We start from the raw sequence: 57671 nt of genomic DNA on the forward strand, positions 1-57671 counted from the left end.
TCTCAGCCAAGATGACTCTCCTGTGAGTCGCTTTATCAATCAGATTCTGGTTGATGCGGTGCGTAAAGGCGCATCGGACATCCACTTCGAACCTTACGAAGAGCATTACCGAGTTCGCCTACGTTGTGATGGCATTCTTGTCGAGATCCAACAGCCCGCCTCTCATTTAAGCCGTCGTCTGTCAGCTCGCTTAAAGATCCTCGCTAAACTCGATATTGCCGAACGTCGCTTGCCTCAAGATGGTCGTATCAAACTGCGTTTAAATGACGAACTGGCAATTGATATGCGTGTGTCTACGCTGCCAACATTGTGGGGAGAAAAGATCGTACTGCGATTGCTTGATAGCAGTGCGGCCAATCTCGATATCGATAAGCTCGGTTACAGCGAGGCTCAAAAAGCCCTCTACCTCAATGCACTAAAGCGCCCGCAAGGGATGATCTTAATGACCGGGCCAACCGGCAGCGGTAAAACGGTTTCTCTTTATACTGGACTTCGAGTACTCAACACCTCTGAACGCAACATCTCAACAGCTGAAGACCCTGTAGAGATTAACCTGTGTGGCATCAATCAGGTACAAGTGACGCCTAAGATTGGCTTTGGTTTCGCCGAGGCACTACGATCGTTTTTACGACAAGACCCAGACATCGTGATGGTTGGAGAAATCCGAGATTTAGAAACCGCCGAAATCGCGATCAAAGCCTCCCAAACCGGGCATTTAGTACTTTCAACACTGCACACTAACTCAGCCGCAGAAACCGTGACCCGGCTTGCTCATATGGGAATCGAGCCCTTCAACCTTGCTTCGTCTTTGAGCTTGATTATTGCTCAGCGTCTTGCGAGACGCTTGTGTAACCACTGTAAAACCGCAGACGACTCACCAGACATTTATCTGCGCCACTCTATCCCAAACAGCCAAACCATCTACAAAGCCAACTCTCAAGGCTGTAATGAATGTAACCAAGGTTACTCAGGTCGAGTCGGTATCTATGAAGTGATGCCGTTTACCGACAAGCTAAAAACCAGCCTTATCAACAAACCCAATGCGCTAGCGATTGAAGATCTCGCGCGTAGAGAAGGCATGCGCACTCTGCAAGAGTCAGGGCTAGATAAACTGCTTGAAGGCACCACCAGCTATCAAGAGCTACAACGTGTTCTATACCTATAATTCACGGAGCGAAAATGAGTAGTAAAAGCAAACAATCACAACTAAAAAACTACCATTGGAAGGGAATCAATAGTTCTGGCAAGAAAATGTCTGGGCAGAGCTTAGCGCTCACCGAATTAGAAGTGCGAGAGAAGCTCAAAGAGCAACATATCCAAATTAAGAAAATCAAAAAGAAAAGTATCTCCGCAATCACTCGTTTAACCCATAGAGTCAAAGCCAAAGACATCACTATTTTGACGAGACAGCTTGCTACCATGCTCGCTACGGGTGTGCCTATCGTGCAAGCCATAAAGTTGGTATCAGATAATCATCGTAAAGCAGAAATGAAATCTATTTTATCGCATATCTGCAAAGGTGTAGAAGCCGGAACGCCAATCTCAAAAGCAATGAGAACCGCAAGCCGCCACTTTGACGATCTCTACACCGACCTAGTCGCCACCGGAGAGCTTTCCGGCAACCTCGCACAAGTCTTTGAACGCTTAGCGACATATCGTGAAAAAAGTGAACAGTTAAAAGCTAAGGTGGTGAAAGCGCTTATCTATCCAGCAATGGTGGTCACGGTTGCGCTGACCGTCTCCTATCTCATGCTAACCATGGTCATCCCAGAGTTTGAATCGATGTTTTCAGGCTTTGGTGCCGATCTTCCCTGGTTCACCCAACAAGTCCTCGACCTGTCTCATTGGATGCAAGCTTACAGTTTTTATACCGCCCTAGGCATCGGGGCTACCACGCTGGTTGTTCATCAACTGTGCCAACGTTCTTACTCGATTCGACTATCAGCCAGCCGCTTAGTGTTACGCTTTCCTGTACTTGGTAGCGTAATGGCAAAGGCCTCTATCGCCAAGTTCAGCCGCACCTTATCAACCAGCTTTAGCTCTGGTATTCCCATCTTAATGAGCCTCAAAACCACCGCAAAGACTGCAGGTAATCTGCATTATGAATCTGCGATCATCGAAGTACACCGAGAAACAGCCGCGGGTATGCCGATGTATATTGCAATGCGCAATACCAATGCCTTCCCTGAAATGGTGTTACAGATGGTGATGATTGGTGAAGAGTCAGGTAACCTTGATGATATGCTGAATAAAGTCGCTTCCATCTATGAGTTTGAAGTCGACAATACCGTCGACAACTTAGGCAAAATTTTAGAGCCACTGATCATCGTGTTTTTAGGTACGGTTGTGGGTGGGCTTGTTGTCGCGATGTACTTACCAATCTTTAATCTTATGAGTGTGTTAGGATAGTTAAAAGCGACTAAACACCCATGAGTAGAAACCTCTGCTCACCTTGATCAAGTGGTAAAGGACACTATGGAAGTATTTCACTACTATCCTTGGCTATTCCCCGTATTAGCTTTCATTTTTAGCCTTCTTATCGGTAGTTTTCTCAACGTGGTCATACATCGTTTACCGATTATGATGGAGCGAGAGTGGCAACAAGAGTGCTCGGAGTATTTCTCTCAATATAAAATTCCAGCACCAGAGGGGAAGTTTAACCTCAGCATTCCTCGCTCTACTTGCCCTAAGTGTAAAACCCAACTAAGAGTAATCGACAACATCCCGGTATTAAGCTGGTTATTCCTAAAGGGCAAGTGCCACAGTTGTGCTAACCCAATCAGTGCTCGCTACCCTTTGGTCGAACTGCTTACGGCGATACTTTGTACCGTAGTCGCTAGCCACTTTGGTTTCAGTTATTACGCGATTGCGCTGATATTTTTCACCTTTGCTTTGATTACCGCGACCTTTATCGATCTCGATACTATGTTATTGCCAGATCAAATCACCTTGCCTTTAGTTTGGTCTGGTATCGCTTTAGCACTGTTTAATATCAGCCCGGTATCGCTGCAAGATTCCGTCGTTGGAGCGATGGCTGGTTACCTAGCACTTTGGTCTGTTTACTGGCTGTTCAAGCTGCTCACTGGCAAAGAAGGGATGGGGTACGGTGATTTTAAATTGCTAGCGGCATTAGGGGCATGGCTTGGTTGGCAACATCTACCAATGATCATCCTTCTATCATCGCTAGTGGGCCTTGTGTTCGGATTGATTCAACTGCGACTGAAGCAACAAGGCATAGATAAAGCCTTTCCGTTTGGCCCCTACCTTGCGATTGCGGGATGGGTAAGCTTGATGTGGGGTAACGACATCATGGGTTGGTATTTCACTTCTGTACTAGGAATTTAACCATGGCAACGATCATAGGATTAAGTGGTGGTATCGCCAGTGGCAAAACCACCGTGGCTAACCTCTTCAACGAACATTTTAATATTGATATTGTCGATGCTGATATTGTGGCTCGTGAAGTCGTAGCACTGGGCAGCGAAGGTCTCAAACAGATTACTGCTCATTTTGGGGAGGCTATCTTACTTGAAGATGGCACGCTCAACCGAAGTAAACTGCGTGAGCTAATCTTCTCAGATCCCAAACAGAAGATGTGGCTCAATGACCTCCTTCATCCCATGATCCGCGATAAAATTGACAGTGACCTGTCTAAAGTGACCTCTCCTTATGCTTTATTAGTAGCACCTCTATTAATCGAAAACCATATGCAAGGCATGGCTGATCGCGTATTAATTGTTGATGTGCCAGTAGAAGTACAAATAGAGCGTACGATGAATCGTGATAACGTTTCTAGGGAACAAGTTGCGTCAATTTTAAAATCACAGACTTCAAGAGAACAACGCTTAGCAGTTGCAGATGATGTGATTAAAAACCATACTAAAAACCAAGAACTTTTGCCTCAAATCACAGATTTACATCAAAAGTATCTGGCAATCAGTACAGTAGATGGGTCAGAATAGAACAATGTTGAATGAAGGTTTGCTCGATGATCACCCACAAATTTGAACATCCTCTAAATGAGAAAACACGAATCTACTTAAGAGTTGAATCACTCTTGAGGCAGCTACACTTGTCTTCTACATTTTCCGATGCTCAACAGTATCAACTCTTTTTCCGTTCGATCTTTGATTTGATTGAAATCTTTGAACAGATCCAACTCAAAAGCGAGCTCGCAAAAGATATTGAGAAGCAGCGTGTAACCTACAAAAGCTGGTTAGATGTTGAAGGTGTCGATCAAGAAATGCTGACTTCACTGCTCAACGACATTAGCAATATCTATCGTGAATTGATGCAGGCAGAGCGTTTTGGCCAGTCACTTAAAGAAGACCGCTTCCTAAGTGCTATTCGTCAACGCTTTAACCTACCTGGTGGCTCATGTTGCTTTGATTTACCTGCGCTACATTATTGGTTACACCTCCCTCTCGATAAGAGAATGAGAGACGCCAAAACGTGGATGGATAGCCTACAGCCTTTGTATGAGGCGCTAACGCTATGGCTGAAACTAACCAGAGAAACAGGTCACTTTAAAGATCAAATTGCGCGTGCTGGTTTCTTCCAGAGCGATGCTGATGAAGCGAATATCCTACGTCTTTCTATTCCAATGCAATACGGCGCCTACCCGATGATCTCGGGGCACAAAAACCGTTTTGCCGTGAAATTTATGAGCTTTGAGACTGGACAAGCCTGCACTCAAGATATCGAATTTGAATTAGCAATCTGCACCTAATTAATTGTCTTTTATCGTTTGGCTTGAGTACTTATTCAGGCCCAAACTCATTGTTATTGTACCTCCAAATAAAGAATCACTATGTCGAAAAAAATCACCATCGTTAAATGCCCTCAATGTAATGCTGACGTTGAATGGGGTGAACAAAGCCCACATCGCCCGTTTTGCAGCAAGCAATGTCAGATGATTGATTTTGGAGAATGGGCAGACGAAGAGAACAGTATCGCTGGCGCACCGGATATGTCGGATAGCGATGGTTGGTCAGAAGATCCGTACTAAGCGAATAGCGAATAGAATTTGAAGGATTGGCGTTTAACGTCAGTCCTTTTTTTATTGTCTCTAACATGGCGCTAGTAGAGATTCCCTACTCCTTCGTCAGTCTAGGGAATGACGGTTAAATATGAGTTTAGGTTTTGTCCGTAACCCTCAAGAGCAAGAGATGAGCGAGCTGGGGATCTCCTACCTACGATACGCTAAGTAGCAGGCACAAAAAAGCGGAGCCAAATGGCTCCGCTTTTATCGATAGAATGCAAAAAGAATTACTTCTTAGTAAGCTTCTCTTTAATACGAGCTGACTTACCAGAACGCTCACGTAGGTAGTACAACTTGGCACGACGTACTGCACCACGGCGTTTAACTTCGATGCTATCAACCATTGGAGAGTGAGTTTGGAACGCACGCTCTACGCCTTCACCGTTCGAGATCTTACGAACTGTAAATGCAGAGTGTAGACCACGGTTACGAATAGCGATTACAACGCCTTCGAAAGCCTGTAGACGCTCACGGTCACCTTCTTTTACCTTAACCTGAACTACAACAGTGTCACCTGGTGCGAATTTAGGAAGGTCTGATTTTAGTTGCTCTTCTTCAAGAGCCTTGATGATGTTGCTCATTTGTATAAATTCCTAGAATAAACTGATACTAAATTTAATAGGTTACTGCTTGCTTTTCGTTAAGAGCGATGCTCTTTAATGAATTCAGCCAGTAATTGTTCCTGTTCGTCAGTCAGAGCTAGGTTTTCCAGGAGTTCTGGTCTTCTTAGCCAAGTTCGGCCCAGCGATTGTTTCAACCGCCAGCGACGAATATCCTTATGGTTTCCAGACTTGAGTACCGATGGCACATCTTTATCGTCTAGCACCTCAGGGCGCGTATAATGGGGACAATCTAGCAAACCATTTGCAAAAGAATCTTCTTCTGCTGAAGCGAAATCTCCAAGTACACCCGGAACAAACCGAGATACTGAATCAATCAACGTCATGGCTGGTAGCTCACCACCCGTCATCACAAAATCGCCAATCGACCATTCTTCGTCGACTTCAGATTGAATGATGCGCTCATCTACCCCTTCATAGCGACCACAAATAAGAAGTAAATTCTCGTTTGTTGCCAGCTCTTCAACACCTTTTTGGTCGAGTTTACGACCTTGAGGTGAAAGATAGATAACTTTCGTCTTCCCCGGTGCTGCTTGCTTGGCAGTTTTGATAGCGTCGCGCAAAGGCTGAACCATCATTAACATGCCAGGACCACCACCGTAAGGTCTGTCATCAACAGTGCGATGTTTATCATGAGTGAAATCACGAGGATTCCATGTCTCAATAGATAAAAGACCTTTCTTAACCGCTTGACCTGTTACTCCAAAATCAGTAACAGAACGGAACATTTCAGGAAACAGGCTAATTACGCCAACCCACATGTGTTCTCTCGCTCTGTAATTTGGAGTTAGAATCCAGGATCCCAGTCAACTTCGATCCGGCGAGCTTCGCGATCAACTTTCTTGATCACTTGCTCTTCAAGGTACGGTACTAACCGTTCCTTTTGGCCAAAAGCATCTTTAAGATTTGCTTTGATTACTAGAACATCGTTCGAGCCAGTTTCTAACAGGTCAGTGACCTCACCAAGGTTGTAGCCTTTAGTTGTAAAAACTTGCATACCAAACAATTCGCGCCAGTAGAATTCATCTTCTGACAATTCAGGTAACGAAGCAGGGTCAATAGCAATTTCAAAGTTAGTCATCAGTTGCGCGTCTTCACGAACATCTAATCCCGCTAGCTTACATACATAACCTTGGCCATGACGTTTCCAGCTCTCAACTTTGTACTCAACCCACTTACCCTTTAGGTTTAAATACCAAGGGCTGTAATCAAATATGCTTTCAGCATTGTCTGTGTAGGAGAACACTTTAAGCCAGCCACGAATACCATAGGTAGACCCAAGTTTACCCATGACAATTCTATTGTTTTGCTCGCTCATAGTTTCTTTACCCTTCATCGACATAAGCTATTTCTCTTTAAAAAAGAATTAAGCCGCTTTTTGAGCGTCTTTAACTAGCTTAGCTACACGATCAGATAGAGATGCGCCTTGACCAACCCAGTGGTTAACACGATCTAGGTCTAGACGTAGACCTTCTTCTTGACCTTGAGCAGTAGGGTTAAAGAAACCTACTTTCTCGATGAAACGGCCAGTTGCAGCGTTACGGCTATCCGCAACTACGATTTGATAAAATGGGCGCTTCTTTGCACCGTGACGTGCCAAACGAATGGTTACCATGTCGTCCTCTTTGCTTTCTTAATAAAATAATTAACCCCAAGTATAAGTAAATAGCTTGGGGTCTCGTGCCAAATTAAAGCCCCGGAATTTTACTCTTATTCCGGTGCAATGCAAGGGCTTTAGCTATTTTTTCACCAACATAGCTGCCGAACACTTTCTGTGACACGGCTAACACTATGAAAAGTAACGTAGCTAAAGGTTACATTTGTAGATTATCGACCAAACGGGTTAAAACCACCACCCATTCCGCCCATACCTCCACCGCCGCCCATCATGCCTTGCATGTTGCGCATCATGCCTTTCATTCCACCTTTTTGCATTTTCTTCATCATCTTCTGCATTTGGGTGAACTGTTTAAGCATACGGTTTACATCTTGTACCTGAGTACCAGAACCAGCAGCAATACGCTTTTTGCGAGAGCCTTTGATTAGGTCAGGGCGTTGACGCTCTTTCATTGTCATAGAGTTGATGATCGCTTCCATCTGCTTGAACATCTTGTCATCAACTTTATCTTTAACGTTATCTGGTAGCTGAGACATACCTGGAAGCTTATCCATCATGCCCATCATGCCGCCCATATTTTGCATCTGACCAAGCTGTTCACGGAAGTCTTCTAGGTCAAAACCTTTCTTCTCTTTGAACTTCTTCGCCAGTTTCTCTGCTTTCTCGGTATCAACGTTCTTTTGTAGGTCTTCAATTAAAGACAGTACGTCGCCCATACCTAGGATACGAGAAGCAACACGATCTGGGTGGAACGGTTCTAGTGCATCAGTTTTTTCACCAACACCTAAGAATTTAATCGGTTTACCCGTGATATGACGAACAGACAGTGCAGCACCACCACGCGCATCACCATCAACTTTCGTCAAGATAACACCGGTTAGTGGTAGAGCATCACCAAAGGCTTTAGCCGTGTTCGCTGCATCTTGACCTGTCATAGCATCAACAACGAATAGAGTTTCTACTGGCTTAATTGCCGTATGAAGCTCTTTGATTTCGCCCATCATCTCTTCATCGATAGCTAAACGACCCGCCGTATCGACAAGCAGCACGTCGTAGAATTTTTTCTTCGCATGGTCGATTGCAGCGTTTGCAATATCAAGAGGCTTTTGATCCGCTGAAGACGGGAAGAAGTCTACGCCCACATCGCTTGCTAACGTTTCAAGTTGTTTTATCGCCGCAGGACGGTAAACGTCGGCAGACACAACCAATACTTTCTTCTTGTCACGCTCAGTCAGGAGCTTAGATAACTTACCTACCGATGTGGTTTTACCCGCACCTTGTAGACCCGCCATTAAGATGACTGCTGGCGGTTGCGCTGCTAGATTAAGAGCTTCGTTAGACTCACCCATCACCGCTTCAAGTTCAGCTTGAACGATCTTAATGAATTCTTGACCCGGTGTTAGAGATTTAGATACCTCAACACCCACAGCGCCTTCTTTTACGCGCTTAACAAAATCACGGACAACTGGCAATGCAACGTCGGCTTCAAGTAGCGCCATACGTACTTCACGCAGCGTCTCTTTAATATTGTCTTCGGTCAGACGACCTTTACCGCTGATGTTCTTCAGCGTTTTGGATAGACGATCCGTTAAATTATCAAACATAGTTTTCTCTTCGCTCAAAACTGCGACTATTACTGTGAGTATACATTAGCGCGGATTAGAGTCATACCCGTTGTAGAGCGTTAATCATCCGTGCTTGTGATGTGAGACATTATTCACTTGGAATTGAATGAGGTTCACCATAGCCCCAAAGAGCGATGCGAGGTATAATTCGCCAATTAGTAATCATTTAAATGGATACCATGGACAGTCTTATTGCGATCGCAGCAGCCTTTCTTTATATAATGGCGATTTCCACGATCATTCCAGGTCTCGTGCACCAAACAGGGATCCGTGTAAAAACGGTGCTTATCAGCGCATTACTTGCTCTAGTTTTTCATGCTTTGTTGCTTGGCGATTTGATTTTTAATGCCAGTGGCCAAAACCTAAGTATCTTGAACGTTGCTTCATTAATCAGTTTAATTATCTCTGTGGTAATGAGCGGTGCCATGCTCAAAACCCGTTTGTGGTTCATCTTGCCCGTTGTTTATAGCTTCGCTGCGTTGAATTTGATGGCGGCCACTTTTCTTCCAAGCACCTTCATCAAACATTTAGAGAACGATCCAAAACTGCTCGTACACATATCTTTGGCGTTGTTCTCGTACGCAACGCTTACCATCGGTGCGCTATACGCCCTACAGCTCGCTTGGCTCGATCACAAACTTAAAAAGAAGAAAGCCCTAGTGATAAACCCTAACTTACCTCCTTTAATGATGGTGGAAAGGCAGCTTTTCAAGATCATTTTGATTGGTAATGGTTTATTAACGGGTACTTTATTGACTGGCCTTATCTTCGTACAAGATATGTTTGCTCAAGGAAAAGCACACAAGGCTGTATTGTCTTTTATCGCTTGGGTTATCTACTCCATCCTTTTGTGGGGTCACTACCAGAAAGGTTGGCGTGGACAAAAAGTGACTTGGTTCGCCTTAGCAGGTGCCAGCATGCTGACATTAGCCTACTTCGGTAGTCGCTTCGTTCAAGAAATAATCCTGAACTAATCTGTAAAATAAAGGCAAGGTCTCGTGTACCTTGCCTTTAATATATTGAGTGCAAGACATTCAATTGACATCTCGGCCATGTTCGGTCATAAATTAATCAAGATACACAAATAGGAAAAGAATAGTTTTGGACGACATATCAACGGGTATCTTATTTGCGCTACTCGCGTGTCTCATTGTAATTTCTGGTTATTTTTCTGGTTCCGAAACGGGCATGATGTCCTTGAACCGCTACCGTTTAAAGCACTTGGCCAATACGGGTCATAAAGGTGCGAAGCGTGTAGAAAAACTTCTGAACCGCCCAGACAGATTGATTGGCCTCATTCTCATCGGTAACAATCTCGTCAATATTCTAGCATCAGCGATCGCGACTATTCTAGGTATGCGCATCTACGGGGATATCGGTGTGGCTATCGCTACAGGTGTCCTGACTCTCGTGATCCTTGTGTTTGCCGAAGTCACCCCAAAAACCATCGCCTCTCTGTTTCCTGAACGTGTCTCTTACGCCAGCAGTATTCTATTGATGATACTGATGAAGGTACTGTCACCACTGGTGATTTTAGTGAACTTCATTACTAACGGGTTCATTCGTATCTTAGGAGTCAAAGCCAGTCACGATGCAACCGACCACTTAAGCTCAGAAGAGCTGAGAACCGTGGTAAATGAAGCGGGAAGCTTAATACCTCAGCGTCACCAAGATATGTTGGTCTCTATTCTAGATTTAGAGCACGTCACCGTGAATGACATCATGGTGCCACGTAATGAGATCACCGGCATCGACATCAATGATGATTGGAAATCAATCGTCCGCCAACTGACTCACTCACCTCATGGCCGTATCGTGTTATACCGCGATCAAATAGATGAAGTGGTTGGCATGCTGAGACTGCGAGAAGCTTATCGTTTGATGCTTGAAAAAAACGAGTTCAATAAAGAGACGCTGTTACGTGCTGCAGATGAGATCTATTTTATCCCTGAAGCGACACCACTCAACATTCAACTACTGAAATTCCAACGCAATAAACAGCGTATCGGTTTAATTGTTGATGAGTATGGCGATATTAATGGATTGGTTACACTAGAAGATATTCTTGAAGAGATCGTTGGTGAGTTCACGACTTCAATTACACCTAGCTTGTCGGAAGAAATCACTCCGCAAAGTGATGGGAGCTTCTTGATTGAAGGTAGCGCTAACATCAGAGACATAAACAAAGGCTTACAGTGGGCTCTGCCTACCGACGGTCCAAGAACGCTTAATGGTTTGATATTAGAGCACCTCGAAGATATTCCTGAGAGCCACTTAAGTGTTCAAGTTGCGAGTCACCCAATGGAAATCGTAGAACTTGAAGAGAACCGTATCAAACTGGTTCGCGTGTTCCCGCAGGTCGTGAATGGGTAATGATTGAGTGACCACTATCGGTTGAGAGCAATTGCTTACTCTCACGCTTAGATAAAAATAGATTGATAAACAAAAGAAGGCCCGGTTCATCGAACCGGGCCTTTTAATATCTAGCTAATTTAAAATAAATCTAAATGATTAGTCGATTTTAAGCTCTTGTAGCATAGACTCTGGCAACGCCAGTTCGTCATTTTTGTTTACAGAGATACCAGCTGAGATGATCGCATTGGCAATCTCTTTCGCTTCATCCAAAGAATGCATTGCCGCAGTACCACATTGGTATTCGTTCAACTCAGGAATTTTATTTTGATTCTCAACTTTCAGCACATCTTGCATTGCTGCCAACCAGCCGTCCGCTACCTGTTGCTCTGTAGGTGTACCAATTAGGCTCATGTAGAAACCAGTACGACAACCCATCGGTGAAATGTCGATAATCTCTACATCTGAACCGTTCAGTTGATTACGCATGAATCCAGCATATAAGTGCTCAAGCGTGTGGATACCTTTCTCAGATAGGATATCTTTGTTTGGCGCAGTAAAACGCAGGTCAAACACAGTGATGGTATCCCCTTTCGGGGTTTGCATTGTTTTAGCAACACGAACGGCTGGTGCGTTCATGCGTGTGTGATCAACAGTGAAACTATCTAATAAAGGCATTGCTCTTCTCCATGACGGTTGGCTTTAGAAAAACCAACTTCGATTGTCTTCCAGTTCTTTGCGGCACTGTTTAAGTTGCCAGCCATAATCTTTTGCTTGTTGTTCTACTTTGCGAGCCACCTTAATTAAAGATGGTTTGCTGTTGTATGATTTACGCTTATAACCACCACGCCCTTCATGATAAGCCAGGTATTGGTTATAAGGATCCCACAAAGAAATTCCAAGCTGACGGCGCGTCTCGTTGGTGTACCAACCAATGAACATCAATGCATCATCGAAGTTGGTTCTTGAGCCACCGTTATTGGTCGCTTTTTGGAAATCTTCCCAAGCAGGATCTTGAGCTTGCGCATAACCGTAGGCACTACTTACACGCCCCCAAGGAATGAAGCCCAGAATATAATCTTTTGGTGGGCGCGCATCATGACGAAAGCTACTTTCTTGTTTCACAAAAGCCATCGCTACGTTGATTGGTGTGCCCCACTTTTCTTGCATATCCAAGGCATCTTCATACCACGATGGGTGTTCTCTGAAGATGCTACACAGATTATCTTGCTGTTTAGGCGGTGGCGTTGCACAGCCAACCAACAGGCTAGAGACAACACCAACAGTGATGACAGGTAACCATTTACCACTCGCATGAGTAGGCTGACCTAATAAGGCTTGCTTCCTTTCCACCAAAGTCTCGCTATGCTTTTAAATACGAAAAATAATCCGCTAAGAAGCTATCAAAGTCTTGAGTGCTAGCTTCTTCACTTTGTTGCTGAGCAATCATAGAGCGTTGAACTTCCGCTTCCATCAACTCAGCTGAATACACTTTGTACTGGTGCGCTTTATGTTGCTGAGCGTAAGTTTTTCCTAACGCACAACCTACATTACCCAAACCACCTAATTTTTTGGTTTCTTCAAGCAACTGACCTGAAATAGTCAGCTCTGGATTATCAATCCAAGTTTCAAGCGTATCGCAAGTTTCTTGGTAAGCGCGGCCACCTTGCTCTGCATCCATCATTTCAGCAATAGAACGCAAATCTTTGAATACACGCTTAGCCCAGTCTTGTAATGATAGTCTCTCGCCGTCACAACCAATTTTCAGTTCTAAACCAACCTGACGACCTTCTAAGATTACCTTGTTCCAGTTATCTCGCCAGCATTCCAACTCACAATTATCCATCTCAGCAGAGTCTGTTAACACGCTCCACGTTAGGAACAGGTCAAGGAAACGAACCTGCTGCTCATTGATACCAACTGAACTGAATGGGTTTACATCTAAAGAACGAACTTCTATGTACTCAACACCACTGCGAGCCAATGCTTCAGACGGCTTCTCACCGTTTTTCGCTACGCGCTTAGGGCGAATTGGCGCATACAGCTCATTCTCAATTTGAAGAACGTTAGTATTAAGTTGACGATATTCACCATCAACCTTAGTACCAATCTCAGCAAACTCTTCTGATGGTGTACGAATCGCTTCATTCAAACCTTCGAGGTACTGACCTAGGCTGTTGAAACCAATTTTCAATACACTTTGAGCGCTGTTAGTGTAGCCAAGATCACTCAGGCGAAGTGCCGTTGCTTTTGGCAGGTATAGTGTCTCACCAATTTTTTCAAAAGGTAGGTTTGTTTCTCTTCCTTTAATGAAAGAAGGGCACAATGCCGGTGAAGCACCAAAGAAATATGGGATTAACCAACCAAAACGGTAGTAATTACGAATCAAACCAAAGTACGCATCTGACTTAGCTTCACAACGCGCTTCTTCTGTTTGCTCACCAAACAAGCTATCCCAGAAACTTTCAGGGAAAGAAAAGTTAAAATGAACACCTGAAATGATTTGCATCAGACTACCGTAGCGGCGCTTTAAGCCTTCACGATATAGCGTCTTCATTTTGCCGTTGTTAGAGGTGCCGTATTGCGCCAGCTGAATGTCATCTTCACTCCCTACGTAACAAGGCATTGAAAGCGGCCACATTTTCTCGCCATCTAACTTGGTTTGTGTGAAATGATGGATATCAGATAACTGATTCAAAAGAGTCGGAACGTCGTTAGAAACAGGCGTAATAAACTCCAGTAGCGACTCGGAAAAATCGGTCGTTACCCATCCGTTCATCAACGCAGATCCCAAAGCCTTTGGGTGCGGCCCAGTAGCAAGATGCCCATCTTCCGTGTAGCGTAACGTTTCCCTTTCAACACCACGACCAAATTGAGAGAAGGTCTTAGGGTTGGTTGCAACTTGCTTTAGTCGCGCAGCAAAATCAGTCAAAATTCAGTTCACTTATCTTATATCGTTCTGATTAGAACTATCATAAATTAGGTTGGAGGAGAAAAGTAGAGTCTATTCCCTCCCCCTTTAATGTGTACTCTAACGAATGATTTCAAGCTCTTCTATTGGAATATCTAACTTTTCTAATTGAGGACGAAGCGAAGTCGCATCGCCAACAACGATTATTTGATAATCATTCGGGTCAAACCATTTCTTCGATAGCTCGTTTAACGTCTCTTTTGAGACGGTTTCAACTATCTGATTACGTTGTTGTAGGTAATCTTCATCTAGGCTCAATGCGACAATATTACTCAACAAACCAGCCTTTTGACTTGGTGTTTCGTATTTAAGCGCATCTTGTTGACCGACGGCAAGGCGCATAAATTTCACCTCTTCGTCAGTTAATCCACTCTGACTAAACTCATTCAGTTCATTAATAAACTCTTGAATCGATGGAACCGTCGCATTGGCTCTCACTTGAGCACTAAATACTACGGCACCGGTTTCTCGAGTACTCGCGAAGTAACCGCTTGCACCGTAAGTGTACGCCTTGTCTTCACGTAAGTTTTGGTTAATGCGGCTATTGAAGTTACCGGCCAAGTTAAAGTTGGCTAGCTGGCTCAAATACAACTCTCCAGTCGCGTCGAAAGGTAAACCTTTACGCACTAAACGAACGATGCTCTGTGGTGCTCCTGGTTTATCCACTAAGTACAAACGTTGCCCTGAAAGCTCTTTGATGATCTGAGGACGCGTTAGTGGTGCCGCATCGCCTTGCCATTGTTCGAAGAATTGAAGCTGCTTGCTGGCCTCTTTCTTCGAGATGTCGCCTACAATAACAATATTAGCCCCCTCAGGAGTATAGTGCTGACTGTAAAACAGTTTTACATCGTCTAAGGTTAACGATTCTAAAGAGGCCTTAGTACCATCACTAGCTCGACCAAAGATGCTGTTGCCAAACAAAACTTCACGTGTGGCTTGAGAAGCCATCCAGCTTGGTTGTTGATGCTGATAAACCACCCCTTCTAACATCTGTTTCTTAACGCGTTCGAAATCTTGCTCATCAAACTTAGGCTTAAATAGAACCTCTTCTGCTATTGCTAAGGTTTGAGGCAAATTTTTCTCTAACGTTGAGATAGAAATATCCGTGGTGTAGCTGCCCGCGTTTATGCTAACGCTACTGCCCAATTTATCTAAGATTGCTTGTAACTCTTCAACCGTTCGTTGAGTCGAGCCTTCTTCCATCATCGCTGCGGTTAGGTTTGCTAGGCCTTCTTGACCTTGACGAACATAACGCTCACCAGCAGGAAGCTGAATTTGTAGCTGTACTGTCGGTGTTTCATTGGTCTCGGTACCAATCAAGTCAGTACCGTTTGCAAAGTGCATGCGATAAAGATCAGGCATAGTTGCTTCAACACCAAAGTTCACTTCAGGCATCACACTGCGATCAAAAGTATTCGGTGCTTTTCTGATATCAAGCTGATCTTCCGTTACCTTGCTGTATTCAGGCAGAGTACGATCGGGGGTAGTGAAAGTGGCTTCACGAACCGCTAAATCGAGCTGTTTTTTCGGAACGACACTCAACGTCACCTTATGCTTACCCTCGATAAAATCTTGATAAGCTTTGCTAACACTTTCAGGCGTAACCGCTCGAATTTGATCTAACTGCGATTCAATACGATCCGGTTGGCCATAGAAAGTTTGATTAGAAGCGAGTTGTGACACCTTGCCTTTGACACTTTGCAGCGCAAAAACCGCATCCGCTTCAGCCATACCAGTAATTTGGTCTAAGCGCTCTTGTTCAACACCCTCTTTAGAAAATTGTTCTAAGGTATCCATCAATTCTTTATTAAGAACCGTCAAATCACCTTTTTTACCCGAGTTGCCCATCGCATAAACATACATAGTACAAGCGAGTTCAGCACAATCATGGAAAGATCCTGCGCTTACTGCTTTTTGTGTTTTTACTAGGTTTTGATACAGGTAACTGTTGGTACCAGAACCCAATACGTTAGACAGAGCATTTATTGACGCTTGTGTTTCTTCACCGCGATAAGTCGTCGGCCAGCCGACAAGCACCATCGGCTGACGAATATTATCTTCTAGGGTGATGTATTTATCTTCTTTTAGTATCGCTGGTTGCTTCTCTGCAGCCTTAACTTCCGGGCCTCTAGGGATAGGACCAAAATACTTGTTAATCCACTCTAGCGTGTCATCAACATCGATATCACCACCAATCGTCAATACTGCATTATTTGGACCATACCAACGTAAGAAGAAAGCCTTAAGATCATTCACATCAACGCGGTCTAGATCTTCAACATAACCAATTGGTTGCCAAGAATATGGGTGGCCTTCAGGGTAAAGAGCTTCACCCATTCGTTCCCACATTAAACCGTAAGGGCGGTTTTCATAACTCTGAGCTCGTTCGTTTTTAACCGTGCCTCTTTGAACCTCAAATTTCTTTTGAGAAACCGCGTCCAATAGGAAACCCATTCGGTCTGATTCTAACCACAACATTTTCTCAAGTTGGTTAGAAGGAACCGTTTCAAAGTAATTGGTACGATCGCGGTTAGTAGTGCCGTTTAGCGAACCACCCGCTTCGGTAATAATCTTAAAGTGTTGCTGGTCACCGACGTTCTCAGAGCCTTGGAACATCATGTGTTCAAAGAAGTGTGCAAAGCCCGACTTCCCAATCTGTTCACGAGCAGAACCGACGTGATAAGTCACATCGACATGCACCAATGGATCAGAATCATCAGGGGAAAGAATAACAGTTAGACCATTCTCAAGTTGATACTTAGTATAAGGGATCACAACTTTATCTTTGGAAGGTTTAACTTCTTCTAATAAAGTGACGCCTTCCGGTAATGAAGAAAAGAAGGGTGTTGAGCTAGGTACATTGTAAGAACAGCCTACGATGGCGATAAGAGAAAATGTACCAAGTAAAACCTTTTTCATAGGTTCTCCTTAGAAAAAACCGAAGTAAATAGCAGCTAGTAAGCTATAGCGAGCGGCCTTGCCAATTGCTATCAAGATAACGCTAGGGATGAATTTCATTCTTAGCCAACCCGCAGCAAGACACAACGGATCACCAATGATCGGTAACCAACTAAACAACAGAGTCCAATAACCATAGCGGCTCAGCCAAGCCATAGCCTTATGACCATGTTTTTCAGATTCAGTTCGGTTAGGCAACCACAAACCAATCCAATAATTGGTCAAGCCGCCTAAGGTATTGCCAAGTGTCGCCAAAAGGATAATCGATGATGTTGAGAACTGATCTAAGCTCAAGGCAGCCACAAGGCTTGCTTCTGAACCGCCGGGTAACAATGTGGCACTCAAAAAGCCACTGATGAAGAGTACCCATAGCGCTGAATCTGAAAACCACAACGCTATATTTTCAAAAAGAGAATTGAAAAACTCTAGCACTGCATATCAACCTTCTTGCATTTTAAGTAGTACCTTGCCTCTGGTGTGTCCGGTTTCAACCTGTAGGTGAGCCGACTGCGCTTCGTCTAACGGGTAAATACCTTGAATTTCTGTTTTGAGCAATCCAACGCTAACCATGTAAAGCATGGTATCCATTTGCTCTGGGTTTGGCTCAACCAGCATACCTGATGCAGTAAAGCCTAATAATGTTGCTTTTTCGCAAATCAATTCAGCAGATAAAGTTGGGACTGTCACAACTCTTGCACCATCTTTTAAGCACTTCAGTGCATCAAGAGCGGTGTCTCCACCGACAAGATCGATCAAAACATCAACATCAGAGACTCGTTCAGATGCCGGAGCAAATTTATAGTTGATCGCATGAGCCCCTAATGTCGCTAGGTAATCAAGGTTGGATTCACTACAAGTTGTGTAGACTTCAGCTTTTGCCGCCACAGCGATTTGAACCGCTAGGTGACCAACGCCGCCTGCCCCCGCCAGAATGAGTACGCGATCGCCCTCTTTCACTTCAGCTTTGTTTAGTGCTTGTGCTGCTGTTTGGCTAGCGAGTGGCAGTGCAGCTGCCGCTTCTAGCGTAACTGAATCAGGTACCATGCTTAAGGCTGCTTCTGGAACACACACATACTGGCTGTAGCCGCCACCTTGCAGTGGGAAACCAATAAAGCCAGCTACATTATCGCCAATAGCAAAGTGCTCAGTCTGATCGCCTACCGTGACGATTTGCCCTGAAATGTCGTAACCAGGAACCCAAGGAAGGTTCTCTTTGTTCTGCGCCGCGGCCCAACCGAGGCCTGCACGAGTTTTAACATCAATCGGATTAATGCCCGAAAAAGAAACTTTAACCACCACTTCTCCAGCTTTAGGCTCAGGAATAGCACGGGTTTGAATACTAAGGTTTTCGACGCCGCCGAATTGAGTAATCGCTATCTGTTTATTTTCCATTTCCACATTTCCTTGATTGATAAAGCCCTAGTGAGCAAACACCCTAATTGATAAAAAGAAAGGGATGCGAAAGCATCCCTTTGACTATAAACCATTTAATAAGGCTAAGTTAACCGCTCATTCGTAAATTGACGACCAATTAACGTAACGATACATGACCTAGTATTTTATTAGCCTACTAGCGCTAATAAAATACCCGCAGCAACCGCACTACCAAGTACACCAGCCACGTTAGGTCCCATTGCATGCATTAACAAGAAGTTCTGAGGGTTTGCCTCAAGTCCAACCTTGTTCACAACACGAGCCGCCATCGGAACGGCTGATACACCAGCTGCACCAATAAGTGGGTTAATGTCTTCTTTCGAGAAGCGGTTAAGCACCTTCGCCATCAAGACACCACCGGCCGTACCAATACTGAACGCCACGGCACCTAAACCGAGAATACCAAGCGTCTCTAGGTTCAAGAACGTATCTGCTTGAAGCTTAGAACCAACGCCTAGACCTAGGAAAATAGTCACGATGTTAATCAGTTCATTTTGGGCTGTTTTTGAAAGACGATCCACTACACCAGCTTCACGCATTAAGTTACCCAAACAGAACATACCTACGAGAGGTGTTGCTGAAGGTAGGAACAAAATCGTCATCAATAGCACAGCCAGCGGGAAAAGAATTTTCTCTGCTTTGCTAACATGACGAAGTTGAGCCATCTTAATCTTACGTTCTTCCGGTGACGTTAACGCTTTCATAATTGGAGGCTGAATAATAGGAACCAAAGCCATGTAGCTATATGCCGCTACGGCGATTGCGCCTAATAGATCAGGAGATAACTTACTCGCCAAGAAGATCGCAGTTGGGCCGTCGGCACCACCAATGATCGCAATTGACGAAGCATCTGCCATCGAGAACTCCATTCCAGGAACATAATTCAGCAAGATTGCACCAAATAATGTTGCAAAGATACCAAACTGAGCAGCAGCGCCTAGCCACAGTGTTTTAGGGTTCGCAATTAACGCACCGAAGTCCGTCATAGCACCAACACCCATAAAGATTAGTAGTGGAAAAATACCCGTCTCAATACCTACGTAGTAGACGTAGTAAAGCAAACCACCAGGCTCAGTAAATCCAGCATTTGGAATGTTTGCTAATACTGCACCAAAACCAATCGGTAACAACAATAAAGGTTCAAACCCTTTTCGAATTGCCAAAAACAACAATAAGCAACCAACCAGCATCATACAGATTTGGCCGAACTCAAAGTTAGCAATTCCTGTTTCAGACCATAAGGTCATCAATCCTTCCATGGTACTCCCTTACGCCAAGCTTAGTAGTGGAGCGCCTACAGTAACTGCATCGCCTTCTTTAACATTCAATTCTTGAACGATACCACCACGAGCAGCACGAACTTCCGTTTCCATCTTCATCGCTTCCAAGATAAGCAGAACATCGCCTTCAGCAACCTCCGCACCCGGTTGAACGATAACTTTAAAGATGTTGCCCGCCAATGGCGCAGGTACGGATTCCGCATCAGACGCTGCCACTGGTGCCGTTTGAGTCGCTTGAGCCGGTTTTGCCGATGGTGTTACTGATGTAAGTTCACCTTGTGGGCCAACTTCAACATCATAAACTTGACCATCAACCTTCACGCTATAGCTTTCAATACCACCAGAAGCTTGTACAGGAGCTGCTGCAACTGGAGACGCTGTTTCTAGTGTTGGCGCAGGCTCAAATGCTTCAGGGTTATGACGATTTTTAAGGAACTTAAGACCTACTTGTGGGAACAATGCGTAAGTAAGAACATCATCAACCGTGTCTTCAGCTAATGAAATACCGTCTGATTTTGCTTTTTCTAAAAGCTCTGTCGTTAGCGTATCCATCTCTGATTTAAGTAAATCAGCAGGGCGACAAGTGATTGGCTCAGCACCATCGAGAACTTTAGCTTGCAGTTCAGTATCAACTTCAGCAGGAGCTTGACCGTATTCACCTTTCAGTAGACCAGCCGTCTCTTTAGTGATGCTCTTATAGCGTTCACCCGTTAGCACATTGATAACCGCTTGAGTACCGACAATCTGAGAAGTTGGTGTTACCAAAGGAATGTACCCAAGCTCTTTGCGTACGCGTGGTATCTCTTCCAGTACCTCATCCATACGATCGGCCGCACCTTGCTCTTTCAGCTGGCCTTCCATATTGGTTAGCATGCCACCAGGAACTTGAGCAATTAAAATACGAGAATCCACACCTTTTAACTGACCTTCCCATTTTGCGTACTTTTTACGTACATCACGGAAATAAGATGCAATAGGCTCAATCTGATCAAGTTTAAGGTTAGTATCGCGCTCAGTACCCTCTAACATCGCCACAACAGTTTCAGTTGGCGTGTGACCGTAGGTACAGCTCATTGAAGAAATAGCGGTGTCTAGAATATCGATTCCCGCTTCAACGGCTTTAACCGCGGTTGCTGTCGATAGACCTGTTGTTGCGTGGCTATGTAGCGCTAGAGGCACGTCACAAGACGCTTTGATACGAGTAATCAGCTCTTCAGCTTCATACGGCTTCAATAAGCCTGACATATCTTTAATACATAGAGAGTGACACCCTAAATCCTCTAAGCGTTTAGCCAAATCAACCCAAGTATCTGAGTTGTGAACCGGACTGGTTGTATAAGACAAAGTACCTTGAGCGTGACCACCAACGTCGATCGTTGCTTTCACTGCTGTTTCAAAGTTACGTACATCATTCATCGCATCAAAGATACGGAAAACATCCATACCATTCTGGTGTGCACGTTCAACAAACTTTTCGACTACATCATCCGCGTAGTGACGGTAACCCAGCAGGTTTTGACCACGCAGTAGCATCTGCATTGGTGTGTTTGGCATCGCTTTTTTCAGTTCGCGCAAGCGCTCCCATGGATCCTCTCCAAGAAAACGGATACACGAATCAAACGTCGCTCCGCCCCAAGTCTCTAATGACCAGTAACCGACTTTATCCAGTTCTGCCGCAATTGGCAGCATATCTTCGATACGCATACGAGTAGCAAATAGTGACTGGTGCGCGTCACGAAGTACCACATCTGTGATAGCTAGTGGTTTAGACATGCTCATAAACTCCTTTTTAATCCTTTAAATGCTACTTAGCAGTAGACGCACGGTATTGATGAACCGCGGCCGAAATTGCTGCCACAACTTGTGGACTAACAGCTGAAGGGTTTGATTGTGATTTTTTAATTTTTTTAGGTGCTGCGATCGGTTCAGGTACTTCTTCTGGTACCAGTTTTGACATCAACCGAACGAGGTAAACTAGAATAGTTAGGAAAATAAAGACAACGGACATACCCGTTATCATTAGAGTTGCCGCATCTCCTAGCAGGCTTCCAATATTAGTCATGTTGCTTCCTTTCTTCGTCATCCTGACATGTGCGCAGGATTTCAGCGAATAGTTATCCCGACCCATGGATTATCTCGATTGCTAAAAGTTTGTCAATTTTGTTTAAGGTTCTGTTACGGATAACGCACACATCAGGTTAATTATTCGCCTATCAGATCACATAAATCTGTTAAATACGTCATTTTTAGATATTTAAACTGTGACTTAAACGGGGCTCTTCTGGGAAATGATATGAGAAAGGTGGAATAAGAAGGAAGTACTCAAGAACTACTTAAAATACAATAAGTTAAATAATCATTAAATTTAACATTGCAGCAACAATTTTACAGCAAGTATAAAAAAAGCCTCGCATAAACGAGGCTTTTTTTAATAATGTGGCGCGCTCTGGAGGATTCGAACCTCCGACCGCCTGGTTCGTAGCCAGGTACTCTATCCAGCTGAGCTAAGAGCGCACGGTTTTAATATCAGTTTATTGTTAGTAACAACATATCAATATAAGGATTTCATTCTCATAAGAAAGAAGCCCTAAAGAGTGGCGCGTCCTGGAGGATTCGAACCTCCGACCGCCTGGTTCGTAGCCAGGTACTCTATCCAGCTGAGCTAAGGACGCACGGTTTTCGATATCAGTATTTCCAATATCAGGAGTTCACAAGGAAACCCTAAAGAGTGGCGCGTCCTGGAGGATTCGAACCTCCGACCGCCTGGTTCGTAGCCAGGTACTCTATCCAGCTGAGCTAAGGACGCGCAGTTTTCGATATCGGTACTCCCAATATCAGGGGTTCATAAAAGAAACCCTAAATAGTGGCGCGCTCTGGAGGATTCGAACCTCCGACCGCCTGGTTCGTAGCCAGGTACTCTATCCAGCTGAGCTAAGAGCGCACGGTTTTAGTATCAATTCGCTGTAAACAGCTATTCAATACAAGGGTTTCTATTCTTATAAGAAAGAAGCCCTAAAGAGTGGCGCGTCCTGGAGGATTCGAACCTCCGACCGCCTGGTTCGTAGCCAGGTACTCTATCCAGCTGAGCTAAGGACGCACGATTTTCGATATCAGTATTTCCAACATCAGGAGTTCACAAGGAAACCCTAAAGAGTGGCGCGCTCTGGAGGATTCGAACCTCCGACCGCCTGGTTCGTAGCCAGGTACTCTATCCAGCTGAGCTAAGAGCGCACGGTTTTAGTATCAACTTGTTGTAATCAACAATTCAATACAAGGATTTTCATTCTCGTAAGAAAGAAGCCCTTAAATAGTGGCGCGTCCTGGAGGATTCGAACCTCCGACCGCCTGGTTCGTAGCCAGGTACTCTATCCAGCTGAGCTAAGGACGCACGGTGTTCATTCACTTAGAATGAAGTTGTGAAATATATCACATTCTTCTTGCTACGAAGAAAAAAAAAGGCCATCGGCCTGTAATGAATGGCGGTGAGGGAGGGATTCGAACCCTCGATGCGGCTACAAACCACATACTCCCTTAGCAGGGGAGCGCCTTCGGCCACTCGGCCACCTCACCTAATTCATTATTCCCAAATCACTTACAAGTAAGAGAAAAGAGAATGGCGCGTCCTGGAGGATTCGAACCTCCGACCGCCTGGTTCGTAGCCAGGTACTCTATCCAGCTGAGCTAAGGACGCACATTTACATTTGTCTAAGTTGCTAATTTTAGACTCGCAAGAAATGGCGGTGAGGGAGGGATTCGAACCCTCGATGCAGCTACAAACCACATACTCCCTTAGCAGGGGAGCGCCTTCGGCCTCTCGGCCACCTCACCGTCTTGCGGAGGCACATATTACGTTTTACCGAAAATATGTCAAACACTTTATTGAAAAAAATTGGACAAAAACACTCAACCGTTTGCTATTTAATCAAAGCGCTTGCAAATTGAACTTCCAAGATCAATTTAACGCATTTTCCCTTAAAAATTAAGGCGAAAGATTGACGATAATAAACAGTCGAAACAATTATCTATTTTATCCAGTAACAAGTGTTACCGCTGTTTGCACCATACTACGGGATGCATTATTGCGCCATAGGGCAAGCTAACAAAACTTGAGTTTTAGCCAACAAATAAACCGTCAAACGAACGACTTCAATCACATCTGTGTCTCACCACTTTATGAAGTATTCGTTTCACTGCCGCAGTGATCATCTAGCTGGTCGTCAATTTATATAGAAATACTCTTTTCTATTCTGCAAGATCAAAAAAGGCTAGCAATAATGCTAGCCTCTTCTCTACGCAAAAGTATTAGTAGTTGCCAGGTGCAACGTTACCATTACCTTTTTCAGCTTGAATGCGCATGTAAATCTCTTCACGGTGAACAGATACTTCTTTAGGTGCGTTAACACCGATACGTACTTGATTACCTTTAACGCCCAGTACAGTAACTGTTACTTCATCACCAATCATCAGTGTTTCGCCAACGCGGCGAGTCAAAATTAGCATTCTTTGCTCCTTGAGTAATCTCTAAATTTATCTAGCTACGAGAGCATTATCCAACAAAAGTTATATTTTCGTAAACTATCGATTGAGTTTATTTAACCAAAATGCACTTCTTTTTTAGGATAATCCTGTGTTTCACGCGCTACGATGTATGCATTGTGTAATATGTTAGCAGCCATATCGACTTGCGTTGGTGATATCACCAAAGTTAAAGACTGCTGCTGCAATAAGTGATGTTGTACATCAATTTCGCCTTCAGACAACAATCCATGTGAACTGACCACAATATCTTGTGTTCGGCTTCCTACCACAGTTAACAAACTAACCTGTTCACTATTACGGATTTTTTCGGCAAAAACTAGTTTTAATTTAGCACTTATGTCTTGTTTAATAATGAGCGCTGCCCGTTCTGTTTCCTCGATCACACTACAGACTTCGATCCCTAACAAATGGCATTGCGATATAAAAGACGGTAAATCATCATTCAAACACTCAATACGCACCATATCTCTTTGAATGGCGATGCCAGCGATCTCATTCAAACACTGATTGCCCGCAATTAACGTGCCCTCGCCTGATTCAAAACTTGATAGCACTCTCAATGGCAGATTATGTTGCCACGCATACTGGACACACGGTAGATGCAGCACTTTAGCGCCTCTACGGGCCATCTCTTCCATCGAGGGAAAATCTAGCGTATCCAGTTTTTTAGAATGCTTAACGACTCTAGGGTCACAAGAATAAACACCATCAACATCAGTATAGATTTGGCACTCTTTAGCCTGCAGTGCGCCCGCTAGTGCAACCGCCGTGGTATCTGAACCGCCACGGCCTAATGTCGTTATATCGCCTTTGGCACTGAAACCTTGAAAGCCAGCCACTACGACAATTTGACCATCATCTAACAGGGCTTGAATTGGAGCGGTATCAATACGCTCAATCGTCGCATTATTATGATTTGAATCGGTGTGTATCTTAGCTTGATAACCCGTCATCGATGTCGCTTCATAACCTAACTTGTGCAACGTCATCGCCAACAAAGCCATGGAAACTTGCTCTCCAGCCGTTAACAGCACATCCAGTTCTCTAGCGTTTGGTACGCTATCAATTTGCGAGGCTAAGTTAACTAACCGATTTGTTTCACCTGACATAGCAGAAACGACAACCACTACCTGGTTACCTTCATTTTTCGCTTCAATGATTTTATCTGCTACATGATGGATTCGCTCTATTGAACCCACCGACGTTCCACCAAATTTCTGCACGATAAGAGGCATTTTCACCCTTCCTCACCTTCCCAAGACCAATGTCTATATATGACAAAAAAACACTCGCTCCGCGTCATAGCGAAGCAATAAAAAATTAACCAAGGAGTCTAACGTTACCATTAGACTTCTTGGTTAATCTCAATCAAACCTTGTTTAAAAGCTCTTGCTATAGGCAAAATAAAAGATGCCCAATCAATTGATTGGGCATCTTTATATCAATTACTTAAGCTTAAAGGCGCTCTTCAAGCCAAGTACGTACCGATTTAAGCGCTTCTGGTAGTGCTTCAACGTCTGTACCACCCGCTTGAGCCATATCAGGACGACCACCGCCTTTACCGCCAACTTGCTCAGCAACCATCTTAACGAGGTCACCCGCTTTTACTTTGCCAACAAGGTCTTTGGTTACGCCAGCAATCAAGCCAACTTTGCCGTCAGCGATATTCGCGATAAGGATGATGCCGCTACCTACTTGGTTTTTAGCGTTATCAACCATAGTACGTAGGTTCTTGTTGTCTGCGCCTTCAATTGCAGCAACCAAAACTTTAGTACCAGAGATATCTTCTACTTTGCCCATGATGTTTGCGCTTTCTGCCGCAGCCATCTTTTCTTTAAGCAGTTGGATTTCTTTCTCTAGCGATTTTGCTTTCTTAGCTGATTCAGCAAGCTTCTCTTCGTAAGCGTTAGCCTGAGCTTCTACTGCATCTAGAGCTGCTTCACCCGTTACCGCTTCAATACGACGAATACCCGCAGCAATACCACCTTCAGAAGTGATCTTGAATAGACCGATATCACCCGTGTTGCTTGCGTGGATACCACCACAAAGTTCAGTAGAGAAATCGCCCATAGATAGAACGCGAACTTCATCATCGTACTTCTCGCCAAACAGTGCCATTGCACCTTTTTGTTTCGCTGACTCGATGTCCATGATGTTGGTTTCAATCACGTGGTTCTTACGAACTTGTGCGTTAACCAAGCGTTCTACTTCTTTAATCTGTGCCGGTGTTACCGCTTCAAGGTTGGAGAAGTCAAAACGTAGATTGTCTGGCTTAACTAAAGAACCTTTCTGAGCAACGTGCTCACCTAGCACTTCGCGCAGTGCAGAGTGAAGTAAGTGAGTTGCAGAGTGATTCAGTGAAATAGCAGCACGACGCTCAGCATCAACGCGCGCTTCGACTTTATCGCCTTGAGCAAATACGCCTTCAATTAGCTCGCCGTGGTGTGCAAATGCGTTACCTAGCTTCTGAGTATCTTGTACTTTGAAGAGACCCGACGCAGTGCTTAGCGTACCAGCGTCACCACATTGACCGCCTGACTCTGCATAGAATGGTGTCTCTTCAAGGATGATGATTGCTTTGTCGCCAGCCGATAGTGAAGATACTTCTTCACCGTCAACGAATAGCGCAGAAATTTCACCAGCACCTTCAGTACTTGTGTAACCACAGAACTCAGTGTTCGTGTCTACTTTGATCGTCGCGTTGTAATCAGTACCGAACTGACCGGCTTCACGTGCACGCTTACGCTGTGCTTCCATCGCCTTCTCAAAGCCTTCTTCATCGATGGTAAAGTCGCGTTCACGAGCTACATCGTTCGTAAGGTCAGCAGGGAAGCCGTATGTATCGTAAAGTTTGAATACTGTTTCACCGTCAAGCTCTTTGCCTTCAAGTGCGTCTAGTGCGTCGTTAAGGATAACCATGCCGCGCTCGAGCGTGCGACCAAAGTTCTCTTCTTCAATGCGAAGTACTTTTTCAACAAGCTCTTGCTGTTTCTTAAGTTCATCTGCCGCAGAGCCCATCACTTCAGCCAGTACACCCACAAGTTTGTGGAAGAACACGCCTTGTGCGCCAAGCTTGTTACCGTGACGAACTGCACGACGAATAATACGACGTAGAACGTAGCCACGACCTTCGTTTGAAGGCATAACGCCGTCAGCGATTAAAAATGAACAAGAACGGATGTGGTCAGCAATAACGCGTAGCGATTGGTTAGATAGATCGTCATGACCCACAACTTCCGCTGTCGCTTTGATTAGCTTTTGGAATACATCAATTTCGTAGTTAGAGTGAACGCCCTGCATGATTGCAGAAATACGCTCAATACCCATACCTGTATCTACAGCAGGCTTAGGTAGCGGTTCCATTGTGCCGTCAGCGTGACGGTTGAACTGCATGAATACGTTGTTCCAGATCTCGATGAAACGGTCACCATCTTCTTCAGGTGTACCAGGACGGCCGCCCCAGATGTGCTCACCGTGATCGTAGAAGATTTCAGTACATGGACCACAAGGACCTGTGTCACCCATCGTCCAGAAGTTATCAGACTCGAACTGTTTACCGCCTTCTTTGTCGCCGATTCGAACGATACGGTCAGCAGGTACACCTACTTTCTTGTTCCAGATATCGAATGCTTCATCATCTGTCTCGTATACCGTTACTAGTAGACGATCTTTTGGCAGTTGAAGAGTTTCCGTCAGGAATTCCCAAGCAAACCCAATCGCTTCTTCTTTGAAGTAGTCACCAAAGCTGAAGTTGCCTAGCATTTCGAAGAACGTGTGGTGACGAGCCGTAAAACCTACGTTTTCAAGGTCATTGTGTTTACCACCCGCACGTACACAACGCTGAGCCGTAGTTGCTCGAGTGTAGGCACGTTTTTCGGCGCCTAAGAAGCAATCTTTGAATTGGTTCATACCTGCGTTAGTGAATAGCAGGGTTGGATCGTTATGTGGAACTAACGATGAACTGTCTACGATTTGGTGTTCTTTGCTCTCAAAGAACTTAAGGAACGCGTTGCGAACCTCATCAGTGCTCATGTACATGCAGCTCTTCCTGAAAATAGTCGAGTTAGAATTTTGCCGTATTGTAGATCATGGTTAAGGCTTCGACTAGTTTTCTTGTAGAAAAGACACCCTTGGGCAGGATTTTAGTTGAAATTCGATAAAACGTAGAATATTCCACTATATCTAGCCGTAGAAAAGCAGAACTAAATTGGCGACATAATCACTAAAAACTCAGGTAACGAGAGAGAGTTGATTAAAGAGATATCCGATAGGCTATTCCAATAAAAAAGCCCCGCAAAATATGCGAGGCTTTAAATTCTTTCCAAGTGAATGCTTATTTCAAGCATTCACTTTATAAAACGTTAGCTTATAGCTCTTCGCTTTCTTCTTCTTTCTCTGCGCCCTTCTCTTCAAGAACAGCAGGAGTTAATAACAACTCACGAAGTTTAGTATCGATCTCAAGAGCAACCTCTGGGTTTTCACGTAGGTATTTACCAGCGTTAGCTTTACCTTGACCGATCTTGTCGCCCTTGTAGCTGTACCAAGCGCCTGCTTTTTCTACTAGCTTATTCTTAACACCTAGGTCGATAAGCTCGCCTTCACGGTTGAAGCCTTTGCCATAAAGAATTTGAGTTTCAGCTTGTTTGAATGGTGCAGCAATCTTGTTCTTAACAACCTTGATACGCGTTTCATTACCAACAACTTCATCACCATCCTTAATCGCACCTGTACGGCGAATATCAAGACGAACAGATGCGTAGAACTTAAGCGCATTACCACCAGTTGTTGTTTCTGGATTACCGAACATCACACCAATCTTCATACGAATTTGGTTAATGAAGATAGCCATACAATTAGACTGCTTAAGGTTACCTGTTAGCTTACGCATTGCTTGAGAAAGCATACGAGCTTGAAGACCCATGTGGCTATCGCCCATTTCGCCTTCAATTTCCGCTTTAGGTGTCAGTGCAGCTACTGAGTCAATAACAAGAACGTCGATAGCACCTGAACGAGCTAGAGCGTCACAGATTTCTAATGCTTGCTCACCCGTATCAGGTTGAGAAACAAGAAGCGCGTCGATATCAACACCAAGCTTCTGAGCGTAAATAGGGTCAAGTGCGTGCTCCGCATCAACGAATGCACACGTTTTACCTACTTTCTGTGCTGCAGCAATAAGCTCAAGCGTTAACGTTGTTTTACCTGATGATTCTGGGCCGTAAACTTCAACGATACGACCCATTGGAAGGCCACCAGCACCTAGTGCGATATCTAGAGATAGAGAACCTGTAGAAATAGTTTCTACGTCCATTGTGCGGTTGTCACCAAGACGCATGATCGAACCTTTACCAAATTGTTTTTCAATCTGACCAAGGGCTGCGGCTAACGCTTTTTGTTTATTCTCGTCCATTTCTATCTCCACATAATCGGTTGTCTCAACAAGCGATTTAGAATCTATTTCTAACCCACATAGGGGTGACTAATTGGCTTTCATTATACTGTTGATTCATACAGTGTCTATACCTGTGTGAAAATAATTTGTACAAATGTTATCTGTCTTCCATTGAGAGGTAATCATAAATAACTTGCAGGGCATGGTGCGTCGCTTGTTGGCGTACTTGTGATCTATCACCTGTAAATACATTCGTTTCTACTTTATTCCACCCATCACAGGCCTTCCAAGCAAAACACACCGTCCCTACAGGTTTATCTTCCGAGCCACCACCAGGACCGGCAATACCACTTATCGATACCGAAATTGTGCCATTTGAATTTTGCAACGCACCATCAGCCATTTCGATTACTACAGGCTCACTGACAGCACCAAACTTAACTAAGGTTTCAGACTGAACACCGATCATCTCTTGCTTTGCTTCATTACTGTAGGTCACAAAGGCGCGATCAAACCATGCTGAACTTCCAGCAATATCTGTAATAGCGGTCGCTACACCTCCACCAGTGCAAGATTCAGCCGTCACTAAGATATGTTGGTGTTTAGCGAGTAAATGTCCAAGCTGTTCACTAAGAACTTGAATCGTATACATCATCGGCTCCCTTTATCTACGGTCATATCATTTGGATTTGCATCTTTTCGCATGTGTCGCTTTTCGCACGAAACGCTTTCACGTATCCTAAGCCGCAATAGAAATAAACGAAAGAAGTTAACTGTGAAAGCCGATCAAAAACATACTCCCATGATGCAGCAGTATCTGAAACTCAAAGCAGAAAACCCAGAAATTCTGCTGTTCTATCGCATGGGCGATTTCTACGAGCTTTTCTACGATGACGCTAAAAAAGCCTCTCAACTACTCGATATTTCACTGACTAAGCGTGGCTCTTCAAATGGTGAGCCAATTCCTATGGCGGGTGTTCCATACCATGCTGTTGAAGGGTATCTTGCGAAGTTAGTGCAGTTGGGCGAGTCCGTAGCAATTTGTGAGCAGATTGGTAATCCAGCAACTTCAAAGGGCCCTGTTGAGCGCGCGGTTGTGCGTATCGTGACACCGGGTACCGTAACCGACGAAGCCCTGCTTTCTGAGCGAGTCGACAACTTAATCGCCGCTATTTACCACCACAATGGTAAATTTGGCTACGCGACGCTTGATATTACTTCTGGTCGATTCCAGCTATGTGAGCCGGAAACCGAAGAAGCAATGGCGGCAGAATTGCAGAGAACGTCACCACGTGAACTGCTATTCCCTGAAGATTTCGAACCTGTAAATTTGATGGCAAGTCGTAATGGCAATCGCCGTCGTCCAGTATGGGAATTTGAATTAGATACAGCTAAGCAACAACTCAATCAACAATTTGGTACTCGCGATCTTGTTGGCTTTGGCGTAGAAAATGCGAAGCTCGGTTTGTGTGCTGCGGGTTGTCTGATCCAATACGTTAAAGATACCCAACGAACAGCCCTTCCGCATATCCGTTCACTCACAATGGATAAGCAAGATCACTCAGTGATCCTTGATGCGGCAACTCGCCGTAACCTAGAGATCACTCAAAACTTATCGGGCGGCACTGATAATACCCTTGCCGAAGTGCTTGATCACACCGCAACCGCTATGGGCAGTCGTATGCTTAAGCGTTGGTTACATCAACCAATGCGCAATATCTCAGCACTCGATCAGCGCCTAGACGCGATAGGTGAAATGAAAGATTTGGCTCTATTCACAGAGCTACAACCAACCTTAAAACAGATCGGTGATATCGAACGCATTCTTGCTCGATTAGCACTTCGTTCAGCGCGTCCTCGCGATATGGCTCGTCTTCGCCAAGCAATGGAATACTTACCAGAGCTTGCTGAAACACTGACGCAACTTAAACACCCATATCTTACTCAACTTGCTCAATATGCTTCTCCTTTGGGTGAAGTTTCTGAACTACTTGAGCGTGCGATCAAAGAAAACCCACCGGTGGTTATCCGAGATGGTGGTGTGATTGCAGAAGGCTATAATACCGAGTTAGACGAATGGCGTGACCTTGCAGCGGGCGCAACAGAGTTTCTTGACAAGCTTGAGCAAGAAGAGCGTGAACGCCATGGCATCGACACGCTTAAAGTTGGCTACAACAACGTACACGGATTCTTCATTCAAGTAAGCCGCGGGCAGAGCCACCTTGTGCCACCACACTATGTTCGCCGTCAAACGCTTAAAAATGCAGAACGCTACATTATTCCCGAGCTAAAAGAGCATGAAGATAAAGTCCTCAACTCAAAATCGAAAGCCCTAGCTATCGAGAAGCAGTTGTGGGAAGAGTTATTTGATTTGTTACTGCCTTATCTAGAGCAACTGCAAAATATCGCTTCTTCTGTATCTCAGCTTGATGTTCTGCAAAACTTAGCGGAACGTGCAGACACTCTTGATTACTGCCGTCCAACGATGACAGAGTCAGCTGGTGTGCAAATTCAAGCAGGTCGTCATCCTGTAGTGGAACAAGTGATGGACGAACCTTTCATTGCGAACCCTATCGACCTCAATGATCAACGTAAAATGCTGATCATCACAGGTCCAAACATGGGTGGTAAGTCGACCTACATGCGTCAGACCGCACTCATTGCGCTGATGGCTCATATCGGTTGTTATGTACCAGCAGAAAGCGCGACGATTGGCTCTATCGACCGTATCTTTACGCGTATTGGCGCATCGGATGATTTAGCTTCGGGTCGTTCAACTTTCATGGTTGAGATGACAGAGACCGCGAATATTCTGCATAACGCTACACCAAATAGCCTTGTGCTAATGGATGAGATCGGCCGCGGCACCAGCACTTATGATGGCCTATCACTGGCTTGGGCAAGTGCTGAATGGCTAGCTAATCAAATCAATGCGATGACACTATTTGCAACGCACTACTTTGAACTAACTGAACTGCCTAACCAACTTCCAACCTTAGCGAACGTACACTTAGACGCAGTTGAACACGGTGACAGCATTGCCTTTATGCACGCAGTGCAAGAAGGTGCTGCAAGTAAATCTTACGGCCTCGCTGTAGCTGGATTGGCTGGTGTACCTAAAGCGGTCATCAAGAATGCACGCACGAAGCTGACTCAGTTAGAGTCATTGAGTATCGACTCTCCAACCTCAAAGCCAAGCGGCGTCGATATAGCGAACCAACTGAGCCTGATACCTGAACCAAGTGAAGTAGAACAAGCACTGGCGAATGTTGATCCTGATGATCTAACCCCTCGCCAAGCATTAGAAGAGCTCTACCGCTTGAAGAAACTACTCTAATTAAAATAACCAAGCGCTGTGTTTTCTAGCTAAGATAGAGCTAGACCAAAAACTAAAAAACGCTGACATTTGGTCAGCGTTTTATTATTTCGAGATCGTGGAATATCGTTTAGTCGTTTTCAACGTTAAACAGGTTTTCCATGTTCAGACCTTGCTTGATCAGAATCTCTCGTAGACGGCGAAGACCTTCAACTTGGATTTGACGAACACGTTCACGAGTCAGGCAGATTTCACGGCCTACTTCTTCTAACGTTGACGGTTCATAGCCAAGTAGTCCAAAGCGACGTGCAAGCACCTCTTTCTGTTTCGGGTTCAGCTCATCTAGCCAGAAAATCAACGAGTTCTTGATATCGCTATCTTGAGTTGAAACCTCAGGATCGGAATTGTTGATGTCCGGAATAATATCCAACAGTGCTTTCTCACCGTCACCACCAATTGGCGTATCAACGGAGCTCACTCGCTCGTTTAAACGAAGCATCTTGCTCACATCACCAACTGGCTTGTCTAGCTTAGTAGCAATTTCTTCAGCCGTTGGTTCATGGTCAAGCTTTTGTGATAACTCTCTTGCTGTACGTAGGTAGATGTTCAGCTCTTTCACAACATGGATTGGCAAACGGATGGTGCGAGTCTGATTCATTAAAGCACGTTCAATGGTTTGACGAATCCACCATGTCGCGTAAGTTGAAAAGCGGAAACCTCGCTCTGGGTCAAACTTCTCTACGGCGCGAATCAAGCCTAGGTTGCCTTCTTCAATTAGATCGAGAAGTGCCAAACCACGGTTGCTATAACGACGAGATATTTTAACCACCAAACGCAGGTTACTTTCAATCATGCGTTTGCGGGCCGCTTCATCACCGCGTAGAGCTCGACGTGCATAAAGCACTTCTTCTTCAGCGGTTAGTAGTGGTGAGAAACCAATTTCGCCTAAGTAGAGTTGAGTAGCATCTAAACTTTTAGACGTAACTTCAGCTTCTTCTTTCGCTTCGGTTTTCTTAGTGACTGTTCGTTTTGCTTTTCCAAGTGTTTCCGATTCCGTGGTTACTTGGTTAAGATCGAACTCTTCTTTGGTTACTGCATTGCTTATACTCATAACGCCTCCCCCTGGCGAAATTAGCATGACATCACAACTTTATATGTCGCTAAATGACTATGTCACTCCATACAATATGTATTATTTGCATATTGTATTTAAGGCAAATATCGTTTTGGATTAACGGACTTACCTTGGTAACGAATCTCAAAGTGCAGCCTAACACTGCTGGCTCCAGAGCTTCCCATTGTTGCAATCTTCTGCCCTGGTTTCACACTTTGCCCTTCAGATACTAATAGTCGGTCGTTATGCGCGTATGCACTTAAGTAATTATCATTATGCTTCACAATCACTAGATTGCCGTAGCCTCGTAATGCATTACCCGAATAAACAACCGTTCCCCCTGCAGTAGATACTATTGGCTGACCTCGCTGTCCTGCTATGTCTATGCCTTTATTTCCTTGTTCGCCTACAGAGAAATTCTTGATTACTCTCCCTTTAGTTGGCCATAACCATTTGGATACTTTATCACTTGTTGGTTTGGTGGACGGTGTAACATTCTGTTTACCTTTAGAACCAACATACTCCTTTGATTTGGATTGTTCAACCTTCTTTGGTGGATCTTTTTTAACCACTTTAGTCGTAGTTTGAGTTGGCGCAGGTTTAGAGTTTTTACTCTTTTTAGGCGTAGTTTTAGGGGTACTTGCTGTCGATGACGTAGTGGATGCCGATGATGTAGTGGATGCCGCGACAGGCGCAGCAACTGCTGCAACCGCCACTGTTGATTTACCATACGCTGGTGCGCTGTAGCTCGGGCGCCACAACTTAAGCTTCTGCCCTGGGTGGATTGTATAAGGAGCAGAGAGCTTGTTATAACTAACTAAATCGTTAACGTCTTTGTTCGTCACATAAGCAATAAAATAAAGCGTATCGCCTTTTTTCACTTCGTAGTAACTACCGCGATAGCTGCCACGATCAATCGAAGAGTATTTTTTATTTAAGCTTGAAACTGGCGCAGGCGAATTCGCTGCACACCCAACAAGGGCACAGCTAAGTAGTAAAGCACTTACTTTTAACAACTTCGAACGCATCGACTCTCTACCCACCTACACCATTAGTCTTGTTATTAAGCTAGTTCACCGGGAACAAGAGGTACAAATCTCACCATCTCGATCACGCTCGATAAAAACTCGTCACCATGGCGAACAATCTTCAACAATTGTTGTTCGTCATCACCAACAGGGATTAATAAACGGCCGCCATCTTTCAACTGCTGTAAAAGAGCCTGAGGAATCGACTCTGCAGCTGCGGTGACAATAATCGCATCAAAAGGCGCCTTGGAAGACCATCCTTGCCAGCCATCACCATGTTTGGTTGAAATATTGTAGAAATCGAGTTGCTTCAACCTGCGTTTAGCATCCCATTGTAGAGACTTTATTCGTTCAACCGAATACACATGGTCAACAAGTTGAGCTAGTACAGCGGTTTGATAACCAGAACCCGTGCCAATTTCCAAAACACGGCTATCTTGTTGTAGTTCAAGTAACTCTGTCATTTTAGCAACGATGTACGGCTGAGAGATCGTCTGCCCTTGTCCAATAGGCAGCGCATTATTATCATAAGCTTGATGATGCATCGCCTGCGACAAAAAACTCTCTCTTGGTAATTGGTAAATCGCATCAAGCACTTTCTGATCTTGAATGCCATTTTCAATCAGAAAAGTAACTAAGCGCTCTGCTTGTGGATTACTCACTTACTTCTCTCCTAACCATGTCGCCATCGCACCCAACGACTCATGCGCCGTTAAATCAACCTGTAGCGGTGTTACCGATACAAAACCATGCTCTATCGCATAAAAGTCCGTACCTTCACCAGCATCTTGTTCTTTTCCCGGAGGACCAAGCCAATAAATATCATGCCCGCGAGGATCTTTCTGCTTAATCATATCTTCAGCATGATGACGAGCTCCTAAGCGCGTCACTTGAGTACCAGACAGTTGATCCAAGGCTAAGTCAGGAACATTAATGTTTAGTAGGCGATTGGTCGGGATTGGATTTGCTAAATGTTGTTCGACGATACGACGAGCAATAACTGCCGCTGTCTTAAAATGTTTTTTTCCAACCAGAGAAAACGCCACTGACTGAACACCTAAAAAGTGCCCTTCCATTGCTGCTGCTACTGTACCTGAATAAAGCACATCATCACCAAGGTTAGCACCGTGATTAATACCCGTTAAAACCAGATCAGGCATCTCATTTTTGAGTAGTTCATTTAACGCAAAATGCACACAATCTGTTGGTGTCCCTTGTACCGAATAGGTATTTTCAGCAATCTCTTGAACACGAAGAGGTTGTTCTAAAGTTAATGAATTTGAAGCTCCCGAACGATTACGATCAGGTGCAACAATGATAATTTCAGCAAGATCACGTAATTCATTTGCCAGCTCATGAATACCTTGAGCGTGCACACCATCATCGTTGCTGAGTAAAATCTTCATCTTGTTTCCTTTCTTTTGTTCCATGCCAAGTGACTCAAATTCCCATATCAAGCCACTTAGCTCCAAACTGAATCATTACTGCTCGTAGCTTCTCTCTACGTGAACTTCTTCGACAAGTTCACGAACGATAGCGGTAGCAAAACAACCCGCATCAAGAGAAAACTTAAGAGTAATATTATCTTCGTCCACTTCCCAAGTTAAACCAGTAGGCTTCAACGAAGCTTCACGGCGATCATGGCGCATGCGGTTACCGCAAATAAGCGCCATTAGATCCGGTTCAGCATCAAGGTGTTTTTGCTCTAAAGCTTGAGACGCATCAATTGTAGGTAACGCATTATCTCCAGCCAAAGCAACCGTAATAAACGAAGAGCCGTTCTCGATGTCTTGATTTACCGCTTCGATATTATCCGCAGTTACCACTAGTTGAGCACCGTCTTTCACGACAATATCGCCAACCAGTGCCGATGCAAACGCATCTTGCTTGATACGGTCTGAAAGGATCAGGTTGTAAATCCAAGAACGAGCTGCAGAAAGGTACAAGCTGCGCTTATTCTGATTACGCGTACGAACATTTTCACGCCCCCAACGTCGAGCTTCAGATAAGTTGTTACCTTCATTACCAAAACGCTGAGCTCCGAAGTAATTTGGCACGCCGACTTGAGCGACTTTTTCTAAACGCTTTACCACATCATCACAATCAGTTACTTCAGACAAAGTCAGCTCAAATTGGTTGCCAACTAAATCACCTGGACGTAACTTTTTGTTGTGTCGTGCCATCGCCAAGATCTCAATGCTTGGATACTGTGCTAAGAAATCTGAAAAGTCAGGCTGACCTTTAGGTAGGTGTACGCTCAACCATTGCTCGGTAACCGCGTGACGGTCTTTCAAACCAGCCCAACTCACGTCCTTCGACTTAACACCACATGCTTTAGCCAGCTCATTTGCTACGAAGCTCGTGTTTTCACCAGTTTTACGAATACGAACCATTAGGTGTTCGCCTTCACCAGTAAACTCAAAACCTAAGTCTTCATTAACGACAAAGTGTTCGGCTTTTGCTTTTAGTTTTGCTTTCGCAGTTGGTTTACCGTTTAGGTAAGCCAATGAAGATAAAATATCTGACATGCTGTTCTTTTCGTGTTGGTGCTTACGCACTTTTAGTAATTAGGACTACCGCTTCACATGCGATGCCCTCTTTGCGACCTGTAAAACCTAAACGCTCAGTAGTCGTCGCTTTTACATTCACATTGCCAATGCTGGTTTCTAAATCTTGTGCAATAGCTTGGCACATAGAGTCTATATGAGGAGCCATTTTAGGCGCTTGCGCCATGATAGTAATATCTGCATTACCAATCACATAACCTTGCTCTTTTACTCGACGGTACACATCTTTAAGCAATTCACGACTATCTGCGCCTTTCCATTCATCATCCGTATCAGGGAAATGACGACCAATATCACCCGCTGCAATTGAACCCAGTAAAGCATCGCATAATGCGTGCAGGGCAACATCACCGTCTGAGTGTGCGATAAGTCCTTGCTCGTAAGGAATGCTAACGCCACCAATAATTACCGGGCCTTCACCACCAAACTTATGTACATCAAAGCCGTGACCAATACGAATCATCATTATTCCTTATTCTGACTTAAATAAAACTCAGCCAAAGCTAAATCTTCAGGCTGAGTAATCTTAAAATTATCTGAACGCCCCGCTATTAAGGCTGGTGATAAACCTTTCCACTCAAAAGCAGAGGCTTCATCTGTAATTGAAACACCTTGCTCTAACGCCTGACTCAATGCGTTACGTAAAGGCTTAGTTCGAAACATTTGTGGTGTAAGGGCGTGCCATAAATCGGCTCGATCAACGGTATGCTCAACCTGCCCTTGGGCACCTCGCTTCATCGTATCGCGAACAGGCGCAGCTAAAATAGCCCCTACCTCATGGTTCATCGCACCTGAAATCAACTTGTCGATATCACTCAATTGAACACAAGGTCTTGCTGCATCGTGGACCATAACCCAATCACCGAGTTGCTGTCGCGCGATATAATCTAAGGCAGAGAGCACGGAATCAGCTCTCTCGCTCCCACCAGACACTCTGAGCACTTGTGGATTATGATTAAGCGTAAGCTCTGGGTAGTAAGGATCATCGTCACTAACCGCAACCACAATTTGCGACACTTGTGGATGAGAAAGTAACTTCTCAACGGTGTGCTCTAAAATGGTTGTGCCGTGAATCTTAAGATATTGCTTAGGTCGGTCAGCCTTCATTCGGCTACCAATACCAGCTGCTGGTACGACCGCTACAACGCTTTGAAGTTGTGTAGACATTAATGAGATTCCTCACCAATTATGCGGTAAAACGTTTCGCCTTCTTTCACCATCCCAAGCTCATGACGAGCACGCTCTTCTATTGCGTCTAAGCCTTGGCGCAGATCATCAATCTCAGCAAACATTTCTGCATTTCGAATATGCAGCTTTTCATTTACTTGTTGTTGAACTTGGATTTCGTTGTTCACACCGTAGTAATCAGAAATACCATTTTTACCGAGCCACAGTGTATGTTGTAGCCAGCCAAACACTATGAGCAGTACTAAAGCAAAAATTCGCATAACACCTTTCGCCGGTTGAAAAAGAAGGAACTAGAATAAGGCACATATATACCATAATGCGCTTATTGGTGCGAGATATGTGGAGCTAGGGAATAAATAAGTCGGGGGACTATTATTGTTCGTAACACGCGATGAGATTATCAACGCCCTCCTCCGTAGGTCTCGAGAATGACGAATTGTAGGTATAAAAAGGACAGTTTAATAAGTTCACTTTTATACAGGCAAAAAAATACCCCGCATAAGCGAGGCATTTAAAAAGCTTAGATGAATAATTCGCTAGGAATTATTGACCTTTAACTTCTTTAAGACCGTTGAAAGGAGCTTTAGAACCTAGAGCTTCTTCGATACGGATAAGTTGGTTGTACTTAGCAACACGGTCAGAACGGCTCATAGAACCAGTTTTGATTTGACCTGCAGCTGTACCTACCGCTAGATCAGCGATAGTTGCATCTTCAGTTTCGCCAGAACGGTGAGAGATTACTGCAGTGTAGCCAGCGTCTTTAGCCATCTTGATAGCAGCTAAAGTCTCTGTTAGAGAACCGATTTGGTTGAACTTGATAAGGATAGAGTTAGCTACGCCTTTCTCGATACCTTCAGCAAGGATCTTAGTGTTTGTAACGAACAGATCGTCACCAACGATTTGAAGCTTGTCGCCTAGAAGTTCAGTTTGGTGCTTGAAGCCATCCCAATCTGACTCATCAAGACCGTCTTCGATAGAAACGATTGGGAAGTTGTTCGCTAGCTCAGCTAGGTAGTGGTTGAACTCTTCAGAAGTGAAAGTTTTACCTTCGCCCTTCATGTTGTAGATACCAGCTTCTTTGTCGAAGAACTCAGATGCTGCACAGTCCATAGCAAGAGTAACGTCTTTACCTAGTTCGTAACCAGCAGCTGCAACAGCTTCTGCGATAACTTCTAGAGCTTCAGCGTTAGACTTAAGGTTAGGAGCGAAACCACCTTCATCACCAACTGCAGTGCTGTAGCCTTTAGACTTAAGAACTTTAGCTAGGTTGTGGAATACTTCAGCGCCGATACGTAGACCTTCTTTAAGAGTTTTAGCGCCAACTGGTTGGATCATGAACTCTTGGATGTCAACGTTGTTATCTGCGTGCTCACCACCGTTGATGATGTTCATCATTGGTAGAGGCATAGAGAACTGACCAGCAGTACCGTTTAGCTCAGCAATGTGCTCGTATAGAGGCATGCCTTTCGCAGCAGCAGCAGCTTTTGCGTTAGCTAGAGATACAGCTAGGATAGCGTTCGCGCCAAACTTAGACTTGTTATCAGTACCGTCTAGGTCAAGCATGATTTGGTCAACGTCAGCTTGTGCTTTAGCGTCAGAACCTACTAGAGCTTCAGCGATTGGGCCGTTTACAGCTTCAATAGCTTTAAGAACACCTTTACCTAGGAAACGTGATTTGTCGCCGTCACGTAGCTCAAGAGCTTCGCGAGAACCAGTAGATGCGCCAGATGGAGCAGCAGCCATACCTACGAAACCGCCTTCTAGGTGTACTTCAGCTTCTACAGTTGGGTTACCACGTGAATCGATGATTTCACGACCTAGAACTTTAACGATCTTAGACATTGAATGTTTCCTTCTCGTTGAATATATATAAATGTCAAATTTAAAAGGTAGCAGCACAACTTACGCAGCTACCTGTATTCCTTTTTACTTTTCTAATTCGCCGCGCTGATATTCACCAGCTGCTTTAACGAAACCTGCAAACAATGGGTGACCATCGCGAGGTGTTGAAGTGAACTCTGGGTGGAATTGAGCAGCAACGAACCATGGGTGGTTCGGGTTCTCAATAACTTCAACCAGTTTCTTGTCCGCAGATAGACCTGATACTTTTAGGCCCGCTTTTTCAATTTGTGGACGAAGATTATTGTTCACTTCGTAACGGTGACGATGACGTTCATGGATCGTCGCGCTACCGTATAATTCGTAAGCCTTAGTACCTTTAGCAAGGTGACAAAGCTGTGAGCCTAGACGCATAGTACCACCTAGGTCGGATTTTTCAGTACGTTCTTCAACTTTACCTTCGCCGTCGATCCATTCAGTGATTAGGCCAACAACAGGGTATTTAGTTTCCTTACAGAATTCAGAAGAGTGTGCTCCTTCCATCTTCGCAACGTTACGAGCGTACTCAATAAGAGCAACTTGCATACCCAGACAGATACCTAAGTAAGGTACTTTGTTTTCACGAGCGTATTGAGCAGCAAGAATCTTACCTTCAACACCACGATCGCCAAAGCCACCAGGAACTAGGATTGCGTCTAGGCCTTCTAAAATTTCTACGCCTTTTGACTCAACATCTTGAGAGTCTACGTATTTAATTGTGACGCTTAGGCGGTTTTTCAAGCCTGCGTGCTTAAGTGCTTCGTTTACTGATTTGTATGCATCAGGTAGTTCAATGTACTTACCAACCATACCAATCGTCACTTCACCCGTTGGGTTAGCTTCTTCGTAAATTACTTGTTCCCACTCAGACAGATCAGCTTCTGGTGCATTGATACCGAAACGCGTACACACAAGATCATCAATGCCTTGTGCACGGATTAACTGTGGGATCTTGTAGATAGAATCTACGTCTTTCATCGAGATAACGGCTTTTTCTTGTACATTACAGAAAAGAGCAATTTTCTTACGTTCGTTTGCTGGGATAACACGATCTGAACGACAAACTAGGATGTCAGGCTGGATACCGATAGAAAGTAGCTCTTTTACAGAGTGTTGCGTTGGCTTAGTTTTCACTTCACCTGCAGCCGCTAGGTAAGGAACTAGAGTTAAGTGCATGAACATTGCGCGTTCACGACCTAATTCGACAGCTAGCTGACGAATCGCTTCCATGAATGGTAGAGATTCGATGTCACCAACAGTACCACCAACTTCAACAAGCGCGATATCGTGGCCTTTAGCACCAGAGATTACGCGTTCTTTAATAGAGTTAGTAATATGAGGGATAACCTGGATTGTTGCACCTAGGTAATCACCGCGACGTTCATTACGTAGAACGTCAGCATAAACACGACCTGCTGTGAAGTTGTTACGCTTAGTCATCTTGGTGCGAATGAATCGCTCGTAGTGACCAAGGTCAAGGTCAGTTTCAGCGCCATCTTCCGTAACGAACACTTCACCGTGTTGAGTCGGGCTCATAGTGCCTGGATCAACGTTGATGTAAGGGTCAAGCTTCATCATAGTCACTTTAAGACCACGAGCTTCTAAAATAGCCGCAAGAGATGCTGCTGCAATACCTTTACCTAGAGAGGATACAACCCCGCCAGTAACAAAAATGTAATTTGTCGTCATGTTTAACCTGAAATTGGTTGAATGAGGGAAATGGATTACTTCTGGACGGGATGAAAATATACCAGAAGCCCCTTATCGCCACAACGTGAAATCTATCACACTGCTATTTTTTATTTTTTGCTTCAAATCAATTCATGATAAATGCTTTGGTTATCTTTTCTCCGCCACTTTGACTTCATCCCACATAGAATCAAGCTGTTGTAGTGAAAAATCGGTTAAATCCTTATCTTGTTGGCGAACTATTTGTTCGACGCCTTTAAAACGTCGTGAAAATTTCAGGTTTGCTTTTGTCAGAGCCGATTCCGGATTTTTCCCCAGATGTCGGACCAAATTAACCGTCGCAAACAGTAAATCACCCAACTCTTCTTCAACCATGTCTTCATTTGGTGTCACTTGAAGCGCTTCTTCTAGCACCTCATCGACTTCCTCTAAAACCTTATCTGCAACTGGACCGATAGAGTCCCAATCAAAGCCGTATTTTGCGACTTGTTTTTGAATCTTTGTAGCACGCGAAAGTGCGGGCAGAGAGTTTGGTATTGAGTCTAGAATACTTTCCTGAGTTTTTCCTGCCTCGGCTTTTTCTTTGGCCTTTTCAGCTTCCCAGTTAGCATTAATTTCTTCATCACTTGCAAATTCGGTATCAGAAAAAACATGCGGATGGCGGCGTGTTAGTTTCTCATTGATACCGTCGACCACATCAGAGAACTCAAACAAGCCCTGCTCTTTTGCTAATTGGCTGTAGAAGATTACCTGAAACAACAAGTCACCCAACTCTTCTTGCAGGTTCGGCCAGTCTTTGTTGTAAATCGCGTCCACCACCTCATATGTTTCTTCGATAGTATGCGGCACAATTGTTTCAAAGTTTTGTTTCAAATCCCAAGGACAGCCACCTTCAGGATCGCGCAGCTTAGTCATAATCTGTTCAAGTTGTTCAATCGGGTGATTCATCGTTTTCTTCCTATTCACTGTCTTTGATTTTTTAAATTTATAGCTTCACTGAAACTAAAAGGTACTCAAACTAAAAGATATTAGAACTAAAAAAGGTGAGCAGCCAAAACCACTCACCTTTGTTGATACTGTCTAATTCTCTAAATAATTGAAACTGTGGCTAGGCGACAAGCAAGCGAAACTCCTGAGCATAGCTTGTCTATGTGATGAGCCTGGGCCGGCACTCCGGAGTGCGCGCAGGCAACAACGCCATCAGCTTCAAGTATGACGAGAATTTTAGCCTAGGCGTTTTACGCTCATGACATCTTTGATTTGTTCTACTCGGCTAGTCACTCGACTCAGAATTTCAATATTGGTCACTTCCAAATCAAAATCCATCACCGATAGCTGACGTTTGTAGTCGATACGGCTCTTCATTGTCGTCACACTAATCTTTTCATTTGAAAACAAAGAGGTGATATCTTTCAATAAGCCATTCCGCTCTAGCGCTTCAACACGCAGCGTTAGGATATATGATCCAACGAAGCCATTACCCCAGACGGTATCAATGATACGCTCTGGTGCGTGCAGGTGAAGCTCACCTAATTGCTCACAATCAGCCCGGTGAACTGAGATACCACGCCCTTGAGTGATATAACCTTTGATTGTATCGCCAGGGATAGGTTGGCAACAACGCGCTAAATGCGTCATCAGGTTATCAACGCCTTCAACGACAACCGCATCTTTCTTAGGGCGGCTTTGTTGCGCGGGTTTGTTTTCTGACTCAAGCAGTTTCTCTAACGCTTTTTTGTCTTCTTCTTCCGCTGTTGGTTTGTTAACCAAGGCATTAATATGATTAACCACTTGGTTAATACGCAAATCGCCACTACCAATACCAGCATAGAGTTCATCTGGCGTATTTACATTGAAACGTTTCAAAGCATATTGATCGGCATCTTTTAGGGTTGCACCCACTTTGGCTAGTTCAACCTCAAGGATGTCTCGACCCGCTTCTAGATTTTTCTCACGACTTTGAGCACGGAACCATGCGTTAATTTTTGCACGAGCACGACCAGAATGAACGAAGCCTGTGGTTGGGTTTAGCCAGTCACGTGAAGGGTTCGGTTCTTTCTGGGTGATGATTTCAACTTGATCACCCATTGATAGCTTATGAGTGAATGGGACGATTCGACCAGCAACTTTGGCACCGATACAACGGTGTCCAACCATCGAGTGGATGTGGTAAGCGAAGTCCAGTGGGGTTGCACCCATAGGTAAATCAACCACGTCACCTCGTGGTGTAAAGGCATAAACGCGGTCATCGAATACTTGGCTACGAACTTCATCCAGCATCTCGCCAGAATCAGACATCTCTTCTTGCCAGTCGATAAGTTTACGCAACCAAGTAATTTTCTCGTCGTAACCACTGCGTCCGCTTGAAGCACCTTCTTTGTACTTCCAGTGCGCAGCGACACCAAGCTCAGAGTCTTCATGCATCTGCTTGGTACGGATTTGAATCTCAATGGTCTTGCCTTCAGGGCCCAGAACTACAGTATGAATTGATTGGTAACCATTTGGCTTAGGGTTCGCCACGTAGTCATCAAATTCACTTGGTAAGTGTTTGTATTTGGTGTGAACCACACCCAAACCGGCATAACAGTCTTGCAGTTGATCTGCGATAATACGCACTGCACGCACATCAAAAAGCTCATCAAACGCTAAGCCTTTCTTCTGCATTTTACGCCAGATACTGTAGATGTGTTTTGGTCGACCGCTGACTTCCGCATTAATGCTTGAACGCTTCATTTCTGCCGTTAAGTCATCAACAAAGTCTGTGATGTATTGTTCTCGGACGATACGACGCTCAGACAGCTGTTTAGCAATCTGCTTATAAGTGTCGGGTTGTTGATAACGGAACGCGTAATCTTCGATTTCCCACTTCAGCTGACCAATACCTAAACGGTTAGCAAGTGGAGCATAAATATTAGAACACTCTTTTGCTGCCGCACGGCGCACAGAATCAGGGGCCTTTTTCACTTCAATAAGGTTACAAATTCGCTCTGCTAGCTTGATGACTACGCAGCGGAAGTCGTCGACCATCGCCAGTAGCATACGACGAACGTTATCGACTTGACCCGAGGCAGCACTGCCTTCAAGGGTCACGTTTAGCTGGCCTAACGCCGCCATTTCTTCAACGCCATCAATCAGCTTTACGGTTTCTTTGCCGTAGTATTCTTCAAACGCTTCACGCTCAAAAACACCACTTGAGACGACTGGGAAAAGTTGTGCAGCGATCAACGTCGCACGGTCCATAGACAGCGTAACCAAGATTTCGATCATCTCACGCCCACGCCAAAGCAGGAGAGACGCTTGATCGTGATCTTTTAACAGCTCTTCACAGTGACGATAAACTTTGATCAGTTTATTCGAGGTCTTTGCGTCTTGATTCAATGACGCAATCCAACTTTCTAGCTCAAACTGTTCGCTTGGGTTTAAATGTGCGCTTCTTACCGCAACCATCATGCCTTCCTAGTTATTATGTTTTATACCCAATTCAATATGACTAACTGATTCCAAGTTAGTTCGACCATATTGATATCAGCGCAGGCTTTCCTGCACCTTTTTGATTCATTTTGAAGCCTTATTTAGAGGCCTCTAAGCCTTGATAAAGAGAGCCATCGATTCTAGATGACTGGTGTGCGGGAACATGTCTAGCATACACAATTTGGCCAATTGATAGCCTTGTTTTTCTAAGCTCTCAGAATCTCTAGCTAGAGTAGCAGGATTACACGAAACATAAACCACACGCTTCGCTCCTAGCGCTGAAATTTGATCAACGATCCCACTCGCTCCAGCACGGGCAGGGTCAAGCAATATTTTATCAAATTTCTCTTTTGCCCAAGGTTGTGAAGACAGCTCTTCTTCTAGGTTTGCTTGGTAGAAATCCGTATTGCTTAACTGGTTTAATGCTGCATTAGATGTGGCCTGTTGGACCATTTCATCTACACCTTCAACACCCACCACAAATGCCGATTGTTGCGCGATCGGTAAACTGAAGTTACCCAGGCCGCAGAACAGATCAAGCACTCGCTCATCGGCTTGAGGTTCTAGCCATTCAATCGCTTGAGCAACCATTTGCTGGTTCACTTTCTGGTTTACTTGAATAAAGTGGTTTGGTTCAAACGGTAACATTACGCCAGTTTCGCTATAAGAAGGCGTATCGCCAACTAAACGAATAAGCTTGTCCGTTTCTGGCATAGTATACAACGTAGCACCTTCAACTTTAGCGAGTGCAATCAATGCTTGCTCATCTTTCTCAACCAAAGGCTTAAGATGACGTAGCACCATAACAGGGCCAGTATCGCCCAAAACCAATTCAACGTGTCCTAAAGACGTAAGGTTGCTGAAAGTATTGAGTAAACTTTTCAGCTTTGGCAGCAATATATTAAGGTGAGGATCCAGTACAGCACAGTCGGTGATGTTTTCAATCTGCTTACTTTGTTTCTTACGGAAACCGAATTGAAGCTGTTGTGTCTTCTTGTCAACAAATAGGCTGATACGCGCGCGACGTCGATAACCGGTTTCATCACCTACAATCGGCTGAGTAACTTCAGTATTCGCCGTTTGATATTGGCTCATCAAATGCGTCAAAGATTGTGATTTATGCTCAACCTGAGAAGAGTAACCAAGATGTTGAAGGTGACAGCCACCACACTGATTAAAGTGATTACAAAATGGCTTTAATCGCAGCTCACTCGGTTTAAGTAATTTGATAAGTTTTGCTCGCGAAAACTTACTTTTGCTCTCAGTAAGTTGAATAACCACCTGCTCACCTGGCAATGCGCCATCAATGAAAACGGGTTTATTCTTCTGATAAGCGATGCCAGCGCCATTGTGATCCATTCGTTCAACCAAAACCGATTGATGCTTGGTCTCGAGTTGAGTTTTCTTTTTTGGTTGGAAAAAACGTGCCATTGCTTGTGCCTAATGTATCTTTTAATAAGTAATTGGTATCCAGGACTCACTATTATGTCTTGGAATCATTGTCGAACGTCACGGCTTTGATTAAGCTTACCGTTCACTTAACCGCCATTGTGTGCGTTATTTTCCCATATCCAGACCTCGATGTAATTAAAGAACATGACCAGATATGGCTTAAGAGCCCGTGTAATTACCTTAACTCTAGCTCCAACCCTGATTATTGGGCTGCTATTGAGTGCATTTTTCTCATTTAACCGCTATCAAGACCTTGAGGGTCAAGTGGTTAATACTGGTACTAGCATCATTGAACCACTGGCGATTGCGAGTGAATCAGGCATGAAACTCGAAAGTCGAGAGTCTGTTCGTCAGTTGATTAGCTATGCGCATCGAAAAAATTCTAAACTGGTGCGCAGTATCGCGGTATTTGATGAACGCCATGAGCTGTTTGTAACCTCAAACTTCCACCCAGACTTCGAAAGCCTTACCTATCCTAAAGATAAACCGATTCCGCATTTAAGCTCATCGAACCTACTCGATAACACGCTGATTCTTCGGACGCCTATCATCGCTGAGGGGCAGTACATCAACTCAGCCAATGGGCAGTCTCAAGCCAACCAAGCGATCGGTTATATTGCGATAGAGTTAGACCTGTCATCACTGCGATTACAGCAGTATCAAGAGGTGTTCTCTGCTTTCTTGGTATTAATTCTTGGGCTTGGGCTCTCTGGTGTATTTGCTTTTCGCTTGATGCATGACGTAACGCAACCGATCACACACATGAAAAATATGGTCGACCGAATTCGTCGTGGTCACCTAGATGTGCGTATCGAAGGAAAAATGCATGGTGAGCTAGACTCATTGAAAAACGGTATCAACGCGATGGCGGTATCGCTATCAGAATACCACGTCGAAATGCAGCACAGTATCGACCAAGCGACCTCAGATCTACGTGAAACGCTGGAGCAGTTAGAAATTCAAAACGTTGAGTTAGACATCGCGAAAAAACGAGCTCAAGAAGCGGCGCGAGTTAAGTCTGAATTTTTAGCGAATATGTCTCACGAACTGAGAACGCCGCTGAACGGGGTGATTGGTTTTACTCGTCAGATGCTTAAGACGCACCTATCGAACAGTCAAACTGATTACCTGCAAACCATTGAACGCTCAGCCAACAACCTGCTTAGCATCATCAACGATATCTTGGACTTCTCGAAACTTGAAGCCGGCAAACTGGCTCTAGAGAACATTCCATTTGAGTTCCAAGCTAGCCTTGAAGAGGTAGTGAACCTTCAAGCAACCAATGCTCATGAGAAAGGGCTAGAGCTGACGCTTAAGATCGATCCGAAAGTTCCACCAGGTGTGGTAGGAGACCCACTCCGAATCCAGCAAATTCTAACCAACCTAGTAGGTAACTCAATCAAATTCACTGAGCGTGGCAACATAGACATCAGTGTTGAACTCCGCTCTCAAACCGAAGATAGCATTGAGCTACAGTTCATGGTTCGAGATACCGGCATTGGTATCTCTGAGCGCCAACAAGCTCAACTATTCCAAGCGTTCAGCCAAGCCGATGCAAGTATTTCTCGTCGTTATGGCGGTACTGGTTTAGGCCTAGTTATTACCCAAAAGCTGGTGAGCCAGATGGGAGGAGAGATAAGCTTAACCAGTCGCCTACACCAAGGTTCTACGTTCTGGTTTACGTTGAGACTTTCTTCTACCGATATGCCAATGACAGAGCTTATCGAAACACAGTGCCTACAAGACAAACAGCTCCTGCTGATCGAACCAAATATGCAAGCGGCATCGATCACTCAGCAGATCTTGACCCAAGAAGGCTTAGTGGTCACTTATCGTTCGGTGATGCCGGACGAGTCTACCTCGTATGACTACGTTCTACTCAACCTTGCTGCAAATCAAGAATACCAATTTGATACCGTAAGTGGTTGGGCTATTGGCGCTAAGAAGATCGCTCAAAATGTAATTATAGGAACACCAAGTACCGAACTCGCGCTGGGTGAGCAATTAATGAAAGAGGTCGATGTTCAGTGCATAACCAAACCTCTCTCTCGTAAAAAACTGTTGCAAACTCTCGTCTCTAATCAGGCGCCAACCTTGATTGCACCAGCGATTGAGACTCACTCGGAAGAGAAGTTGCCGCTCACGGTATTAGCGGTTGATGACAACCCAGCCAACCTTAAATTGATTACCGCGTTGCTAAAAGAACGTGTAGAAACGGTCATAAGTTGCACCAGTGGTCAGCAAGCGATCGACAAGGCAACAGAAACACACTTTGATATCGTCTTCATGGACATTCAAATGCCTCAAATGGACGGTGTAACCGCTTGTCAGAACATTAAGAAACTGGCTAATAATGCGAATACACCCGTGATAGCCGTGACAGCTCATGCCATGATTGGCGAACGTGATCGACTGCTTGCAGCAGGTATGGATGACTACCTCACCAAGCCAATTGAAGAGCACGTTTTACAACAGGTGTTGATACATTGGAGTTCGACATCAGAGGTTGAGCACATTGAAAAAATAGATCCAGCGCATCCGGCGGTATCCACTGAAATAGACAGTAGCCAAATATCAGAAACAGAAGCGAACGAACATAAGAACATCATCATTGATTGGCAAGCAGCAATGAAACAAGCCGCCAACAAAGAAGATCTCGCACGCGATATGCTGAAGATGCTAGTGGACTTTATCCCTGAGGTTTATGAGGCCGCAGATAAGGCCATTGAAGACAGTGATTACCCAGTTGAACAGTTGATACACATAATCCATAAGATGCATGGCAGCAGTTCATACAGTGGTGTCCCAAGGCTAAAATCGGTTTGTGCGACGATAGAGAAAGAGTTACGTTTCGGCACTTCCGTTGAAGATATCGAGCCAGAACTTTTTGAACTTCAAGATGAATTAGATAAGGTTCAAGCAACCGCAATTCATTATTTGAAACCGGCCAAGAGATAACAGCGGTAGAACGGCTGAGCGCTCTAAATGTAGACCAATAAAAAGCAGAGCCTATGAGCTCTGCTTTTTTTCTAATTCTGAATTCGAACTAGATTAAGATTAGCGGTAATTTGTTTATGATTCGAGTAAGACCGTTGCTACTGCATAATGCCGCTCATCGGAAATAGTCAGATGGATCGACTTGGTTCCACTTGCTTCCGCAATTTCACGCGCTTTTTTATGCAGACTCAATACGGGCTTGCCATGCTCATCATTAGAAACCTCAAAGTCGTGAAAGGTCACACCAAGCGCGATGCCGGTGCCTAACGCCTTAGATGCAGCTTCTTTTGCCGCAAAACGCTTCGCAAGATAACGCCCTTTCTGCTTGAGTTGCTGAAATACTTCAAACTCAGAATCCGTCAAAATTCGCTGTGCGAAAGCGTCACCACTTCTCGACAACGCCTTTTCGACACGTTCAATTTCTGCGATATCTGTACCTAATCCAACAACAGCCATGTTTACCCTACTACCAAATTTCTATCGATTAACTTTAACTATTTTACTGATTAACCGCTTAACGCTTACTACTAAACTACTTACTCGTTAAAGAACTAAGCGTTGTTGCGTGCTGTCTCCATTACGGCTTTCATGTCTGCAACGGCTTTGTTTAAACCATCAAAGACTGCGCGTCCCATGATCGAGTGGCCAATGTTCAGCTCATAGATCTCTGGAAGTGCCGCAATCGGTGCTACGTTGTGGTAAGTCAGACCATGACCTGCATTAACTGTAATACCAAGATCATCAGCGTAGCTTGCGCCTGCTGCAATTTTTTTCAGTTCGTCTTGTTGGTCTTCTTCTGTTTTCGCGTCAGCATAGTGGCCAGTGTGCAGTTCAATGAACGGTGCGCCACACGCTTTTGCCGCATCGATTTGCTCACGGTCAGCATCGATAAACAGAGATACTTTGATACCAGCAGCCGACAGTTTCTCTGTCGCCGCTTTGATCTTTTCAAGCTGACCAACCACATCCAAGCCACCTTCAGTCGTCAGTTCTTCACGCTTTTCTGGAACCAGACAAACAAACTCAGGGTTAGTATCGAGTGCAATTTGAACCATCTCGTCCGTCACTGCCATCTCTAAATTCATACGAGTTTGAATAGTTTCAGCCAGAATACGTACATCGCGATCAACAATATGACGGCGATCTTCGCGCAAGTGAATGGTAATGCCATCTGCCCCCGCACGTTCAGCAATTTCAGCTGCGTGTACTGGATCTGGGTATTTAGTACCACGTGCATTACGCAGTGTTGCAATATGGTCGATATTAACGCCTAAAAGGATTGAGCTCATTTTCCAATACTCCGTGCTCTAGAGAGAGCTATTGTTGGCATAAATAGCTCTCTACTTTTTAATGGTTTGCCGCCAAGATACGGCTTTAAGGCTATGCGTGTAAAGCGTTTTGCCGCTTTTAACTGCTCTTTAGTGATAAACCTACGTTCGCTGATTGCGATAAGTTCATCGCCCATGAATGTCAGGTTATCTCTGCGTATCGAAGCGATGAAGCCTTTCTGTTCTCGATAGCGATAAGTCATACTAGGATCAATCGTTTCACCGGTGCCCGCGCAATGTAAAAAGTCGACGCCGTATCCCATAGCGGATAATAGAGCCAACTCAAAACGACGCAGCGCTGGCTCAGGGTTCTCATTATGAGCCAGTTCTGTTAAAGCATGAAGATAGTCGTGAAAAAGAGCAGGCATGGCGACTTCAGCCATCAATACTCGGCCGATTAACTCGTTCACATACATAGCTGAATACAGATTGATACCGGCGAGGGGAAGCCCTAAGCTAATAGGCTCAGCTTGGCGTAACGTTTTCATTGAACCATTGCCTGACCACTTAAGCAGTAGCGGCGTAAAAGGTTGCAATGCACCTTTCAAATTGGAACGCTTACTTCGAGCGCCTTTAGACATCAACGTCACCCGACCGAACTCTTCACTGAAGACATCCAGAATCAGGCTCGACTCACTGTATGGTCGACGGTGCAACACAAAGCATCGCTGTAACCCTTCGCTCAATCACTTACCCTTATTACAGATACAAAAAGAGAGAGTTCGCACTCTCTCTTGGATTTATATTTAGTTCAACTTTCTTATCGAAGAAAGTGATACTCAGCCTATATTATAGATCGTCGATGTAGCCTAACGAGCGAAGTGCACGCTCATCGTCAGCCCAACCAGACTTAACTTTAACCCAAGTCTCTAGGTAAACCTTACGACCGAATAGTTCTTCCATATCGATACGCGCTTCACGACCAATCGTTTTGATCTTCTCGCCCGCTTTACCAATTACCATCTTCTTCTGACCAGTACGTTCAACAAGAATCAAAGCATTGATATGGAAACCATCGTTATCAGGGTTGTAATCAAAACGTTCGATTTCAACCGTCACCGAATAAGGTAGCTCATCACCTGTAAAGCGCATTAGCTTTTCACGGATGATTTCAGATGCCATAAAACGTTGCGAGCGATCAGTCACATACTCTTCAGGGAAGTGATGTGTCGCTTTCGGTAAATGCTCACGTACGTGCTTACGCAGTACATCAATGTTTTTACCTTGCTTCGCCGAAATAGGTACAACATCAACGAATTCCATCTTCTTAGAGACTTCCATCATGTGTTGCATTACATCTGTACGGTCTTGAACGTTATCTACTTTGTTAATACAAAGTACCACTGGGAAATCTGTTTTTCTCAGCTTATTCAATACCATTTCATCATCTTCAGTCCAATGTGTACCGTCAACAAGGAAGAATACTAGGTTCACATCACTCAGTGAGCTATTCGCCGCACGGTTCATCAAGCGGTTGATTGCACGCTTTTCTTCAATATGAAGTCCAGGAGTATCAACAAAAATCGCTTGGTAATCACCTTCAGTTTCTACGCCCATAATACGGTGACGTGTCGTCTGAGGTTTACGTGATGTAATAGAAATTTTCTGTCCCAGAATATGGTTCAGAAGCGTCGACTTACCTACGTTTGGGCGACCGACAATAGCGATGAAGCCACAGTGTTGGTTTTCCGGTAGGCCCGTTTTTTTGCTATCAGATGAAAAGAATGCATCGATATCGAAATCTTGGTTGTTATCAGACATTGCTTAGTTGCTCTAATGCTGTTTCAGCAGCCGCTTGTTCTGCCTTGCGGCGGCTAGTGCCTTTACCGATAACAGGTTTATCCACACCTGCCACTTCACACTCAACCGTAAACTCTTGGTTGTGTGCTTCACCTTTAATATTAGTCACTGTGTAGACAGGTAGAGGATTTCTTCGACCTTGCAAAAACTCTTGTAGACGAGTTTTCGGATCTTTTTGAGATACTCCAGGCTGAATAGCATCTAGGCGAGATTGGTACCAGCTTAAAATAATGCCGCGAACCACTTCGGTGTCACTATCTAAATAGACAGCACCGATGATCGCTTCGACAGCATCCGCTAGAATAGAATCGCGACGGAAACCGCCACTCTTCAACTCACCTGGACCTAATTTTAAGTAATCTCCTAGTTCGAATTCACGACCTAGTTCTGCCAATGTATGACCACGTACTAATGTTGCGCGCATGCGGCTCATATCACCTTCGTTTACCTTAGGAAAACGGTGGTAAAGATCATCAGCGATAACAAAACTTAAAATTGAATCGCCCAGAAACTCAAGACGTTCGTTATGTTTACCTGCGGCGCTGCGGTGAGTCAGCGCCAAGTGGATAAGATCGGCATCATTAAACTGATAGCCAATCTTTCTCTCTAGTTTATCAATTGGAGAATTCATGCTCTCTCGATGTGTTATGTGATCGATTAATGAATCCCACCGATGCGATTAAAACGCACACCAGTAGGAATCCATGTTGGAAGTATACTGTCTGAACCGCGTTCGAATTCGAAGCTGATCCAAATAGCAACAGCCTTACCAACAAGGTTTGCTTCAGGGACAAAGCCCCAGTAACGGCTATCGGCACTGTTGTCACGGTTATCACCCATCACAAAGTATTGGCCTTCTGGAACGACCCATTCATTAACACCATTGCGAGGCTGATATGCTTGCACACGATCACGACGTAATGGGTTAACTAAAATCTGGTGCTCTACGTCTCCAAGCTGTTCGTTCAGCTGAATCAGAGGCACACCATCTTGAATAAATTGACTTTCTTCAACGTTACTTAGTTTCACTGGTTCACAGCTACTTGTACCCTTCGCCTGAATACAGATCTCTTTACGACTGCTGTAGCGAATCGTATCACCTGGCATACCGACAACACGCTTAATGTAGTCAATGTTCGGCTGAGGTGGATACTTAAATACGATTGAGTCACCGCGTTCTGGTTTGCCTGTTTCTACCAATTGAGTTCGCCATACTGGGTCTTTCAGACCGTACGCGTACTTCTCTACCAAGATGAAATCACCAACCAAAAGGGTTGGCATCATCGAGCCAGAAGGGATTTGAAACGGTTCATAGATGAATGAACGCAAGATCAAAACAAATGCAATTACCGGGAAAATGGACACACTGTTCTCAACCCACCAAGGCTGAGCCGTAACTTTTGCGCTGATTTCAGCGTCTAGGCCATTCGATTGTGCTTCAACGTCAGCAAGCTTTTGCTGGCGCTTCTTCGCCCACACAAACTTTTCCAACGTCCATACAATGCCGGTTACTAGAGTTACGATCACTAAGATAAGCGAAAATGTGTTAGCCATTGATATCCCTTAAATTTCATTTCTTTAAAAATAACGAAAGTGAAAGAGTAGCGAGCTACTCTTTCACTTTCAATTATTCGTTTAATGCTGGATAAAGTTAGTCTTTTCCAACATGAAGGATTGCAAGGAAAGCTTCTTGAGGCAGTTCAACGTTACCGATCTGCTTCATACGCTTCTTACCTTCTTTTTGTTTCTTAAGAAGTTTCTTCTTACGACTGATATCACCACCATAACATTTTGCGATTACGTTCTTACGCAGTTGTTTCACTGTAGAACGAGCAATGATGTGGTTACCAATCGCTGCTTGAATCGCGATATCGAACATCTGACGAGGGATGAATTCTTTCATCTTCTCTACCAGTAGACGACCACGAGACTGGGCAATATCTTTATGCGTAATGATCGCTAATGCATCAACGGTTTCGCCATTCAGCAATACGTCGACACGTACCATGTTTGATGGCTCGTAGCGTTGGAAGTTGTAATCCAATGATGCGTAACCGCGAGACGTTGACTTCAGACGGTCGAAGAAGTCTAGAACGACTTCTGCCATAGGAAGATCATACGTCACAGCAACTTGGTTACCGTGGTAAACCATGTCGACTTGTACGCCACGCTTCTCAACACACAGTGTAATTACGTTACCTAGGTAATCAGAAGGTACCAGAATATTACAGCGTGCAATTGGTTCGCGAATTTCTTCTAGGTCATTAACTGCTGGCAGTTTAGCCGGGCTATCAACGTACAGAACCGTTTTATCTGTTTTTACAACTTCATATACTACTGTTGGTGCAGTCGTAATTAGGTCTAGGTCGTATTCACGCTCTAAACGCTCTTGAATGATCTCCATGTGAAGCATTCCTAAGAAGCCACAACGGAAACCAAAACCAAGTGCTGCTGAACTTTCTGGTTCGTAGAACAACGATGCATCGTTCAGGCTTAATTTGCCTAGCGCGTCACGGAAGTTCTCGTAGTCATCAGATGATACAGGGAATAGGCCTGCATATACCTGAGGTTTCACTTTTTGGAAACCAGGTAGACGTTCAGTGCTGCCGCCTTTAGCAAGCGTCAACGTATCACCAACCGGTGCACCTAGGATGTCTTTAATACCACAAACAACCCAACCTACTTCGCCAGTATTTAGCTCAGTGGTGTCGATTTGCTTAGGAGTAAAGATACCTAGACGATCAACACCCCAAACTTGGTCTGTCGACATAACTTTAATCTTGTCGTTCTTCTTCAGTTTACCGTTTTTAATACGAACCAAAGAAACAACACCAAGGTAGTTATCGAACCAAGAGTCAATGATCAGTGCTTGTAACGGCGCTTCAGGATCACCTTCCGGTGGCGGGATTGCCGTCACGATGTTCTCTAAAACGTCGTCGACACCCAAACCTGTTTTCGCAGAACAGCGAGTCGCTTCCATCGCATCGATACCAACGATCTCTTCGATTTCTTCTGCAACACGTTCTGGTTCAGCTGCAGGTAAGTCAATCTTATTCAAGATTGGCACTACTTCCAGTTCCATTTCAATCGCGGTGTAACAGTTAGCTAGAGTCTGAGCTTCAACACCTTGGCCAGCATCCACTACAAGAAGTGCGCCTTCACAAGCTGCTAGAGAACGAGATACTTCGTAAGAAAAGTCTACGTGTCCAGGAGTGTCGATAAAGTTAAGTTGGTAAGTTTCACCATCTTTAGCTTTATAATCTAAAGTCACACTCTGCGCTTTAATTGTAATACCACGCTCGCGTTCTATATCCATAGAATCGAGGACTTGAGCTGCCATCTCACGTTCACTTAATCCTCCACAAACTTGGATTAAGCGGTCAGAAAGGGTCGACTTACCGTGGTCGATGTGGGCGATAATCGAAAAATTACGAATGTGCTTCATAGGCTTGGTGTGACTAAACTCTTTGAATAGGGATAATAAGAAAGCCGCGACACGTCCAATCTAGATTCAGCATTGGTGGCGGCATTTCAATCAAGTTGGCAGATTCTACCCAATTTAAGGGCAAGAAGCATCATAAATTAGACGAGAGACTCACCTAGAATTCGAATCAATACGACTTCTTGCTTGGATTTGTCTTCCATAGGTTTGGCCAACCGCTTCGCTAAGGCAATCCCACCAGCAGTAAACAGCGCTGCACTGAGTATGACTATCCCCTCGCCCCCTTGGAGCAAGGGTTGTAACAAGAGTTGTCCAAAACCAGCACCAATCATCAACATGAAAAGTGGGATGAGATAAACGATCGCAGCCGACTGAAGTAGGCTTTTTTCTGGAAAGCCAATTTCTACAATTTGTCCTGCTTTGACTAAACTTTTGGTTTTAAGCTGCCAAAACAAAGATTTATTGCCAACAGCCTTAGTCACAATACCCGTGCCGCAGCTTTTTTGAGAAGAGCAACTGCTACAACTAGTTTGTTGTTCACAGCTCAGCTGAACAAAATATTGCTTACCTGTTC

The 57671-nt window shown here is 44.5% G+C and carries 50 protein-coding genes and 10 tRNA genes (1 of these 60 cut by a window edge); 10 read left to right on the forward strand and 50 right to left on the reverse strand.

Features of this window, described 5'->3' with window-relative positions; translation table 11 throughout:
* From IQO02_RS07030 to yacG, 6 genes are all read left to right on the forward strand, one after another.
* A partial coding sequence (locus IQO02_RS07030; RefSeq protein WP_228006020.1) for an ATPase, T2SS/T4P/T4SS family occupies positions 1-1165 on the forward strand: 1165 nt, incomplete at its 5' end.
* A gap of 14 nt (positions 1166-1179) precedes the next feature.
* Positions 1180-2409, forward strand: coding sequence for a type II secretion system F family protein (locus IQO02_RS07035; RefSeq protein ID WP_193838521.1), 1230 nt, complete (start codon positions 1180-1182; stop codon positions 2407-2409).
* A 66-nt stretch (positions 2410-2475) separates the two neighbouring features.
* Positions 2476-3345, forward strand: a complete 870-nt coding sequence (locus IQO02_RS07040) for a prepilin peptidase (RefSeq protein WP_016793488.1) — start codon at positions 2476-2478, stop codon at positions 3343-3345.
* Positions 3346-3347: 2 nt separating this feature from the next.
* The gene (gene coaE / locus IQO02_RS07045; RefSeq protein ID WP_065099652.1) at positions 3348-3962 is read left to right on the forward strand and encodes a dephospho-CoA kinase; all 615 of its coding nucleotides are present in this window, start codon (positions 3348-3350) and stop codon (positions 3960-3962) included.
* A 26-nt stretch (positions 3963-3988) separates the two neighbouring features.
* Entirely contained in the window at positions 3989-4729 is a 741-nt protein-coding gene (gene zapD, locus IQO02_RS07050; protein ID WP_010435917.1) for a cell division protein ZapD, read from the forward strand.
* An 81-nt stretch (positions 4730-4810) separates the two neighbouring features.
* A complete protein-coding gene (yacG, locus tag IQO02_RS07055) occupies positions 4811-5008 on the forward strand; it encodes a DNA gyrase inhibitor YacG (protein ID WP_010435916.1) in 198 nt (65 codons plus the stop codon).
* Between the two features lie 260 nt (positions 5009-5268).
* On the opposite strand, the gene rplS is transcribed toward yacG, so the two are convergent.
* The 5 genes from rplS to ffh form a co-directional block, all read right to left on the reverse strand.
* Positions 5269-5622, reverse strand: coding sequence for a 50S ribosomal protein L19 (rplS, locus tag IQO02_RS07060; protein ID WP_004735514.1), 354 nt, complete (start codon positions 5620-5622; stop codon positions 5269-5271).
* Between the two features lie 59 nt (positions 5623-5681).
* Positions 5682-6422, reverse strand: a complete 741-nt coding sequence (trmD, locus tag IQO02_RS07065; RefSeq protein ID WP_010435912.1) for a tRNA (guanosine(37)-N1)-methyltransferase TrmD — start codon at positions 6420-6422, stop codon at positions 5682-5684.
* A 26-nt stretch (positions 6423-6448) separates the two neighbouring features.
* On the reverse strand, positions 6449-7003 hold the full coding sequence (gene rimM / locus IQO02_RS07070) for a ribosome maturation factor RimM (protein ID WP_016768202.1): 555 nt from the start codon (positions 7001-7003) through the stop codon (positions 6449-6451).
* 24 nt (positions 7004-7027) lie between these two features.
* Entirely contained in the window at positions 7028-7276 is a 249-nt protein-coding gene (rpsP, locus tag IQO02_RS07075) for a 30S ribosomal protein S16 (RefSeq protein WP_004410028.1), read from the reverse strand.
* Between the two features lie 212 nt (positions 7277-7488).
* Positions 7489-8883: a signal recognition particle protein gene (gene ffh, locus IQO02_RS07080; protein ID WP_010435884.1), complete on the reverse strand. Its 1395-nt coding sequence runs from the start codon at positions 8881-8883 to the stop codon at positions 7489-7491.
* Between the two features lie 200 nt (positions 8884-9083).
* On the opposite strand from ffh, the gene IQO02_RS07085 reads away from it, so the two are divergent.
* On the forward strand, positions 9084-9878 hold the full coding sequence (locus tag IQO02_RS07085) for a cytochrome C assembly family protein (RefSeq protein WP_010435882.1): 795 nt from the start codon (positions 9084-9086) through the stop codon (positions 9876-9878).
* A 127-nt stretch (positions 9879-10005) separates the two neighbouring features.
* The gene (locus IQO02_RS07090; RefSeq protein ID WP_010435880.1) at positions 10006-11277 is read left to right on the forward strand and encodes an HlyC/CorC family transporter; all 1272 of its coding nucleotides are present in this window, start codon (positions 10006-10008) and stop codon (positions 11275-11277) included.
* 138 nt (positions 11278-11415) lie between these two features.
* Here the strand turns inward: IQO02_RS07090 and luxS are convergent, their stop codons facing one another.
* The 24 genes from luxS to pncC all read right to left on the reverse strand — a co-directional run bounded on the left by luxS (position 11416) and on the right by pncC (position 30479).
* Positions 11416-11934, reverse strand: coding sequence for an S-ribosylhomocysteine lyase (luxS, locus tag IQO02_RS07095; RefSeq protein ID WP_010435876.1), 519 nt, complete (start codon positions 11932-11934; stop codon positions 11416-11418).
* Positions 11935-11958: 24 nt separating this feature from the next.
* Positions 11959-12609, reverse strand: a complete 651-nt coding sequence (locus IQO02_RS07100) for a hypothetical protein (protein ID WP_010435873.1) — start codon at positions 12607-12609, stop codon at positions 11959-11961.
* Between the two features lie 10 nt (positions 12610-12619).
* On the reverse strand, positions 12620-14188 hold the full coding sequence (gene gshA / locus IQO02_RS07105; protein ID WP_010435871.1) for a glutamate--cysteine ligase: 1569 nt from the start codon (positions 14186-14188) through the stop codon (positions 12620-12622).
* A gap of 99 nt (positions 14189-14287) precedes the next feature.
* The gene (locus IQO02_RS07110) at positions 14288-17146 is read right to left on the reverse strand and encodes a M16 family metallopeptidase (protein WP_102282759.1); all 2859 of its coding nucleotides are present in this window, start codon (positions 17144-17146) and stop codon (positions 14288-14290) included.
* A 9-nt stretch (positions 17147-17155) separates the two neighbouring features.
* Positions 17156-17617, reverse strand: a complete 462-nt coding sequence (locus IQO02_RS07115; protein WP_010435850.1) for a YqaA family protein — start codon at positions 17615-17617, stop codon at positions 17156-17158.
* 6 nt (positions 17618-17623) lie between these two features.
* The gene (locus tag IQO02_RS07120; protein ID WP_016783766.1) at positions 17624-18577 is read right to left on the reverse strand and encodes an NADP-dependent oxidoreductase; all 954 of its coding nucleotides are present in this window, start codon (positions 18575-18577) and stop codon (positions 17624-17626) included.
* Between the two features lie 170 nt (positions 18578-18747).
* The gene (locus IQO02_RS07125) at positions 18748-19878 is read right to left on the reverse strand and encodes a sodium ion-translocating decarboxylase subunit beta (RefSeq protein WP_010435846.1); all 1131 of its coding nucleotides are present in this window, start codon (positions 19876-19878) and stop codon (positions 18748-18750) included.
* Positions 19879-19887: 9 nt separating this feature from the next.
* The gene (gene oadA / locus IQO02_RS07130) at positions 19888-21672 is read right to left on the reverse strand and encodes a sodium-extruding oxaloacetate decarboxylase subunit alpha (RefSeq protein ID WP_016768196.1); all 1785 of its coding nucleotides are present in this window, start codon (positions 21670-21672) and stop codon (positions 19888-19890) included.
* Between the two features lie 31 nt (positions 21673-21703).
* Positions 21704-21961, reverse strand: a complete 258-nt coding sequence (locus IQO02_RS07135) for an oxaloacetate decarboxylase subunit gamma (RefSeq protein ID WP_010435831.1) — start codon at positions 21959-21961, stop codon at positions 21704-21706.
* Positions 21962-22336: 375 nt separating this feature from the next.
* Positions 22337-22413, reverse strand: a tRNA-Arg gene (locus tag IQO02_RS07140).
* A gap of 81 nt (positions 22414-22494) precedes the next feature.
* Positions 22495-22571 (reverse strand) — tRNA-Arg (locus IQO02_RS07145).
* A gap of 57 nt (positions 22572-22628) precedes the next feature.
* Positions 22629-22705, reverse strand: a tRNA-Arg gene (locus tag IQO02_RS07150).
* A 58-nt stretch (positions 22706-22763) separates the two neighbouring features.
* Positions 22764-22840: transfer RNA gene (locus tag IQO02_RS07155), tRNA-Arg, on the reverse strand.
* Positions 22841-22919: 79 nt separating this feature from the next.
* A tRNA-Arg gene (locus IQO02_RS07160) sits at positions 22920-22996 on the reverse strand.
* Between the two features lie 57 nt (positions 22997-23053).
* A tRNA-Arg gene (locus IQO02_RS07165) sits at positions 23054-23130 on the reverse strand.
* 80 nt (positions 23131-23210) lie between these two features.
* Positions 23211-23287 (reverse strand) — tRNA-Arg (locus IQO02_RS07170).
* A gap of 89 nt (positions 23288-23376) precedes the next feature.
* Positions 23377-23469: transfer RNA gene (locus IQO02_RS07175), tRNA-Ser, on the reverse strand.
* 44 nt (positions 23470-23513) lie between these two features.
* Positions 23514-23590: transfer RNA gene (locus IQO02_RS07180), tRNA-Arg, on the reverse strand.
* A 44-nt stretch (positions 23591-23634) separates the two neighbouring features.
* A tRNA-Ser gene (locus IQO02_RS07185) sits at positions 23635-23727 on the reverse strand.
* 474 nt (positions 23728-24201) lie between these two features.
* Positions 24202-24399: a carbon storage regulator CsrA gene (gene csrA, locus IQO02_RS07190; RefSeq protein WP_009847619.1), complete on the reverse strand. Its 198-nt coding sequence runs from the start codon at positions 24397-24399 to the stop codon at positions 24202-24204.
* Between the two features lie 92 nt (positions 24400-24491).
* Positions 24492-25673, reverse strand: coding sequence for an aspartate kinase (locus IQO02_RS07195; protein WP_010435816.1), 1182 nt, complete (start codon positions 25671-25673; stop codon positions 24492-24494).
* A 220-nt stretch (positions 25674-25893) separates the two neighbouring features.
* Positions 25894-28476, reverse strand: coding sequence for an alanine--tRNA ligase (gene alaS / locus IQO02_RS07200; RefSeq protein ID WP_010435813.1), 2583 nt, complete (start codon positions 28474-28476; stop codon positions 25894-25896).
* Positions 28477-28804: 328 nt separating this feature from the next.
* Entirely contained in the window at positions 28805-29845 is a 1041-nt protein-coding gene (gene recA, locus IQO02_RS07205) for a recombinase RecA (protein ID WP_010435812.1), read from the reverse strand.
* Between the two features lie 139 nt (positions 29846-29984).
* On the reverse strand, positions 29985-30479 hold the full coding sequence (gene pncC, locus IQO02_RS07210) for a nicotinamide-nucleotide amidase (RefSeq protein ID WP_016768194.1): 495 nt from the start codon (positions 30477-30479) through the stop codon (positions 29985-29987).
* A gap of 123 nt (positions 30480-30602) precedes the next feature.
* Here pncC and mutS point away from each other — a divergent pair, with 123 nt between their 5' ends.
* Positions 30603-33164, forward strand: coding sequence for a DNA mismatch repair protein MutS (mutS, locus tag IQO02_RS07215; RefSeq protein ID WP_016768193.1), 2562 nt, complete (start codon positions 30603-30605; stop codon positions 33162-33164).
* Between the two features lie 109 nt (positions 33165-33273).
* Here mutS and rpoS read toward each other — a convergent pair whose 3' ends face one another.
* The 13 genes from rpoS to rlmD all read right to left on the reverse strand — a co-directional run bounded on the left by rpoS (position 33274) and on the right by rlmD (position 47509).
* On the reverse strand, positions 33274-34254 hold the full coding sequence (rpoS, locus tag IQO02_RS07220) for an RNA polymerase sigma factor RpoS (protein ID WP_010435803.1): 981 nt from the start codon (positions 34252-34254) through the stop codon (positions 33274-33276).
* A gap of 98 nt (positions 34255-34352) precedes the next feature.
* On the reverse strand, positions 34353-35285 hold the full coding sequence (gene nlpD, locus IQO02_RS07225; protein WP_016768192.1) for a murein hydrolase activator NlpD: 933 nt from the start codon (positions 35283-35285) through the stop codon (positions 34353-34355).
* Between the two features lie 35 nt (positions 35286-35320).
* Entirely contained in the window at positions 35321-35947 is a 627-nt protein-coding gene (locus tag IQO02_RS07230) for a protein-L-isoaspartate(D-aspartate) O-methyltransferase (protein ID WP_010435798.1), read from the reverse strand.
* Entirely contained in the window at positions 35948-36691 is a 744-nt protein-coding gene (surE, locus tag IQO02_RS07235) for a 5'/3'-nucleotidase SurE (protein ID WP_010435796.1), read from the reverse strand.
* A 75-nt stretch (positions 36692-36766) separates the two neighbouring features.
* Complete coding sequence (gene truD, locus IQO02_RS07240; RefSeq protein WP_010435794.1) at positions 36767-37813, reverse strand: tRNA pseudouridine(13) synthase TruD; 1047 nt, start codon at positions 37811-37813, stop codon at positions 36767-36769.
* Between the two features lie 22 nt (positions 37814-37835).
* On the reverse strand, positions 37836-38315 hold the full coding sequence (gene ispF, locus IQO02_RS07245) for a 2-C-methyl-D-erythritol 2,4-cyclodiphosphate synthase (protein ID WP_010435793.1): 480 nt from the start codon (positions 38313-38315) through the stop codon (positions 37836-37838).
* 2 nt (positions 38316-38317) lie between these two features.
* Positions 38318-39019: a 2-C-methyl-D-erythritol 4-phosphate cytidylyltransferase gene (ispD, locus tag IQO02_RS07250; RefSeq protein ID WP_010435790.1), complete on the reverse strand. Its 702-nt coding sequence runs from the start codon at positions 39017-39019 to the stop codon at positions 38318-38320.
* Positions 39019-39300 carry a cell division protein FtsB gene (gene ftsB, locus IQO02_RS07255; protein ID WP_010435786.1) on the reverse strand — a complete coding sequence of 94 codons (282 nt, stop codon included), beginning with the start codon at positions 39298-39300 and terminating at the stop codon, positions 39019-39021. Before ftsB ends, ispD begins: the two co-directional genes overlap by 1 nt.
* Before the next feature lie 283 nt (positions 39301-39583).
* On the reverse strand, positions 39584-40882 hold the full coding sequence (gene eno, locus IQO02_RS07260; RefSeq protein ID WP_010435783.1) for a phosphopyruvate hydratase: 1299 nt from the start codon (positions 40880-40882) through the stop codon (positions 39584-39586).
* An 84-nt stretch (positions 40883-40966) separates the two neighbouring features.
* A complete protein-coding gene (locus tag IQO02_RS07265) occupies positions 40967-42607 on the reverse strand; it encodes a CTP synthase (protein ID WP_010435781.1) in 1641 nt (546 codons plus the stop codon).
* Positions 42608-42757: 150 nt separating this feature from the next.
* Entirely contained in the window at positions 42758-43555 is a 798-nt protein-coding gene (gene mazG / locus IQO02_RS07270) for a nucleoside triphosphate pyrophosphohydrolase (RefSeq protein ID WP_016793491.1), read from the reverse strand.
* Positions 43556-43831: 276 nt separating this feature from the next.
* Entirely contained in the window at positions 43832-46054 is a 2223-nt protein-coding gene (gene relA, locus IQO02_RS07275; protein ID WP_016793492.1) for a GTP diphosphokinase, read from the reverse strand.
* A 135-nt stretch (positions 46055-46189) separates the two neighbouring features.
* Positions 46190-47509 (reverse strand): 23S rRNA (uracil(1939)-C(5))-methyltransferase RlmD, encoded by a 1320-nt coding sequence (gene rlmD / locus IQO02_RS07280; RefSeq protein WP_016793493.1) that lies wholly within the window; start codon positions 47507-47509, stop codon positions 46190-46192.
* A 165-nt stretch (positions 47510-47674) separates the two neighbouring features.
* Between rlmD and barA the strand changes: the two genes are divergently transcribed.
* Positions 47675-50488 (forward strand): two-component sensor histidine kinase BarA, encoded by a 2814-nt coding sequence (barA, locus tag IQO02_RS07285; protein WP_016793494.1) that lies wholly within the window; start codon positions 47675-47677, stop codon positions 50486-50488.
* Between the two features lie 114 nt (positions 50489-50602).
* On the opposite strand, the gene acpS is transcribed toward barA, so the two are convergent.
* The 8 genes from acpS to IQO02_RS07325 all read right to left on the reverse strand — a co-directional run.
* Positions 50603-50983, reverse strand: coding sequence for a holo-ACP synthase (acpS, locus tag IQO02_RS07290; RefSeq protein WP_010435769.1), 381 nt, complete (start codon positions 50981-50983; stop codon positions 50603-50605).
* 95 nt (positions 50984-51078) lie between these two features.
* Entirely contained in the window at positions 51079-51816 is a 738-nt protein-coding gene (gene pdxJ / locus IQO02_RS07295) for a pyridoxine 5'-phosphate synthase (RefSeq protein WP_009847651.1), read from the reverse strand.
* A complete protein-coding gene (gene recO, locus IQO02_RS07300) occupies positions 51813-52541 on the reverse strand; it encodes a DNA repair protein RecO (RefSeq protein WP_010435765.1) in 729 nt (242 codons plus the stop codon). Before recO ends, pdxJ begins: the two co-directional genes overlap by 4 nt.
* Positions 52542-52644: 103 nt before the next feature.
* The gene (gene era / locus IQO02_RS07305) at positions 52645-53616 is read right to left on the reverse strand and encodes a GTPase Era (protein ID WP_010435762.1); all 972 of its coding nucleotides are present in this window, start codon (positions 53614-53616) and stop codon (positions 52645-52647) included.
* On the reverse strand, positions 53609-54286 hold the full coding sequence (gene rnc / locus IQO02_RS07310) for a ribonuclease III (RefSeq protein WP_010435759.1): 678 nt from the start codon (positions 54284-54286) through the stop codon (positions 53609-53611). Before rnc ends, era begins: the two co-directional genes overlap by 8 nt.
* 26 nt (positions 54287-54312) lie before the next feature.
* Complete coding sequence (gene lepB, locus IQO02_RS07315) at positions 54313-55209, reverse strand: signal peptidase I (RefSeq protein ID WP_016790040.1); 897 nt, start codon at positions 55207-55209, stop codon at positions 54313-54315.
* Between the two features lie 97 nt (positions 55210-55306).
* Positions 55307-57100, reverse strand: coding sequence for a translation elongation factor 4 (gene lepA, locus IQO02_RS07320; protein ID WP_010435753.1), 1794 nt, complete (start codon positions 57098-57100; stop codon positions 55307-55309).
* Positions 57101-57237: 137 nt separating this feature from the next.
* Positions 57238-57671 carry the 3' portion of a SoxR reducing system RseC family protein gene (locus tag IQO02_RS07325; protein WP_010435750.1) on the reverse strand. The gene runs 37 nt beyond the window's last position, so only the last 434 of its 471 coding nucleotides appear in the window; the start codon falls outside the window, past its right edge; the stop codon is at positions 57238-57240.

Source organism: Vibrio sp. OPT24, from assembly GCF_015163545.1.
GTDB lineage: Bacteria > Pseudomonadota > Gammaproteobacteria > Enterobacterales > Vibrionaceae > Vibrio > Vibrio cyclitrophicus.

Excerpts from the sequence above, each read along its gene's own strand:
- rplS (WP_004735514.1), bottom strand. The coding sequence starts at position 5,622 with ATGAGCAACATCATCAAGGCTCTTGAAGAAGAGCAACTAAAATCAGAC.
- ispD (WP_010435790.1), bottom strand. The coding sequence starts at position 39,019 with ATGTCTACACAACTTCAAAGCGTTGTAGCGGTCGTACCAGCAGCTGGT.
- eno (WP_010435783.1), bottom strand. The coding sequence starts at position 40,882 with ATGTCTAAGATCGTTAAAGTTCTAGGTCGTGAAATCATCGATTCACGT.
- luxS (WP_010435876.1), bottom strand. The coding sequence starts at position 11,934 with ATGCCTTTATTAGATAGTTTCACTGTTGATCACACACGCATGAACGCA.
- pdxJ (WP_009847651.1), bottom strand. The coding sequence starts at position 51,816 with ATGAGCTCAATCCTTTTAGGCGTTAATATCGACCATATTGCAACACTG.
- csrA (WP_009847619.1), bottom strand. The coding sequence starts at position 24,399 with ATGCTAATTTTGACTCGCCGCGTTGGCGAAACACTGATGATTGGTGAT.
- surE (WP_010435796.1), bottom strand. The coding sequence starts at position 36,691 with ATGAAGATTTTACTCAGCAACGATGATGGTGTGCACGCTCAAGGTATT.
- alaS (WP_010435813.1), bottom strand. The coding sequence starts at position 28,476 with ATGTACATGAGCACTGATGAGGTTCGCAACGCGTTCCTTAAGTTCTTT.
- ftsB (WP_010435786.1), bottom strand. The coding sequence starts at position 39,300 with ATGCGAATTTTTGCTTTAGTACTGCTCATAGTGTTTGGCTGGCTACAA.
- era (WP_010435762.1), bottom strand. The coding sequence starts at position 53,616 with ATGTCTGATAACAACCAAGATTTCGATATCGATGCATTCTTTTCATCT.
- IQO02_RS07085 (WP_010435882.1), top strand. The coding sequence starts at position 9,084 with ATGGACAGTCTTATTGCGATCGCAGCAGCCTTTCTTTATATAATGGCG.
- relA (WP_016793492.1), bottom strand. The coding sequence starts at position 46,054 with ATGGTTGCGGTAAGAAGCGCACATTTAAACCCAAGCGAACAGTTTGAG.
- rlmD (WP_016793493.1), bottom strand. The coding sequence starts at position 47,509 with ATGGCACGTTTTTTCCAACCAAAAAAGAAAACTCAACTCGAGACCAAG.
- IQO02_RS07125 (WP_010435846.1), bottom strand. The coding sequence starts at position 19,878 with ATGGAAGGATTGATGACCTTATGGTCTGAAACAGGAATTGCTAACTTT.
- IQO02_RS07195 (WP_010435816.1), bottom strand. The coding sequence starts at position 25,673 with ATGCCTCTTATCGTGCAGAAATTTGGTGGAACGTCGGTGGGTTCAATA.
- IQO02_RS07040 (WP_016793488.1), top strand. The coding sequence starts at position 2,476 with ATGGAAGTATTTCACTACTATCCTTGGCTATTCCCCGTATTAGCTTTC.
- nlpD (WP_016768192.1), bottom strand. The coding sequence starts at position 35,285 with ATGCGTTCGAAGTTGTTAAAAGTAAGTGCTTTACTACTTAGCTGTGCC.
- IQO02_RS07135 (WP_010435831.1), bottom strand. The coding sequence starts at position 21,961 with ATGACTAATATTGGAAGCCTGCTAGGAGATGCGGCAACTCTAATGATA.
- IQO02_RS07110 (WP_102282759.1), bottom strand. The coding sequence starts at position 17,146 with ATGAAAAAGGTTTTACTTGGTACATTTTCTCTTATCGCCATCGTAGGC.
- mazG (WP_016793491.1), bottom strand. The coding sequence starts at position 43,555 with ATGAATCACCCGATTGAACAACTTGAACAGATTATGACTAAGCTGCGC.
- lepB (WP_016790040.1), bottom strand. The coding sequence starts at position 55,209 with ATGGCTAACACATTTTCGCTTATCTTAGTGATCGTAACTCTAGTAACC.
- IQO02_RS07120 (WP_016783766.1), bottom strand. The coding sequence starts at position 18,577 with ATGGAAAATAAACAGATAGCGATTACTCAATTCGGCGGCGTCGAAAAC.
- truD (WP_010435794.1), bottom strand. The coding sequence starts at position 37,813 with ATGTCAGATATTTTATCTTCATTGGCTTACCTAAACGGTAAACCAACT.
- pncC (WP_016768194.1), bottom strand. The coding sequence starts at position 30,479 with ATGTATACGATTCAAGTTCTTAGTGAACAGCTTGGACATTTACTCGCT.
- barA (WP_016793494.1), top strand. The coding sequence starts at position 47,675 with ATGACCAGATATGGCTTAAGAGCCCGTGTAATTACCTTAACTCTAGCT.
- IQO02_RS07035 (WP_193838521.1), top strand. The coding sequence starts at position 1,180 with ATGAGTAGTAAAAGCAAACAATCACAACTAAAAAACTACCATTGGAAG.
- coaE (WP_065099652.1), top strand. The coding sequence starts at position 3,348 with ATGGCAACGATCATAGGATTAAGTGGTGGTATCGCCAGTGGCAAAACC.
- rpoS (WP_010435803.1), bottom strand. The coding sequence starts at position 34,254 with ATGAGTATAAGCAATGCAGTAACCAAAGAAGAGTTCGATCTTAACCAA.
- ispF (WP_010435793.1), bottom strand. The coding sequence starts at position 38,315 with ATGATTCGTATTGGTCACGGCTTTGATGTACATAAGTTTGGTGGTGAA.
- recA (WP_010435812.1), bottom strand. The coding sequence starts at position 29,845 with ATGGACGAGAATAAACAAAAAGCGTTAGCCGCAGCCCTTGGTCAGATT.
- rnc (WP_010435759.1), bottom strand. The coding sequence starts at position 54,286 with ATGAATTCTCCAATTGATAAACTAGAGAGAAAGATTGGCTATCAGTTT.
- IQO02_RS07265 (WP_010435781.1), bottom strand. The coding sequence starts at position 42,607 with ATGACGACAAATTACATTTTTGTTACTGGCGGGGTTGTATCCTCTCTA.
- zapD (WP_010435917.1), top strand. The coding sequence starts at position 3,989 with ATGATCACCCACAAATTTGAACATCCTCTAAATGAGAAAACACGAATC.
- oadA (WP_016768196.1), bottom strand. The coding sequence starts at position 21,672 with ATGTCTAAACCACTAGCTATCACAGATGTGGTACTTCGTGACGCGCAC.
- rimM (WP_016768202.1), bottom strand. The coding sequence starts at position 7,003 with ATGTCGATGAAGGGTAAAGAAACTATGAGCGAGCAAAACAATAGAATT.
- ffh (WP_010435884.1), bottom strand. The coding sequence starts at position 8,883 with ATGTTTGATAATTTAACGGATCGTCTATCCAAAACGCTGAAGAACATC.
- trmD (WP_010435912.1), bottom strand. The coding sequence starts at position 6,422 with ATGTGGGTTGGCGTAATTAGCCTGTTTCCTGAAATGTTCCGTTCTGTT.
- rpsP (WP_004410028.1), bottom strand. The coding sequence starts at position 7,276 with ATGGTAACCATTCGTTTGGCACGTCACGGTGCAAAGAAGCGCCCATTT.
- acpS (WP_010435769.1), bottom strand. The coding sequence starts at position 50,983 with ATGGCTGTTGTTGGATTAGGTACAGATATCGCAGAAATTGAACGTGTC.
- yacG (WP_010435916.1), top strand. The coding sequence starts at position 4,811 with ATGTCGAAAAAAATCACCATCGTTAAATGCCCTCAATGTAATGCTGAC.
- lepA (WP_010435753.1), bottom strand. The coding sequence starts at position 57,100 with ATGAAGCACATTCGTAATTTTTCGATTATCGCCCACATCGACCACGGT.